Origin of the sequence: Streptomyces sp. A0642 (genome assembly GCF_004795105.1) — a bacterium.
In the GTDB taxonomy this organism is placed as follows: Bacteria; Actinomycetota; Actinomycetes; order Streptomycetales; family Streptomycetaceae; genus Streptomyces.
Genome location: NZ_SSBL01000033.1, coordinates 1 through 56,474, shown reverse-complemented (window position 1 = coordinate 56,474; position 56,474 = coordinate 1). Strand labels below are relative to the sequence as shown.

Sequence of the window (56,474 nt, the reverse complement as noted above, 5' to 3'; positions counted from 1 at the left end):
CGAGGTTCCGCCCCTGACGCTCAGCGCGCTCAGCGCGGGCGCGGTGGCCGTGGGCGGAGTGGAGGCCGCCCGGGACCTGGTGCGCGGACGGCTGTTCGCAGCCGAGCAGGCGGCGGACTGAAGCTCACGCGCCTGTTGACAGCGGGCGGAACTGACGCCACATTACGCAGGAAAGTTTCTTTCGGAAGCCTCCGGCTGTGCCGCCTGCGTCGGCCGTGTCGTCCTGTCGCCACAGCGGCGGCCGTGGCCTCTGAACTCCGTCCCGAAGGAGCCACGTTGATCCACCGCCGCCTGCGCACCCCCCTGCTGGGAGTGCTGTCCACCGCACTCGGCGTCCTGGGAGCACTGACCGCCGCCCCCGCCGCCTCGGCCGCGGACTTTCCCGCCAATCCGACGGACAAGCCGGGCTACACTTTGGATTTCCAGGAGGAGTTCAGCGGCAGTTCCCTGAGCGCGGACAAGTGGCTGCCGTACTACCTCCCCCACTGGACGTCCGACCGCGAGAAGGCCCGAGCCCGGTACACCGTCGCGAACGGGGTGCTCACGGAGCGCGTCGACAAGGACACCCCGGCCTGGAACCCCGCCTACGACGGCACGGTGAAGATCTCCAGCATCCAGACGTACGACAAGGACTGGTGGCACCGGTTCAACTACGCGATGCCCAACGACCACCACGAGCCCGACTTCAACGGTTACTCCACCCAGTACGGCTACGTCGAGACCCGGGCCAAGCTCTCCGACGTCGGCGGCGGGGGCCACCAAGCCTTGTGGCTGGTGGGCACGGAGGACACGAGCAGTACGTCGGCCAACGCCGAGATCGACATGATCGAGACGTTCTTCAGCAAGCCGGACACCTGGCGGATCGCCGCGTACGGCTGGGGCGACCCGGACTTCCTCGGCTCGTGGGCCTTGCACGAGGACCCGGTGCCCACCGGCGAGCCCACCGAGGAGTACCACGTCTACGGGATGAACTGGACGCCCACCCGCCTCGACTTCTACTACGACAACCAGCTGTACAAGACCATCAACGATGCCCCCAACATGCCGATGGGCATGATCATGGGCATCTACACGGACGCCGGATCGGGCCAGCACAACGACGTCTGGCCCAAGTCCTGGAGCGTGGACTACCTGCGCGTGTGGAAGAAGGACGGCGGATACGGCGACAACGGGTACGAGCGGCTGAAGAACCGTCAGACCTCGCAGTACCTGCACATCGAGAACAAGACAGGGAAGGCCGAGTACGGCGCCCCGCCCGCCACCGCCTGGAGCTCCCAGTGGGCCCCGGAGACCACCCAGGCCGGCTACACCCGCTTCCGCAACCGCTGGACCGGCGACTACCTGACCTCCGGGTCCGACGGTTACGTCCACTACGGCACCGTGTCTTCCAACGCGCCCGCTGCCGACTGGACGCAGGAGTCCTATGCGGGCCACCTGCGCCTCAAGAACCGCGCGTCCGGCGGCTACGCGCACACCGAGGGCCTGACCGGGTACGTCGAGCAGGGCAATGTGCCGGCCGGCTACTGGACGAGCCAGTGGACGCCCGAGCCGGCGGCCTGAGTCACCGCTGCCACCCACGGCGCGCCCCGGCCACGGGGGCGCGCCACCCACCCAGGAGCCCCCGCCCATGCGCGCACGCCGCCTCGCCACCCGCTTCGTCCTGCCCGCACTCGCCGTGCTCTTCTTCAGCGGCTGCGATTTCGGGACATCAGCCGCGGACCCACCCGCCTCCCCCGCCGCACGGCAGGGGGGACCTCCCACCGGCCCGGAGAACCGCTCCCTGTGGACGCTCATCGGCGCCGACGGCGAGACCATCGAGACCCTGGCGGACGACGACCGCGACGTCAGCGCGATCCGCAGGACCGTCGTGCTGCACTCGGGCACGGTCGACGGCCGCAGCAGCGCGTCGGTCGCCGAGAGCGTGAAGAAGGAACTCACCTTCTACGGAACCGAGTTCAGAAAGTCCCTCGACGCCCAGAACTACGGCACGAAAGTGACCGCGTTCTTCCGGGACAACGCGCTCGCCACGCGACAGCGGAAGGTCGCCTGGTACCGGTCGACCGTCTACCGGGACCGCAGGACCGCCAAGGCCGAGATGGACACCGTCTTCGAGTTCACCGCGGGCGACCCCGCGTACCTCAAGAAGGGCGGCCTGGCGGTGGGCATCCCGTACACCGAGCACCGCACAGTGAACCTGGCCAAGAGGGACGGCACCTGGGTCATCACCGGCATCCGGCGGACGCCGCTGGAGCGCCCGGCGCCGAAGCCGGCCGCCCGGTAGGACGACGCCGCCGGTCCCGTACCGGGGCGCACCGCGTCCGGTGCCGGGGTCAGCTCTCCTCGGTGAGCTGCTCGTCCAGTTCGTCGAAGAGCAGTTCGCCGTGGTCGATGTGGCCCGTGCGGTAGGCGGAGCGGGCGACCAGGTGCGCGGCGACCGGGCCGGTCATCATCTGGAAGAAGCCGATCAGACCCAGCGTCGCGAGGTCCATGCCGCTGCGCAGCCGCAGCGCGACCCCGGCCAGCACCAGGAGCATGCCGAGGGACTGCGGCTTGGTCGCGGCGTGGCTGCGGGACAGGACGTCCGGGAGCCGCAGCATGCCGATCACGCCGAGCAGGCAGACGGCCGCGCCGATCAGCAGCACGACGGCGCCCGCCGTGTCCAGGATCTGGAGCCAGAGGCTCATCGCGCCTCCTTGTCGTCCCGCGGTCCGCCCGACGGCCGGTCGCGCACCGCGATGAAGCGCGCGATACCGACCGAGCCGGTGAATCCGAGGAAGGCCAGCACCAGCATGACCGGGAAGTAGAACGGGTCCCGCGCGAAGGCGGACTTGGCGCCGAGCCCGGCGATGATGAGCGCCGCGCAGACGTCCAGGGCGATCGCCCGGTCCAGCATGGAGGGGCCGCGCCGGATGCGGACCAGCAGGCATGCTCCGGCTACGACGATCAGCACGACGGCCGTGGTCAGCAGGACCCGGTCGACGGTCTCCGGCGCGCTCATGTGCTCTCCTTCTGGGGTCCCGGCCGCCCGCCGTCGGGCGCGGAGGGGGGCGGTTCGGCGACACGGTCGATCTCGTCGCGGGTGCCGAAGGCCCGGACGGTCAGCTCCTCCATGCGCCAGACGGACTGCCGGGCCGCGTCCAGCGCGGCGGGCCGGTCCGCGTCCAGGACGTGCAGGAAGAGGGTGGCGGTGGCGCGGCGCACCTCGACGATCGATCCGCCCGGCACGTTCGACACCGCGACGGCGGTCGCGGCGAGCATCAGGTCGGAGCGGCAGCGCAGAGGTACGGCGATGACGGCGGCCCGGTGCGGGTGTTCCTCGAAGATCTGCCGGGTGACCCGGACGCCGGAGGTGTACATGTCGTAGAGCAGATAGCCGGCCAGCCGCAGGATGCCCCAGGGGTGCAGCCGTAGCCCCAGATCGACCTTCGGCAGGGGAAAGGCCAGACAGACGGCGACCGCGAGCACGGCGCCGGTCAGCACGTTGGCCCAGTTCAGGCTGGACCAGAGCAGTACCCAGATGAGGGTGAGCCAGGCGAGCAGCGGGAGGTCGAGCACGCGCGCTCGGCGGCCGCCGAACTCGCAGCTGAACGGGGGTAGTTCCTTGTTGCGGCAGGAGAACGTGATCAGGGGTTTCACCGGCCGAGCACCGCCTCGGTGTAGGGGACGCGCGCGAGGAGTTCGGCGGCCGCGCGGTCGGTGTACGAGGTCAGCGGTCCGGCGAAGACGGTGAAGGCGAGGCCGAGCGTGACCGTCGCCGCGGTGGCCCAGGTCATGGGGTAGGGAAGTGTGGTCGTCGTCGTGACGGCATGGCCGTGGAGGGTGGCCGCGACCGCCCGGCCGGCCGGCTCGTGGCGGGGGCGTACCCCTTCGTCGCCGGTGCCGTGCATCCGGTCGGGGCCCGGGTCGCTGTCGTCGTCGCTGTCGTCGTCCGACTCCAGGACCGTGCCGTGCGCGGCCTGGCCGGGGGGTGCTGCCCGCCAGAACGCCAGGTTCCAGACCTTGGCCATCACGTAGAGCGTGAGCAGGCTGGTCACCGCGGATCCGGTGACCAGCACCCAGGCCCAGACGCTGCCGTCGGCGACACCGGCCCGCATCAGTCCGAGCTTGCCGATGAAGCCGGAGAGCGGCGGAATGCCCGCCAGGTTCATCGCAGGTACGAAGAAGAGGACGGCCAGCAGCGGAGCGGCGCGGGCGATGCCGCCGAGCCGGGTGAGTTCGGTGGTGCCGCCCCGCCGTTCGATCAGTCCGGCCACCAGGAACAGCGTGGTCTGGACGGTGATGTGGTGGACGACGTAGACGATGGCGCCGCTGTACGCCTGCCGGGTCGCGAGGCCGATCCCGAAGACCATGTAGCCGATGTGGCTGATGAGGGTGAAGGAGAGCAGTCTCTTGAGGTCGGTCTGGGCGACAGCTCCCAGGATGCCGACGGTCATCGAGGCGAGCGCCACGGCCAGCAGCAGGTCGCCGAGCCGGTTGCCGGGGAAGAGCAGGGTCTCGGTGCGCAGCATGCAGTAGACGCCGACCTTGGTGAGCAGTCCGGCGAACACGGCGGTGACGGGCGCCGGTGCGGTCGGGTAGGAGTCGGGGAGCCAGGCGGCGAGGGGGAAGACGGCGGCCTTGATGGCGAAGACGGTGAGCAGCGTCGCCTGGATCAGGGTCTGGACGCCCAGCGGGAGCGCGGCCAGACGGCCGGCGAGCTGGGCGAAGTTGGCGGTGCCGGTGGCCGCGTACGTCATGGCGATGGCGGTGAGGAAGAGCATCGAGGAGAACAGGGAGATGATCACGTACGTGGAGCCCGCCCGGATGCGGGGTCCGGTGCCGCCGAGGGTGAGCAGGACGAAGCTGGCGACCAGCATGATCTCGAAGCCGACGTACAGGTTGACGAGGTCGCCGGCGAGGAAGGTGCAGGAGACCCCGGCCACCAGGATCAGGTAGGCGGGGTGGAAGACGGCGACCGGTGTCTCCTCGTCCCGGTCGGCCATGCCCTGGCCCAGGGAGTAGACGAGGACGCAGAGGGTGACGGCCGAGGAGACGGTGAGCATCAGGCCCGAGAGCCGGTCGGCGACCAGGGTGATGCCGAGCGGCGGGGCGAAGTCGCCGAGGTGCACGGTGAGCGGGCCGTCCCTGTCGGCGGCGATCATCAGGGCGATCGAGAGCCCCAGTACGGCGGTGAGCACGGCGACGCTGATGAAGCGCTGGAACCGTTTGAGCCGGGTGCCGAAGGCGAGGCTCAGGCCGGTGGCGCTGAGCGGCAGCAGCACCGGCAGGGGGACGAGTGCGTTCACCCGGTGTCTCCTCGGTTCGCGTCGTCGGTGGCTTCGGGGTCGTTGGGGGCTTCGCCCGCGTCGGAGGTGTCGGGAGCCTGGCCGGCCCGTGCGTCCGCGTAGTCCTCCGGGTCCGCGCCCAGGACGTCGTGCCACAGGTCGCCGCTCGCGTCCCGGCCGCGGGCCTGGAGGGCGCGGTCGGCGCGGAGCCGGCCCCGGAGACGGCGGCGGTCCTCGCGGTAGCGGTGGCGTTCCTCGGGCGTGCGGCCGGACTCCGCCCGGTACTGTTCGCGCAGTTCGTCGCGCTCCCCCAGCACCTCGGCGCGCAGCGCGATGCGCCGGTCCTCGTCGTCGTCGTGCACCTCGTCGGTGCCGGTCAGCTGGTGGCTGCGGTAGGCCATGGCGAGGAGGAACGCGGTGGTGGCCAGGGTGATGACGATCGCGGTGAGGGCGATGGCCTGGGGCAGCGGGTCGGTGACCCGGCCCAGGTCGACGCCGTACAGCAAGGGCTCGCGGCCGGCCGATCCGGTGGCGGACAGGACGAGCAGGTTGATGCCGTTGCCCGCGATCACCGCGCCGAGCAGGATGCGGGTCAGGGGCCGGGTGAGCATGAGGATGCCGCCGACCGCGCACAGGACCGCGGCGGTGGCGAGGAGCGAGACGCTGACGGTCACGGGGTGGCGCCTCCCGTCTCGGGAGCGGGTCCCGCCGTGCTCCCGGCAGCCGCCGCCTGGACGGCCGCGGCCCGCTCGATCTGCCGGTCGACCTTGGCACCGAGGGCCCGGACGATGTCCAGCACGACGCCCAGGACCAGCAGATAGACCCCGCAGTCGAAGATCACCGGCGTGCCGATGTGGTAGTCGCCGATCAGCGGCAGGTGCCCGTGGTGGGTCCAGGCGTGCAGGACCGTTCCGTCGGTGAGGCCGAGCAGCGCCACTCCGGTGGACATGAACAGGCCGAGTCCGGTGAACAGTCCGGGTTGCAGGGGCGCGGCCTCGGCGAGTTCGAAGCGGCCGCCCGCCAGGTAGCGGGTGATCAGGGCGACCCCGGCGACCAGTCCGGCGACGAATCCGCCGCCGGGCATGTTCTCCGCGCAGAACAGGAGATACAGCGAGAGCACCAGGATCGGGTGGAACAGCAGCCGGGCCACCACCTCGAAGACGACGGAGCGGTGTTCGGGCGCCAGGGTGGCACCGGCCGCCAGCCAGCCTCGCTCGGGCCCCCCTTCGTCGCCCGGCGGCACCCCCGTCAGCGGCGGCGTGGTCACCGACCAGGCGGTGCGCCCCCGCTTCTCCAGGGGGGCCGCCGTTCCCTCGGCCCGGCGGTGGAGGTAGATGAGGCTCGTCACGCCGATCGCGGCCGCGGCGAGGACGGCGGACTCCCCCATGGTGTCCCAGGCCCGGAGGTCGACCAGGATGGTGGCCACCACGTCCTTGAGGCCGTGGTGCGCGGTCTCCTCGACCATGGCGGCGCCCGCCGGCTCCGCGGTGCGCGCGGCCGCCGCGACCCACACCACGACGCTCACGGTCGCCGCCGCGGCCAGGGCCACCGGGATGCGGACGGCCCGCCGCCAGGTGCTCCCCGACTCCTGGAAGTGCACCGGCATCCGCCGCAGCACCAGCACGAACACGACCATCGACACGGTCTCCACGCAGAACTGCGTGAGCGCCAGGTCGGGACCGCCCTGGATGACGAAGAGCAGCGCGGTTCCGTAGCCGGTGAGTCCGGCCAGCACCACCGCCTTCATGCGCCGGCTGACGGTCAGGCAGGACAGCGCGGCCGCGGAGGTCAGGACCGCGAGGGCGCCCTGCAGCGGTACGTCCCAGAGGCGCGGCGCCGCGGCCCCGCGCCAGGGCCGGTCGACGCCGAGCACGGTGAGCTGGCCGGCGAGCACCACGAGCAGGGTGGTGGCGAGGTAGACCGACAGGGAGCCGCGCTGGACGAATCCGGTGATCTGGAGGGAAAGCCGTTCCAGGCCCAGCAGCGACTGGTTGAAGACGCTGTCCGCGGTGGGCCAGGCGATCTTCCGGGAGAGCGGGGTGACCCCGCCGCGCAGGGCGAAGAGCACTGCACCGCCGGCCGTGGCGACGCACGAGAGGAGCAGGGCGGTGCCCCAGCCGTGCCAGAGCGCGAGGTGGAACGGGTGGGCGGGGGCGGGGAAGACGTCCGCGTACGCGCTCAGCAGCCGGTCCGTCCAGCCGACGCCGGGGCCCAGGACGAGCCCGCAGCCGGCCAGCAGGCCGGGCGCGGTGAGGAAGACCCAGCCGACCCGGTGGACGGGGGTGTCGGCGACGCCGGGCTTGCGCCAGAAGGCGCCCCAGACGAACCGGACGGTGTACGCGACGGTCAGCGTCGATCCCGCCACCGCGACGCCCAGCGCCCAGCGGTCGGCGGTGTCGCCGTGCAGCAGTGCCTCGAAGGCGGCCTCCTTCGCGGCGAAGCCGAGCAGCGGGGGCAGGGCGGCCATGGAGGCGGCGGCGGTCACGGCGACGGCGCAGACGTGCGGCAGCGACCGCCCGACGCCGGAGAGCCGGCGCAGGTCCCGGGTGCCGGCCGCGTGGTCGACGATGCCGGTGACGAGGAACAGCGGCGCCTTGAACAGGGCGTGGGCCAGGATCATGACCGCGGCGGCCAGTGCGGCGTCCCGGTTGCCCACGCCGGCGAGCAGGGTGAGGAAGCCGAGCTGGCTGACGGTTCCGTAGGCGAGGACGAGTTTCAGGTCGTTGAGCCGCAGGGCCCGCCAGCCGCCGAGGAGCATCGTCGCGCCGCCCAGGACCATCACGACGGGGCGCCACACGGGTACGTCGGCGAAGCCCGGGGCGAGCCGGGCGACCAGGTAGACGCCGGCCTTGACCATGGCCGCGGCGTGCAGGTACGCGCTGACGGGGGTGGGCGCCGCCATGGCGTTGGGGAGCCAGAGGCTGAACGGCCAGATCGCCGACTTCGACAGGGCCCCGCACAGGACGAGCACCACGGCCACGGAGACGGCGAGGCTCGCGTGCGGCGGGTCGGCGACGATCGCGGAGAGGCGGTAGGTGCCCGACGCCTGACCGATGATCAGGAAGCCGACCAGCATGGCGAGTCCGCCGAGGGTGGTGACGGTGAGCGCCTGGAGGGCGGAGCGGCGGCTGTGGCGCTGCTCGCTGTCGTATCCGATCAGCAGGTAGGAGAAGACGGTGGTCAGCTCCCAGAACACGTAGAGCGTGATCAGGTCGTCGCTGAGGACGAGGGCGAGCATGGCTCCGGCGAAGGCGAGCAGGTTCCCCGCGAATCCCGCCAGTTGCGGAGTGTCGTCGCTGAAGTACGAGGCGCAGTAGAGCAGGACGAGCGTGCCGACGCCCGCCGCGAGCAGCACCATGAGTTCCGCGAGGGCGTCCAGGCGCAGGGCGACGGAGACGTCGTACGCGGGGATCCACTTCCAGGACCAGGTGACCGAGGCGCCGGAGGCGGCCGTGTCCCACTGGGCGAACGCCCAGCAGGTGGTGGCGGCCGGGGGCAGCGCGAGAACCACGAAGGCGCGCGCGCCGAGCCGCCGCACCAGCGGACGTGCGCACGCGGCGAGGACGAAGTGGCAGATGACGAGCGCGGTCATGCGGCCGGTACGGATGGAGTCGCGACAGAACAGACAAGGAGCACTAAGTACAGATATATCGCCGCCCCCGCTTCACCCGTCCGGCGCGCCGTACGGAGGGTGATGCGCCGCCATCCGCCTGTCCCGTCACCCCCGACCCGCGGCTTCCGCTCCGTGCGGCCGAGGCCGTAACGTCACTTTCCGGACAACTTCGCGCGTTGATGATGGTTCTGTGAGTGATCAGTGATGCACATGTGAGCCCGCTTCCTTTTCATTTTTGCAGTGTGACTAATATCTATCTGTCGAAGTTTTCAACGGATTTGGCCAGTCGCGAGGCTGGCTCCCTCCTCAAGGAGCATGCCCTGCGCACGCGCGCGTCAAGGCGGAGCGGCTCGACCACCATGTCGCTGCGGACGGCCCTGCTCGTACTGGCCATCGTCCCCGGCGTAGCACTGGCCGCCCTCTGGGCCGTCACCAGTGGTCAGACTCTGCTCGACTTCCAGAGGCAAGCGGCCCAGGGGCAGTTGGCCCAGAAGGCCGGCCAGCCGTCCAACATCGTGTACTACAACCTGCAGGAGGAGCGGCGGCTGAGCGCCGAAGCTCTGGCCCGCCACGGAGGCGCCACCGACGCGCTGCGCAAGCAGCGCAAGCTCACCGACGAAGCGATCACCACCTTCCAGTCCCTCTCCGACGTCGCCACCGACGACGCCCCGGGCGAGGTCCGGGACGCGGTCGTGCAGGCGCGCTCGGCGATCACCCAACTCCCGGCTCAGCGCACGCTGGTGGACGAGGGCGACAACGATCAGCAGAAGGCCGTGTACCGCTACTACACGGACCTGATCGCCGTCGACCTGAAGCTCTTCACCGCGCTCAGCCATGTGGACAACGGCCAGATCACCACGCTCTCGCAGCCGCTGGTCGACCTGTTCTGGGCCAAGGAGATGATCTCGCGCACGGACGCCCTGCTCGCCCGCGGCTGGCCCCGGGGGAAGTTGAGCACGGAGGACCTCCAGCAGGTCCGACAGGCCGTTTCCGGCCAGTCCTTCCAGTACTCCGCCAAGGTCGTCCCCTACCTTCCGGCGGACGAGAAGGCCATGTGGGAGGAGATCTCCAGCAGTTCGGCGTGGAAGACCAAGACCCAGGTGGAGAACCAGGTCCTGCGGCCCGCCGAGGCCGACAAGGCCGGCTTCGTCACCCTCGGCGCCGAGGAGAAGACCTGGCGCGGCGCGATGGACGAGGTCACTCCGCAGCTGATGAAGCTGATGGAGGACCGCACCGACCTCGTCGTCGCGCACGGCAAGGACAGTGTCGTCTCGCTGCTGATCAGGGTCGTCCTCACCACCGTGGTCGGTCTGCTCGCCGTCATCGCGGTCATCTGGATCACCTGGCGCCTCACCCGCAATCTGCGCCGCCGGATCGGCCGGCTCCAGGAGCGGGCCGAGGAGCTGGAGAAGGCGCTGCCCGACGTCGTCGAGCGGCTCGGCAAGGGCGAACGCATCGACGTCGAGGCCGAGGCCCGTGCCATCGGGCAGGGCCGCGAGGAAGGCGGCAAGGCCGACGAGCTGACCCAGCTCGGCAACGCCCTCGACCTGGCCCGCACCAGCGCCCTCCAGGCGGCCGTCAAACAGGCCGACCAGCACCGCGGCTTCGAGCGGCTGCTGCAGCGCATCGCGCGCCGCACCCAGCAGTTGATCGGCCAGCAGCTGAAGAAGCTGGACGAGCTGGAGCGCAAGCACGAGGACCCCGAGGTGCTGGACGGTCTCTTCGACCTCGACCACCTCACCGCGCGCCTGCGCCGCTACGAGGAGAACCTGGTGATCCTCGCGGGCGGCTCCCCGCACCGGCGCTGGCGCAAGCCCGTACCGCTGCTGGACGTCATGCGCTCGGCCCAGGGCGAGGTGCAGGACTACCGGCGCGTGGTGCTGGACCTGGACGGCGCGCCGTGGCTCGCGGAGCGGGCCGTCGGCCCGGTCTCCCACGTGCTCGCGGAGCTGATCGAGAACGCCCTCACCTTCTCCAGGCCCCCCAGTCCCGTGGAGGTCAGGGCGGCCCGGGTCAGCCGGGGCCTGGCCATCGAGGTCGAGGACCGCGGGCTCGGCATGGACGAGGACCAGCTCGCCGAGGCCAACGAGCTGATGAACAGGCCGCCCCGGATGGACGTGCTGGCGCACTCCGACGACATCCGGCTCGGTCTGTACGTGATCGCGCGCCTCGCCGGCCAGCACGGCCTGCGGGTGGAGTTCCGGCAGTCGGCCTTCGGCGGCACCCGGGTCGTCGTGCTCGTCCCCGACGCGCTCACCGTCCCGGGTCCGCACTCCGGTCCGGTGGCCGTGCCGTCCCCCGAGGACTCGGGCGCCGCACCGGTCCCGGAGCCCGCGCCGACGCCCGACGCCGACGCGCTGCCCAGCCGCGGCCGCGGCCAGGCGCTCGCCGGGGTCACGGCGCTGCACGCCTCGGGCGCCCCGTTCGAGACCCCCGGTACGCCCTACACCGTGGCGGACGAACCCTTCCCCGACCGGGAGGAGCAGCCGCGGCCGGATTCCCTCGACCACCCGTTCGGCGATCCGGTGACTCCGTACACGCCGTACGCCGACAGCGCACCGGGCAGCACGTACGGCTCGGCCGCGCCCCCGTCCCCGTACGGCAGCACGGACCAGAACGCGTACGGCAGCCCAGGCGACACCGCGTACGGCGACGCCCGTCAGGACACGTACGCCGACGCCGAGCAGCCGTACATGAAGGCCGAGGGCCAGTACCCGGTACCGAACCAGCCCTACCAGACGTCCGAGGAGCCGTACATCACTCCGCACCCGTACCCGGGGCCGTACGCGGCGGGCGTCCCGGGCCGGACCGGCCTTCCGGTGCCCGGACCCCGGCAACCGGAGTCCGCCACCGGACACCTCGGCCGGCTGCCGGTGGCCGAACCCGACCATCCGGCGCCCCCGGCGGCGGGCACGACCGGCCGGGAGAGCGGGCCGGGACGGCCCGCGCTGCCGGCGGCGCCCGCCGCCGAACCACCGTTGCCGCGCCGGGTACGCCAGGCGAGCCTCGCGGACGAACTGCGGATCGACCCGGCCTCCGGGCCTGCCGCAGCCCAGCCGCCGAGCCGGTCGGCGACCCCGCCGTCCCGGCCGGCTCCGCGCCGCGCGGGCGCCGCCATCGGAGCCTTCCAGCGCCGGTCCCGCGCCGCCCGCGCGACCGACGAGCCGCCGACGCAGCCGGCCCCTTCCGCAAACCTCCCCACGAGAGAAGAACGGTCATGACACGGACAACCGCCACTCACCAGGACCTCGACTGGCTGCTCGACGGTCTCGTGGACTCGGTGGCCGAGACCCTGAACGCCGTCCTGCTGTCCGACGACGGCCTGGTGGTGAGCCACTCGCGCACGGTCGAACGGTCCGACGCCGAGCGGCTTGCCGCCATCTGCACCGGGCAGCAGAGCCTGGCCCGCGGCGTCGGCCAGCTCTTCAACGGCGGCGGCGTGCACCAGGTGATCGTCGAGCTGGCGGACCTGTGGCTCTTCATCATCTCCGCGGCCCAGGGCACGCACCTGGCCGTCGTCGCCTCCCAGGAGGTCGACGCCGAGATCATGTCGCTCGCCATGCACAACCTCGTCCAGCAGGTCGGCCAGAAGCTCAGCACTCCGGTGCGGGGCGAATTCAACGCCTTCGGCGGCGGGGACGGGCCGCACGCGTGACCCCGCACTGGGAGGACGAGGAGCCGTACGAGGACGGAGAGGACGGGGCGGGCACGATGGTGCGCCCGTACACCATCACCCGTGGCCGGACCGCTCCCGAGCGGGACGACTTCACCCTCATCACCGTGCTGACGACCGCGCACGACCCGCGGGAGGGGCACGGCGCGGCGGACCGCCCGGGCAGGCTCCAGCCGGAGCACCGGATGATCCTGGACCGCTGCCGGCGCCCCGCCGCTGTCGCCGAGGTCTCCGCGGACCTCAACCTCCCGGTCTCGGTGACCAAGATCCTGCTGGCGGACCTGGTCTCCCAGGGCCTGCTGCTCGCCCGCGCGCCCCTGTCGGTGGCCCGGGCGGCCGGTGGCGCCGACATGGGAATGCTGGCCGCCCTCCGCGACGGACTCGGGAGACTCTGAGCCAAGATGACCATCAGTCAGGCGGCCCCCGCCGCCGTGAAGATCCTCGTCGCCGGCGGCTTCGGCGTCGGCAAGACCACGCTCGTGGGCGCCGTCAGCGAGGTCGCGCCCCTGCGCACCGAGGAGTTCCTGACCAAGGCCAGCATCGGCGTCGACGACCTGGCCGGTGTCGGACAGAAGGACACCACCACCGTGGCCCTGGACTTCGGCCGGATCACGGTGAGCGAGGAGCTCGTCGTCTACCTGTTCGGCACCCCGGGCCAGGAGCGCTTCTGGTTCATGTGGAACGACCTGGTCAACGGGGCCCTGGGCGGCGTCGTGATCGCCGACACCCGGCGGCTGGAGACCAGCTTCGCCTCGATCGACTTCTTCGAGAGCCGGGACATCCCGTTCGTCGTGGCGATCAACTGTTTCCACGGCCACAACAGCCGCACCCCGGAAGAGATCAGGGCCGCTCTCGACCTCGACCCGCACGTCCCCCTGCTGGTCGGCGACGTACGCGAGCGGCCGTTCGGCCGTGACGTGCTGCTGGCCCTCGTGGACCACCTGATGAGCCTGCCCGTAGCGGCCGGCTGAGCGTCTCCCCCGACACCTCGCACGATTTCCGCACAGGAGAGAAACCGATATGGCAACACCTCTGCGCGTCCTGATCCACGGCGGCGGCATCGGCGGGCTGACGCTCGCCACCGCACTGGGCCGGCGCGGCCACACCGTCGAGGTCGCCGAACTCCGCGACGAGCTGGAGGCCCTGGGCGTCGGCATCATCCAGCCGTCCAACGCCCTGCACGTCATGCGGGAGATCGGCGTCCTCGACGACTGCCTCAAGGCGGGCTTCGAGTGGGAGGTCCTGACCATCGCGGACCCGGCCGGCAACGTCCTGGCCGAGATTCCGCAGCCCCGCATGGGCGACGCCCCGTCCAACAACGGCATCCCGCGCCCCGCGCTCGCCCAGGTGCTGGGCGCCGCGGCCACGGCGGCCGGGGCGACGATCCGCTTCGGCGTGACCATCACGGAACTCACCGACGGCGGCGAGGGCGTGGACGTCACCCTGTCCGACGGTTCGGCCGCGCGCTGGGACCTGGTCGTCGGCTTCGACGGCATCGGTTCGCCGCTGCGCACCCGGCTGTACGGCGACCGCTACGTCCCCGAGTACACCGGGTTCGCCAACTGGCGGGTCACCGTGCCCCGTCAGGAGCACGTCCGGGGCGTCGTGATGGGCACCGCGGGGCAGGCCGCCAAGGCGCTGCTGACCCCGATCACGGAGGAGCTGATGTACCTGGGCGCGGTGTTCGCCGAGCCCGAGGACTTCCGGCCCGACCCGGAGAAGGCGCACGAGCAGCTGAAGGAGCGCCTGCCGATGTTCTCCGGCCCGGTCGCCGAGGCGCTGGCCGCGGTCACCGGTCCGGAAGCGGTGGTGTACTCGCGGATCTCCCAGGTGACCGTCGAGGAGCCGTGGCACGTCGGCCGGGTGGTCCTGGCCGGTGACGCCGCGCACGCGAGCACTCCGCACATCGCGCAGGGCGCGGCGATGGCCGTGGAGGACGCGCTGGTGCTGGCCGAGTCGCTGGACGCCGAGGCGGACGTCGCGGCCGCGCTCGACGCCTGGGAAGCGCGCCGCCGCCCCCGCGCCATGTGGGTGCAGGCCATGTCGCGTGCCGTGCTGAAGCAGGAGACCGGCGGGGAGACGACGCCCGAGGAGGACGAGCTGCTGAAGGTCGGCATCCCCGGTGCGGCGCACGTGCTGGTTCAGCCGTACTGAGGCGCTGACCGCTCCGAACGCCCCGTGCGGCCCCGGTTCCCGGGCCGCACGGGGCGTTCGCGCCGTCAGGGCAGGACCGCCACGCCGTCGATCTCGACCAGTGCCTGCTCGTCCCAGAGCCGCACCGCCCCGATGACCGCGATCGCGGGGTAGTCGCGGCCCGCCAGCCGACGCCAGATCCGGCCCAGTTCGGGTGCGTTGGCCCGGTAGTCGGCGACATCGGTGGCGTAGACCGTGACCCGGGCCAGGTCGGCAGGGGAGCCGCCCGCCGCGCGCAGGGCGGTGAGAAGGTTGCCGAGGGCGGCGGCGAACTGTTCGGGCAGGGTGCTCCCGGTGATGTCGCCCCGTTGGTCGAGGGCGGTCTGCCCCGCGAGGAAGACCAGATGACTCCCGGTGGCGGTGACCGCGTGCGAGAAGCCCCGGGGCGGGGAGAGTTCGGCGGGGTTGACCCGGTGGAGGGGACTCATGCGGACGGCTCCCGGTTCGCGTACAGATCCTTGGCGATGATGGTGCGCTGGACCTCGCTGGCGCCCTCGTAGATACGGGGGGCGCGGACCTCGCGGTAGAGGTGTTCGAGCAGATGGCCGCGGCGCAGGGCGCGGGCGCCGTGCAGCTGGACGGCGGTGTCCACGACGAACTGGGCCGTCTCGGTGGCGTACAGCTTCGCCATCGCGGCCCGCCGGGGGACGCCCGGCTCCCCCGCGTCGTACGCCGCGGCCGCCGCGTACACCAGCAGCCGGGCGGCCTCCGTGCGGGTGGCCATCTCCGCGACCTGGTGGGAGACGGCCTGCAGGTCGCCCAGCGGTCCGCCGAACGCGCGGCGGGTGGCGGTGTGCTCCACGGTGGCCTCGAGCGCCGCGCCGGCCATGCCGAGGGCGAAGGCGCCGACGCTGGGGCGGAAGAGGTTGAGGGTGTTCATGGCCACCCGGAAGCCGCGGTCCGGTTCGCCGAGCACGTCGTCGTGGGTGACCGGGACGCCGTCGAAGGCGAGGGCGCCGATCGGGTGCGGGGAGAGCATGTCCAGCGGGGTGCCGGTCAGTCCCGGCCGGTCGGCCGGCACCAGGAACGCGGTGACACCGCGCGCCCCGGCGCCCCGCGTCGTCCGGGCGAAGACGGTGTAGAAGTCCGCTTCCGGGGCGTTGGAGATCCAGCACTTCTCACCGGTCAGCCGCCAGCCGTCCGGCGCGGGCCGGGCGTCGAGCGCGAGGGCGGCGGCGTCGGAGCCGGCCCCCGGCTCGCTGAGCGCGAAGGCGGCGACCGCGCGGCCCGCGCGGACCTCCGGGAGCCAGCGCGCCCGGTGGGCGGCGGTGCCCGCCTGCACGACCGGGTACGTGCCGAGGCCCTGGAGCGCCAGGGCGGTCTCGGCCTCCGTGCAGCCCCGGGCAAGCGATTCCCGCAGCAGGCAGAGGTCGAGAGCGCCGGAACCGAGCAGCCGGTCGAGCAGTCCCAGCTCCCCGAGCGCGGCGATCAGGGGGCGGTTGACGTGCCCCGGCTCACCCTTCTCCGCGAGCGGGCGGAGCCGCTCGCCGGCCAGGGTGCGCAGCTCCTCGCACCAGGCGGTCTGTGCCGGATCGAGCGAGAATGCCGTCATACCGGCGCCTCTCTGGTCGAAGTCCCGGGGCCGTCCCTCAGAGCCGGGATTTTATCGCGGACTGTTGACTGCCGTCACCCAAACGATACGCTCCAAGGGCGACAAGGGGGCGATCCTTCATGGACCCGAACACCTCAGCGCACATCGACAGCTTCGCCAGGGAACATCTGCCACCCGCCGACCAGTGGCCGGAACTGGTCTTCGACCTGCCCGAGCTGCACTATCCGGGCCGGCTCAACTGCGCCGCCGAGCTCCTGGACCGCACGGCGGAGCGCTTCGGCTCCGAACGGCCGGCCTTCCGTACGCCCGACGGCGGGGTGCTGAGTTACGGGGAGCTGCGGGACCTGGTGGACCGGATCGCCCATGTCCTCACCTCGGACCTGGGGCTCGTGCCCGGCAACCGGGTGCTGCTGCGCGGTCCCACCACGCCCCGCCTCGCCGCCTGCTGGCTGGCGGTGCTGAAGGCCGGGGGGATCGCCGTCACCGTACTGGCCCAGCAGCGGGCGGCCGAACTCGCCACGATCTGCTCGATCGCCCGGATCAGCCACGCGCTGTGCGATGTGCGGTCCGTCGACGACCTGGTGAAGGCGGAGGTGCCGGGGCTGCGGATCACGGCGTACGGGGGTGAGGCACCCGACGACCTGCTGCGGCTGGCCGAGGCCCGGTCCGGCCCGTACCGGGCGGTCGAGACCGCGGCGGACGACGTGGCGCTGATCGCGTTCACCTCGGGGACCACCGGCCGCCCCAAGGGCTGCATGCATCTGCACCGCGATGTGCTGGCCATCGCGGACACCTTCTCGCGGCACGTCCTGCGGCCGCTGCCCGACGACGTCTTCGCGGGCAGTCCGCCGCTCGGCTTCACCTTCGGACTCGGCGGTCTGGTCGTCTTCCCGCTGCGGGCCGGTGCGTCGGCGCTGCTGCTGGAACAGGCGGGCCCCAAGCAGTTACTGCCCGCCCTGGCAGCGCACCGGGTATCGGTGCTGTTCACCGCCCCGACGGCCTACCGGGTGATGCTCGACCAGCTCGACGGGCACGATCTCTCCGCGCTGCGCCGCTGCGTGTCGGCGGGTGAGAACCTGCCCGTCGCGACCTGGCACTCCTGGCAGGAGCGCACCGGTCTGCGGATCATCAACGGCATCGGCGCCACCGAGCTGCTGCACATCTTCGTCTCCGCCGCCGACGACGCGATCCGCCCCGGCACCACCGGCGTCCCCGTGCCCGGCTGGCAGGCCCGGGTGGTGGACCACGACGGCGCACCCGTGCCGGACGGCGAGCCGGGACTGCTCGCGGTGCGCGGGCCGGTCGGCTGCCGCTACCTCGCGGACGAGCGGCAGCGGGACTACGTACGGCACGGCTGGAACCTGACCGGCGACACCTACGTCCGCGACGCCGACGGCTACTTCCGCTACGTGGCCCGCGCCGACGACATGATCATCTCCTCCGGCTACAACATCGCGGGACCCGAGGTCGAGGAGGCCCTGCTGCGCCACCCCGAGGTGGCGGAGGCGGCGGTGGTGGGCCGTGCGGACGAGCTGCGCGGCCGGATCGTGGCGGCGTACGTGGTGCGCCGCGAGGGCTCCGCCCTGACGGCCGACGCGCTGCGCACGTTCATGCGCTCCGAACTGGCCCCGCACAAGTGCCCCCGCCTCATCACCTTCCTGCCCGCACTCCCCCGCACGGCGACCGGCAAACTGCAGCGGTTCCGCCTCCGGGAGGACGAAGGCGGTGCGGAATCCGGCGCCACGCACCGAGAATGATCAGATGATCGAACCGCACACCCCCCGCTCGTTGATCGTCACCCTCTACGGGGCGTACGGCCGCACCCCGGGCGACGCCCCGATGCCGGTGGCGGAACTCGTCCGGCTGCTGGGCGCCGTCGGCGTCGAGGCCCCCGCCGTGCGGTCCTCGGTCTCCCGGCTGAAGCGGCGCGGACTGCTCGTAGCGGCCCGGACCCCGGGCGGCGCGGCCGGGTACGCCCTCTCGGCCGACGCCCGCCAGCTGCTGGACGACGGGGACCGGCGGATCTACCGGCATCCGGACCCGCGCATCGGGGACGGCTGGGTGCTCGCCGTGTTCTCCGTACCGGAAGCCGAACGCCACAAGCGGCATCTGCTGCGTTCACGGCTCTCCGGGCTCGGCTTCGGCACGGCCGCACCCGGGGTGTGGATCGCGCCGGCCGCGCTGCACGAGGAGACGCGGCACACCCTCGAACGCCTCGGACTCGCCTCCTACGTCGAGCTGTTCCGGGGCGGTCATCTGGGTTTCTCGGCCACCGCGGCAGCGGTGGCCCGCTGGTGGGACCTGGACGCCCTGGCCCGGCTGCACGAGGGCTTCCTGGAACGGCACGAACCGGTCCTGCGGTCCTGGGAGGCACGCCCGGACGGCCCGCCGGCCCCGGAGACGGCGTACCGGGACTACCTGCTGGCGCTGGACTCCTGGCGGCAGGTGCCGTACGCGGATCCGGGGCTGCCGAGGGAGTTGCTTCCCTCCTCGTGGCCGGGGGGCAGGTCGGCCGAGGTGTTCGGGCTGCTGCACGAGCGGCTGCGGGACGCCGGGGCGGAGTTCGTGCACGGATAACCGCGTGCCCCGCGGCGGTCGCGCGCGGCAGAATGCGGGCGCATGACCTGGACCTTCACGGATGACGTCGACGTCTTCCTCGACGCGGCAGGACCCTGGCTCACCACCCGTCCGGCGGAGAGCACCGTCGTGTGGACCGTCACCGCGGCCCTGCGCCGCCACGGCCCGCACGCCTACGGCGATCACGATCCGGTGCTGGGATGGTGGCGTGGCGCCGACGGCGAGGTGGCCGGGACGCTGGTTCACACGCCGCCCCATCCCGCCTCGTTGAACGGGCTCCCCCCGGAGGCGGTGGCTCCGCTGATGGCCGCCCGTCGGCTCACCCTGGTCAACGCGGACCGGGCCACCGCCGTGGCGGTGGCGGCCCACTGGCCGCGGCACCGGGTCGTCGAGGAGCTCCGGCTCTACCGGCTGGGCGAGTTGGCCCCTCCGTCGCCCGCTCCCGGCGGCCGGGCGAGGCCCGCGACCCCTGCGGACCGGGACCTTCTGCTGCGCTGGTACGCCGCGTTCGCCGTCGACATCGGCGGCCCGGCCGGCCAAGTCGGCCGTCATGCACGGGCGGTCGACGAGCGGACTACGGAGGGCCGGCTGACGCTCTGGGAGCACGACGGCGTCCCCGTGTCGATGGCGGGCATCTCGCCGCGCACAGCGGGAACCGCGCGCGTCGCTCCCGTCTACACCCCGCCCGGTCACCGCGGCCGCGGGTACGCGGCAGCGGTGACCGCCGAGGTCAGCCGGGCGGCCCGGGACGCGGGGGCGGACGAAGTCCTGCTGTTCACCGATCTCGCCAACCCCACGAGCAACGGGGTGTACACGCGCATCGGCTACCGCCCCCTGTCCGACCGGCTGGTGGTCGGCGCGGAGGACACCAGCGGGTGAGCGGCGCGCCCGTGTCCCGCCGTTCAGCCCAGGGTGAGCCGCGGCTTCGGGGCGTCCGTGCGGCCCGTCGGCGGGGTCCGGCTGCCCGCACGGTACGGGAGCGGCCAGGGCGCGCCCGGCCCCGCGTAGCCCTGGTCGGCCGCCGCGTGGAGCGTCCAGTGCGGGTCGTACAGGTGCGGGCGGGCCAGGGCGCAGAGGTCGGCGCGGCCCGCGAGCAGCAGGGAGTTGACGTCGTCCCAGGAGGAGATGGCGCCGACGGCGATGACGGGCACGCACAGGGTGTTGCGGATCCGGTCGGCGTACGGCGTCTGGTAGGAGCGCCCGTACTCGGGCCGCTCGAAGGGGACGACCTGGCCGGTGGAGACGTCGATGGCGTCGGCGCCGTGCGCGACGAAGGCTCGGGCGATCTCGACGGCGTCCTCGCCCGTCGTGCCGCCGTCGGCCCAGTCCGTCGCGGAGATCCGGACGGTCATCGGCCGGTCGTCGGGCCATCGTTCACGGACGGCGTCGAAGACCTCCAGCGGGAAGCGGAGCCGGTTGGCCAGGCTGCCGCCGTACGCGTCGGTGCGGTGGTTGGTGAGCGGGGAGAGGAAACCGGAGAGCAGGTAGCCGTGCGCGCAGTGCAGTTCGAGGAGGTCGAATCCGCAGGCGTCGGCCCGCGCGGCGGCGGACGCGAACTGCTCGCGCACGGTGTCCAGGCCCGCGCGGTCCAGGGCGTGCGGGATCTGGTTGACACCCGGGGCGTACGGAAGGGGGGAGGCGGCGGTGAGCGGCCAGTTGCCGTCGTCGAGCGGCTGGTCGATGCCCTCCCACATGAGCTTGGTGGACCCCTTGCGGCCCGAATGTCCGAGCTGGACGCCGATCGCGGTACCGGGTGATCCCGTGTGCACGAAGCCGGTGATCCTGCTCCAGGCGGCGGCCTGCTCGTCGGTGTAGAGGCCGGTGCAGCCGGGGGTGATGCGGCCTTCGGGGCTCACGCACACCATCTCGGTCATGACCAGTGCGGCGCCGCCGAGCGCCCGCGCGCCCAGGTGGACGAGGTGGAAGTCGCCCGGCACGCCGTCGGTGGCCGAGTACATGTCCATGGGCGAGACTACGACGCGGTTGCGCAGTTCCAGGCCCCGCAGCCGCAGCGGGGTGAACATCGGCGGCGTCCCCGGTGCGCAGCCGAACTCGTCCTCGACGGCCGCGGTGAACGAGGCGTCGCGCAGCCGCAGGTTGTCGTGGGTGACGCGGCGGCTGCGGGTGAGGAGGTTGAAGGCGAACTGACGGGGCGGCTGGTCGACGTACGTACCCAGTTCCTCGAACCAGCGCAGGCTGGCCGCGGCGGCGCGCTGGGTCGATTCGACGACGGGCCGGCGCTCGCTCTCGTACGCGGCGAGGGCGGCGGGCAGTCCTGGTTGCTCCTCGATGCAGGCGGCGAGGGCGAGGGCGTCCTCGACGGCGAGTTTGGTGCCGGATCCGATGGAGAAGTGCGCGGTGTGCGCGGCGTCGCCGATGAGGACGGTGTTCCCGTGCGACCAGTGCTCGTTGACGACGGTCCGGAAGGTGAGCCAGGAGGAGTTGTTGGAGCGCAGCGGCCGGTGGCCGAGGGCGTCGGCGAAGATCTTGGCGCAGTGCCGGGTCGACTCGGCGGCGTCGCAGGTGTCGAATCCGGCGGCGCGCCAGACCTCTTCGCGCATCTCCACGATGACGGTCGAGGCGTCGGCGGAGAAGGGGTAGGCGTGCAGTTGCATCACGCCGTAGGCGGTCTCCGCGGTCTCGAAGCGGAAGGCGTCCAGGGCGAAGTCGGCGGCGAGCCAGATGTACCGGCAGCGGTGCGTGGTGACGTGCGGCCCGAAGCTCTCCGCGTGGGCGTCGCGGGTCCGGCTGTGCACGCCGTCGGCCGCGATCACCAGGTCGTGGGTGCCGGCCAGTTCGGCGGCGGGCGGCGCCTCGGTGCGGAAGCGGAGGCGCACCCCCAGGCCGGTGCAGCGCTCGTGCAGGATCTCCAGGAGCCGGCGGCGGCCGAGGGCTGCGAAGCCGTGGCCGCCGGAGGTCTGGGTGTGGCCCCGGTGGACGATGTCGATGTCGTCCCAGCGGACGAACTCGCGCTGGAGCGCGGCGTGGACGACGGGGTCGGCGTGCTCGATGCCGCCGAGGGTCTCGTCGGAGAGGACGACGCCGAAGCCGAACGTGTCCTCGGGTGCGTTCCGTTCCCACAGCGTGATCTCGCGCTCCGGGCCCAGCCGCTTGAGCAGGGCTGCGGCGTAGAGCCCGCCGGGTCCGCCGCCGATGACGGCGATCCGGCGGAGCGGGGAGGGCGCGCTGTCGGGGGCCGTCATCGCGTCACCGGCCCTGCCATTTCGGCGGCCTCTTCTCGGTGAAGGCGGCGTGGAATTCCGCGTAGTCCTCGCCGTGCATCAGCAGGGCCTGGGTGGCGGCGTCCATCTCCACGGACGCGGCCAGGGGCATGTCGAGTTCGGCGGTGAGCAGCGCCTTGGTCTGGGCGAGGGCGAGCGCGGGCCCGTCCGCGAGGCGTCGGGCGAGCGCGGCGGCCCGCTCGTCGGCCAGGCCCTCTTCGGCCAGTTCGCTGATCAGGCCGATCCGCTCGGCCTCGGGGGCGCGGACGGGGTCGCCCAGCATGAGGAGCCGGGTGGCGTGGCCGAGGCCGACGACCCGGGGCAGCAGGTAGGCCGCGCCCATGTCGCCGCCGGAGAGCCCCACGCGGGTGAAGAGGAAGGCGAACCTGGCGGAGGGGTCGGCGACCCGGAAGTCGGCGGCCAGCGCGAGGACGGCGCCCGCTCCGGCGGCGACGCCGTGCAGGGCCGCGACGACGGGGAACGGGCACTCGCGCAGCGCCCGTACGACCTGTCCGGTCATGCGGTTGAAGTCCAGCAGCCGGGCGGTGTCCATCGCGAGCGTGGCGCCGATGATCTCGTCCACATCGCCGCCCGAACAGAAGCCGCGCCCCTCACCGGCCAGCACCAGGGCCCGCACGGAGCGCTCCCGCGACAGTTCGGCCAGGAGGTCGCGCAGGTCCGCGTAGGCGCCGAAGGTCAGCGCGTTGAGCTTGTCGGGCCGGGCGAGGGTGACGGTGGCGACACCGTCCTGCACGGTGACCCGCAGATGGCGCCAGTGCTCCGTACGGGACGCGGAGCTGGGAAACGGACTCATCGAGGGTGGTCCCCTTCGGCCGTCGGGCTGCTGCCTGACCCCGAATTTATCACTCGTACGTGACTCCCGTCACGAGTACGCGATAAAGGGAGCGTGAGACCGGAAGTGACGAACGTCCCCTTCGTACCGGTCGGCAGACCCTTGCCCGTGTCGGGGGGATTCGTATGGTTGAAGCGAAGAAGTTTTGAGCTGCGAAGTTCTGAGCCCACGACTTTCCGCGCTCTCCGAACGGAAGCCCGCCCGTGCCGTCCGATGCCCCCGCACCCGCCGTCTGGCGCATCGCGCTGCCGCATTCCGCGGCCGCTGTGCCGATCGCCCGGGCGCTGATCCGTACGGTGCTGGCGGACCTCGAGGCCGACAGCGACACCGCCGAACTGCTGACCGCCGAGCTGGTCGCCAACGCCGTGGAGCACACCCCCGGCGACGAGCCCGTCGAGCTGGTGGTGGAGCTTCTGCCGACCGGCTGCCAGGTGGAGGTGCACGACGGCGACCCGGCCCCGCCGGGCGACCTGTCCCGCCCCGAGCCGGACTCCATGCCCGATCCGTGGCAGGAGCACGGCCGGGGCCTGCTGCTGATCCGCACCCTCAGTTCGTCCTGCGGTCACCGCACGACGGAGCGCGGCAAGGCGGTGTGGTTCACCCTGCCGGCGACCGGTCAGCCGCCGGCCCGGCCCGCCAGCCGTGAGCGGCTGCGGCCGTAACCGGCGTACACCGCCGCACCCACCGCCAGGAACACCGCGAACTGCACCCAGGTCGACCAGCCGGTCCCGTACATCAGATAGACGCAGAAGCCGACGCCGAGGAGCGGGCTGAGCGGATAGAGGGGCACTCGGAACGAGCCCCTGACCTCGGGATTGCGGCGGCGCAGCACGAGGACCGCGACATTGACCGCGACCATCGTGGCCAGCGTGCCGATGGTGGTCAGGTTCACCACCACGTCGAGGGACGAGAAGGCCGCCGGGACGGCGAAGACGACGGCGACGATCCAGGTGTTGGCGACCGGTGTCGCGGTACGCGGCGAGACCCGTTCGAAGACCCGCGGCACCAGGCCGTCGCGCGACATCGACAGCAGGATGCGGGTCTGGCCGTACATCACCGCGAGGACGACCGAGGCGATGGCGACGATCGCGCCGAACGCGATGATCCCGCCGCCGACGGTCGAGTCGGTGACCTGGTCGACGATGAGGGAGAGCGCGGCCGGCTTGTCGGAGACGGCGTCCGGTCCGAGGGCGCCGATCGCGGCGAGGGCGACCGCGCAGTAGAGCAGCGTGACCAGGCCGATGCAGATCATGATCGCGATCGGGATGTTCCGCCGCGGGTTCTTGACCTCTTCCCCCGCGGTGGTGATGGCGTCGAAGCCGATGTACGAGAAGAACGCCAGCGACGCGCCCGCGGTGACGCCGCCCGGGCCGTGCGCCAGGAACGGCGTGAGGTTGCCGCGCTCGAACGCGGTGAAGGCGATGACGCAGAACATGATCAGGATGGCGATCTTGAGAACGGCCATCGCGGCCGTGGCCCCCGCGCTCTCCCGGATGCCGCGCACCAGCAGCGTCGCGGCCATCATCACCACGAGGACGGCGGGCAGGTTGATCACACCGCCGTCGCCGGGGCCGGCGGAGAGCGCGGCCGGCAGCTGGTGCCCGAAGAGACTGTCGAGCAGTTCGTTGACGTACTGGCTCCAGCCCACCGCCACGGCGGAGACAGAAACGCCGTACTCCAGCAGCAGGCACCAGCCGACGAGGAAGGCGGCGCGCTCGCCGAGGGTGGCGTAGGCGAAGGAGTACGAGCTGCCGGACACCGGGATCGCACTGCCCAGCTCGGCGAACGAGAAGGCGGTGAAGACGCAGGTGACCGCCGCGAGGACGAAGGACAGCACGACGGCGGGGCCGGCCTCGGCGACGCTGTCGGACAGGCCGACGAAGATGCCGGTGCCGACGACGGCGCCGACCCCGAAGCACACCAGCTGGAAGAGTCCCATGGTGCGCTTGAGTCCGTGGCCCTCCAGGTCGGCGCCGGACTCGGCGATCAGCTGGTGCGGGTCCTTGACGCGGTGCGGTGGGCCGGGCAGGCGCAGGGGGCTCACGATGGTGCTCTCATCTCTGGCGGTGCAGGTGGGGGGAGGTGCGGGAACGGCGGTGGGGGCCGTGTCACCGCACACGAAAATGGGGTTCGAGCGTGCGAGCTCGAACCCCACCAACGGGAACCATCATAGGCATCCGGACACATGTTCACTCAAGCGGCCGCATGGCCATGCGTGGCCGAGCGCGCCGGCCGCACGGTCGTGCCGTCCCGGCCTCGTCAGGGCGCGGCCAGCGTCGCCACCAGCACGGCCTTGATCGTGTGCATCCGGTTCTCCGCCTCGTCGAAGACGACGGAGTGCGGGGACTCGAAGACCTCGTCGCTGACCTCCAGCTCGGTCAGGCCGTGCCGGGCGTGGATCTCCCGACCGACCTTGGTACCGAGGTCGTGGAAGGCGGGGAGGCAGTGCAGGAACTTCACCCCGTCGTTGCCGGTGGCCCGCAGGACGTCCATGGTGACGGCGTACGGCGCGAGGGCGGCGATGCGCTCGTCCCAGACCTCCTTGGGCTCGCCCATCGAGACCCAGACGTCCGTGGCGACGAAGTCGGCGCCGCGCACGCCCTCGGCGATGTCCTCGGTGAGAGTGACCGTCGCCCCGCTGACGGCGGCGAGCTCACGGGCCCGGTCGACGACCGGTCCGGCGGGCCAGTAGGACTTCGGCGCGACGATCCGTACGTCCATGCCCAGCAGGGCTCCGGTGACGAGGTAGGAGTTGCCCATGTTGAACCGGGCGTCGCCGAGGTAGGCGAAGGCGATGCGCTCCAGCGGCTTCTCGCTGTGCTCGGTCATCGTGAGGACGTCGGCGAGCATCTGGGTGGGGTGCCAGTCGTCCGTGAGCCCGTTGAAGACGGGCACACCACCGTGGGCGGCCAGTTCCTCGACGGCCTCCTGACTGTCGCCCCGGTACTCAATCCCGTCGAACATCCGGCCGAGGACCCGGGCGGTGTCCTTCACGGACTCCTTGTGCCCCATCTGGGAGCCGGAGGGGTCGAGGTAGGTGGTGGAGGCGCCCTGGTCGGCTGCGGCCACCTCGAAAGCGCAGCGGGTGCGGGTCGACGTCTTCTCGAAGATGAGCGCGATGTTCTTGCCGCGGAGCCGCTGGACCTCGGTCCCCGCCTTCTTCGCCGCCTTGAGCTCGGCGGCCAGGGCGATCAGGCCGCGGAACTCCTCGGCCGTGAAGTCCAGCTCCTTGAGGAAGTGGCGGCCTGCGAGGTCTATGGCCATGGTGACTGCTCCTGGGTCGGGCGGGGACGCAAACGATAACCCTGGAACTCTATACGATGCAATGCATTGCTATACAGAGCTCCGGGGCTACTTCCCCCGCCGCCTCCCCTCCTCCTACACCGGGTCCCGGACCACCGGGCAGCTCATGCAGCGGGGGCCGCCACGGCCCCGGCCCAGTTCGCTGCCCCGGATCTCGATGACCTCGATGCCCTCCTTGCGCAGATGGGTGTTGGTGGTGACGTTGCGCTCGTAGGCGACGACGACGCCCGGCTCGACGGCCAGGACGTTGCAGCCGTCGTCCCACTGCTCACGCGCCGCCGCGTGCACGTCCTGGGTGGCGGTCAGCACCCGGATGGAATCCAGTCCCAGCGCCTCGGCGATGGCCCGGTGCATGTGCTCGGGCGGGTGGTCGGTGACCTTGAGATCGCGCGGTCCCTCGCCGGGTTCGATGGTGTACGAGCGGAGCATTCCCAGGCCCGCGTACTTGGTGAAGGTGTCCCCGTCGACCATCGTCATCACCGTGTCGAGGTGCATGAACGCACGGCTCTTGGGCATGTCCAGGGCCACGATCGTCCGGGCGGAGCCGGCGTCGAAGAGGCCGCGCGCCAGCATCTCCACCGCCTGCGGGGTGGTGCGTTCGCTCATCCCGATGAGCACGGCCCCCCGGCCGATGACGAGGACGTCGCCGCCCTCGATGGTGGAGGGGTAGTCGTCCTGCCCCTCCGACCAGTGGTGGAAAACACCGGCTTCCGGCCCCGTGAAGAGCGGGTGGTGGCGGTAGATCGCCTCGAAGTGGACGGTCTCGCGCTGCCGGGCCGGCCACCGCATGGCGTTGATGGAGACACCGTCGTAGATCCACGCCGAGGTGTCGCGGGTGAAAAGGTGGTTGGGCAGCGGTCCGAGCAGGAAGTCGTCCAGGTCCATGACGTGGAAACGCACGGACGTCGGCTCGTGGAACCGCTCCAGGAACTCCCGTTTGGTCATCCCGCCGACCAGCGCCTCGCAGAGGTCGGCCGTGGACAGTTCCTCGAAGGCGGCCCGCAGGTGCTCGGTGGCCAGCGGCCCGTACTCCTTCTCCTCGAAGACCCGGTCCAGGACGAGCCGTCGGGCCACGGGGATCTCCAGCGACTCCCGGAGCAGGTCGCCGAAGAGGTGCACCTCCACCCCGCGGTCGCGCAGCACGTCCGCGAATCCGTCGTGCTCCTGGCGGGCCCGGCGCACCCAGAGCACGTCGTCGAAGAGCAACGCGTCCTTGTTGCCCGGGGTGAGCCGTTTCAGTTCCAGATCGGGGCGGTGCAGGATGACGCGGCGCAGCCGCCCGGCCTCGGAGTCGACATGGAATCCCATGCCTTCATCCTCACCGCACGGGACCCCGTTCACCCGGCGAATCGCCAGCCGGTTCGCCGAAGGGCCGGGACCGGTGAGGCCCGGCCCTTCGGCGGCACGCTTCACAACCGCGGGTCCACCGGCTCCGACTCCAGCGCGAGGACCGCGAACACCGCTTCGTGGACCCGCCACAGCGGCTCCCCCTCCGCCAGCCGGTCCAGCGCTTCGAGGCCCAGGGCGTACTCGCGCAGGGCGAGCGACCGCTTGTGGCCGAGGAAGCGTCCCCTCAGCCGGTCCAGGTTCTCCGGGCGGGTGTACTCGGGGCCGTAGATGATCCGCAGGTACTCCCTGCCGCGCACCTTGATCCCGGGCTGCACGAGGCGGTCCTTGCCGTCCCTGACGAGCGCGCCGAGCGGTTTGACGACCATGCCCTCGCCGCCGCGGCCGGTCATCTCCAGCCACCAGTCGACGCCGGAGCGGACCGATGCCTCGTCGGCGGTGTCGACGACGAGCCGCCGGGTGACCTGGAGCAGACCGGTGGGGTCGTGCTCCACCAGCCGGTCCAGCCAGGCCAGTTGCTCGTCATGGGGTACGGAGGCGAGCGAGCGGCCCTGCACGGCGAGGATCTGGAAGGGCGCCAGGCGCACCCCGTCCAGCCCTTCCGTGCTCCAGCAGTAGCGACGGTAGGCATCGGTGAACGCGGCCGCGTCCTCGGCCCGCCCCCGCTGCCGGTCCGCGAGCGCGCCGACGTCGATGCCACGTGCCGCGGCCGCCGCCAGCGCCCCGGTGGCCGCGGGGAAGACGGCGCCCGACGCGGCTCCGACCGCCGCGTACTGCGAGCGGAGCAGGCCCGCGGCCTTCAGGGACCAGGGCATCAGCTCGGCGTCGAGCAGCACCCAGTCGGTGTCCCACTCCTCCCACAGCCCGGCGGCGGTGACGGCCGCACGCAGGCGGCCCAGCACGGCCTCGGTGAGCGCGGGGTCGTCCAGGAACGGCCGTCCGGTGCGGGTGTGCAGCGCACCGGTCGGGCCGTCCTCGCCGAAGTCCCCGGTCCCAAAACGATCGCGTGCCGCGTCCGCGTCACGGCAGACCAGGGCCACGGCGCGGGAGCCCATGTGCTTCTCCTCGCACACGACCTGGGCCACGCCGTCCGCCCGGTACTGCGCGAACGCCTCGGCCGGGTGCTCCAGATAGCCCTCCTCGTGCGAGGTGGCCGTCGGCGCCATGGTCGGCGGAAGGTAGGCGAGCAGCCGGGGGTCGACGGCGAACCGGCTCATGACCTCCAGCGCGGCCGCCGCGTTCTCCTCGCGCACCGCGATCCGGCCCATGTGCCGGGTCTCCACGACGCGGCGGCCCTGCACATCGGCGAGGTCCAGCGGCCGCCCCTCCCTGCCCCCCGGCGCCTCGGTGGCCAGCGGCTTCACCGGCTCGTACCAGACCCGCTCGGCCGGTACGTCGACGAGCTCGCGCTCCGGCCAGCGCAGCGCGGTCATCTTCCCGCCGAACACGGCTCCGGTGTCCAGGCAGATGGTGTTGTTGATCCAGGAGGTGGTGGGGACGGGCGTGTGGCCGTAGACCACGGTGGCGCGGCCGCGGTAGTCCTCCGCCCACGGGTAGCGCACCGGCAGGCCGAACTCGTCGGTCTCGCCGGTCGTTTCGCCGTAGAGGGCGTGCGAGCGGACCCGCCCCGAGGTGCGTCCGTGGTACTTCTCGGGCAGACCGGCGTGGCAGACGACCAGCTTGCCCTCGTCCAGCACGTAGTGGCTGACGAGCCCGTCGATGAACTGCCGGACGCGCTCCCGGAATTCCGGGTCCTTGGCATCCTCCCGCTCAAGCTGCTCGATCGTCTCGGCGAGCCCGTGTGTCTGCTGGACCTTGCGGCCCTTGAGGTACCGGCCGAGCTTGTTCTCATGGTTGCCGGGAACGCAGAGCGCGTTGCCGTCCGAGACCATGGACATGACGCGGCGCAGCACACCCGGGCTGTCCGGCCCGCGGTCGACGAGGTCGCCGACGAACACCGCCGTACGCCCCTCGGGGTGCGAGCCCTCCACGTAGCCGAGCTTGCCGAGCAGGGTCTCCAGCTCGGAGCTGCAGCCGTGGATGTCGCCGATGATGTCGAAGGGGCCGGTGAGGTGGCGGAGGTCGTTGTAGCGGCGCTCCAGGACGACTTCGGCGCGCTCGGCCTCCTCCTCGGTGCGCAGGACGTGCACCTTGCGGAAGCCCTCGCGCTCGAGCCCGCGCAGCGAACGGCGCAGCTCCCGGCGGTGACGCTGGACGACATGCCGGGCCATGCCCGCGCGGTCCGGGCGGTTCGCGTTGCGCGCGAGGCAGACCTCTTCGGGCAGGTCGAGGACGACGGCGATGGGCAGCACGTCGTGCTCCCGGGCCAGCCGTACCAGCTGGCGGCGGCTCTCGGGCTGGACGCTGGTGGCGTCGACGACGGTCAGCCGTCCGGCGGCCAGGCGCTTTCCCGCGATGTAGTGCAGGACGTCGAAGGCGTCCCGGCTCGCGCTCTGGTCGTTCTCGTCGTCGGCGACCAGGCCGCGGCAGAAGTCCGAGGAGATGATCTCGGTCGGCTTGAAGTGCTTGCGCGCGAACGTGGACTTGCCCGAGCCGCTCGCCCCGATGAGGACGACGAGGGAGAGGTCCGTCACCGGAAGGACGCGCCTGCCGCGGTCGCCGGTGCCGGTGCGGGCGGCGTCGGCGGTACCGATGCGGGCGGCGTCGGCGGTACCGGTGCGGGCGCTGTCACCGGTGCTGGTGCTGGTGCTGGTCATGCGGCTTTCGCCTCCCTCTCGGTCATGCCGGTCTCGCCGGTCCGGTCGGTCTTCGTGCTCCGGCCGGTCTCGCCGGGCTTCTCCGTGCCGTCGGCCGCGGTCATGGTGAACACGGCCAGCTGGGTGGGCGGGCCGACCTCCGGGTCGTCGGGGCCCACCGGGACGAACTCCACCTCGTACCCGTGCCTGCCGGCCACTGCGCACCCCCAGTCCCGGAATTCCGCCCGGGTCCACTCGAAGCGGTGGTCTCCGTGCCGGACGTGTCCGGCCGGGAGGGCCTCCCAGCGAACGTTGTACTCGACGTTCGGCGTGGTCACGAGCACGGTCCGGGGGCGGGCCACGCCGAACACCGCGTACTCCAGGGCCGGCAGCCGTGGCAGGTCGAGGTGCTCGACGACCTCGCTCAGCACGGCCGCGTCGTACCCCTTGAGCTGCTTGTCCGTGTAGGTGAGCGAGCCCTGCCGGAGCGTCACCCGTGCGGCCTGGCGCTCCCCCATCCGGTCCAGCTTCAGCCGGCGCGAGGCGATCGTCAGCGCGCGCATCGAGACGTCGACGCCGACGATCTCGGTGAAGCGCACGTCCTTCAGCAGCGCCTGCACCAACTGACCCTGGCCACAGCCGAGGTCGAGCACGCGGCTCGCACCGGCACCGGTCAGCGCCGCCAGGATGGCGGCCCTGCGCTGCTCGGCGAGCGGCACCGGCCGCTCCTCGGTGTCGGCCGTCTCGTCGACGGCGTTGTCGATGCTCTCGACGTCGAGGTCGTCGGACTCGGCGAGCCTCACCAGCTCCAGCCTCTGCATCGCCTGCCGGGTCAGCCCCCAGCGCCGCGACAGATACCGGCTGGTGATCAGCTTCTGCTCGGGGTGGTCGGCCAGCCAGCCCTCCCCGGCCCGCAGCAGCTTGTCCACCTCGTCCGGCGCCACCCAGTAGTGCTTGGCGTCATCGAGCACCGGCAGCAGCACGTACAGCTGACGCAAGGCGTCGGCGAGCCTCAACTCGCCCTCCAGCACGAGCCGTACGTACCGCGAGTCCCCCCACTCGGGGAACTGCTCGTCCAGCGGTACGGCCACCGCGTCCACCCGCGACCAGCCGAGCGGGCCGAAGAGCTTGCGCACCAGCTCGGCACCACCACGGGCCGGCAGGGCGGGCACCTCGATCCGCAGCGGCATCGGCGCCGCCGCTCGCTCGGGCATCGACTTGCAGGCGCCGCTCAGCGCGGACTTGAAGACGGTGCTCATCGCGACGGAAAGCAGCGAGGACGCCGCGTACGGGCGGTCGTTGACGTACTGCGCGAGCGCCGCGTCGGGGGCACCGCCGCGGCCCTTGCCCTTGCCTCGCCGCACCAGCGCCACGGGATCCACCTCCAGCAGCAGCGCTGCCGTGCACTGTTCCGCGGACGCCTCGGGATAGAAGACATGCGCGGTGCCATGGGAAGTGGAGAACGTCTGCGCCTTCTCGGGGTGCTTGTGCAGCAGGAAACCGAGATCGGTGGCGGGACGTTCCGGGGTGCCGGTGGTACTGATCGTCAGGAACACACGTCCGAGTATGGTCGGGCTCACTCCCTCCCACCAGGCATTTTCAGTGCCCTGGCCGCTGGGTTGTCATCCCCCTCCGCCGAGCAGTACGGCCAGTTCCGTGATGGTGGCCGGACCGACGCGGCAGCAGCCGCCCACCAGCCGCGCACCGGCGTCCTGCCAGGCCCGGACCCGGCCGGGGTCGAACGTCGCTCCCCCCGTCCACCTCCTCCCCTGCGCGTCCCAGCGTTCACCGCTGTTCGGGTAGACCACGACGGGCTTCCCGGCCGTCTCCGCCGCCGCCCGGACCGCCCCCTCCGCATCGGCCGGTTCGCAGCAGTTCACCCCTGTCGCCACCACCCCGTCCGCTCCCTCGGCGAGGGCGAACGCCTCTTCCAGCCGTTGCCCGGCTCTGGTCCGGTCCCCGGCCACGGTGTACGAGAGCCAGACCGGCAGCCCGCACTCCCCCGCCACCCGCAGGAGCGCCTGCGCCTCGTCCACATCCGGCACGGTCTCGAGCGCCAGCACGTCGGCTCCGGCGGCGGCCAGGGCCTCGATCCGGGGGCGGTGGAAGCGCTCCAGCTCCCGGACCGTGAGCCCGTAGCGGCCCCGGTACTCGGACCCGTCGGCCCTCACCGCCCCGTACGGGCCGACCGAGGCCGCGACACAGACGTCCCGGTCCACCGCCCCGGCCGCCCGACGGGCCAGCTCCACGCTGCGGGCGAAGAGCGCGGCCGCCTCCGCCCGCCCGATCCCGCGCTGCCGGAATCCTTCGAAACCGGCCTGATAGCTGGCGGTGATGAGCACCTGCGCGCCCGCCCGCACATACGCCGTGTGGGCGGCCTCGATCTGCTCCGGCCCGTCGGCGAGCAGCCGGGCGGACCACAGCGCGTCGGACAGATCGCAGCCCTGCGCCTCCAACTGATTGGAAAGCCCGCCGTCGAGCAGGACCGTCCCCTCCGAGAGCGCGGCGGCAAGCAACCGGGACGGCCTCCCGGCGGACCGGTCGGTATCGGGGGAACGGTGAGCGGGCTGCTGCACAGGAGGCTCCTCTCTCTCAGGTGGCGGGGCGCGGCTGCGGACGGCGTCCGGGGCTACCGGTTGCCGGAACTGGCGGGTCGGCACTACCGGCCGCCGGCTACCGGTGGGCCGGGACTACCGGTTGCGGGCTGCGGGCCGGCCTGTTCTCAGGTGAGCTGAGACTGGACCTGCGACGAGATCAGCTCCAGGTGTTCCAGGTCGTCGAGGTCCAGCACCTGGAGGTAGATGCGCGAGGCCCCGATCTCGCCGAACCGGCCGATCTTGTCGACCACCTCGGCGGGCGAGCCGGCCAGTCCGTTGGCCTTCAGCTCCGCCACGTCCCGCCCGATGACGGCGGCACGGCGCGCCACCTCCGCGTCGTCCTTGCCGACGCAGACGACCAGAGCGTTGGAGTACACCAGGTCGTCGGGCCTCCGGCCCGCCTCCGCGGCCGCCGTCCTGACCCGGCCGAACTGCTTCTCGCTGTCCTCCAGCGAGGCGAACGGGATGTTGAACTCGTCCGCGTACTGCGCGGCCAGCCGCGGTGTCCGCTTCGCCCCGTGCCCGCCGATCAGCACCGGGACCTTGGCCTGCGCGGGCTTGGGCAGCGCGGGCGAGTCGGTGAGCTGGTAGTAGGTGCCGTCGAAACTGAACGTCTTGCCGACCTCGGTGGCCCACAGACCGGTGACGATCGCCAGCTGCTCCTCCAGCCGGCCGAACTTCTCCTTGGGGAACGGGATGCCGTACGCCTTGTGTTCCTGCTCGAACCAGCCGGCGCCGAGGCCCAGCTCGACGCGACCGCCGGACATCTGGTCGACCTGCGCCACCTGGATGGCGAGCACACCGGGAAGCCGGAACGTCCCCGCCGTCATCAGGGTGCCGAGACGGATCCGCTTGGTCTCGCGCGCCAGCCCGGCCAGCGTGATCCATGCGTCCGTGGGGCCGGGCAGTCCGTCGCCCTGTCCCATGCGCAGATAGTGGTCGGAGCGGTAGAAGGCGTCGAAACCGAGGTCCTCGGCCGCCTTCGCGACGGTGAGCAGGGTGTCATAGCTCGCCCCTTGCTGGGGCTCGGTGAAGATTCGAAGATCCATGCATCCATCCTGCACCTCCGGGCCTCGCGGATTCCGCTCCGGTGGTCCTCCCCACGTCGCCGCGCCCCGGGCGACCCGGATGCCGGACGCTCAGCCGGTGTCGGCGACCGGGCCCACCGGTCCGTGCAGGACCCCGTGCGGGCCGTCCCGCTCCCGGCCGCGCTCCAGATCCTCCCGGCGCTCCCGGTCCCGCTCGTCGAGGAGCCGGAGCATGCCGTGCACCCGGTCCGTCGACTCGTCGGCTGCGTCGATCGCCTCCATGCACTGCCAGTACAAGCCCTGCTCATCCGTGTCGCACGCCACCCCGACCAGGGCTATGCCCACCTCCCCGAGCAGCGCGCCGAGGCCGATCAGGGCCGCTCGCGGATCGGTCACCTCGGAGAGCTGCGCGGCCCGGGCCACACCGGCCCTGGCCGCCGGGTGGTCCAGCGCTCCGTTGGTCCGTCCGCCGATCTCGCTGAGTCCGCTCGCCTCGCCCCGTAACTCCTTGGGGCCGCTCGCCGCCAGCCGGCTCCCGATCGCCTGAGCCAGTGCCTGGGCCTGCCAGGCCTCGGCGATGATGTCCGGCGTGCCCCGGCTGTGCGCCAACGCCGTCCGGATGACTGCTACAAGCCGCACCGCTTCCATCCCATGCCCCCGTTCGACACGAAAACCCGCTCACCTCTTCCATTACCCACAGTGAGGGCGGAGGTACCGAAAGACCAGAGGATTTCGGAAATCTGTGGACACGCAGTCGAATGTGAACAAGTTGATCACTCCGAAGAGTGACGGAGCGGGGGATCCACCGGCCCCGGTACCGGAAAGCGCCCTTCGTTCCGCTCGATTTTCGCCGCCAGCGCCGCCAGCACGTCGATGCCCAGCACCTCGCAGAACTGAAGCAGGTAGGCGAGAACGTCCGCGACCTCGTCCGTGACCCTGGGCGCCGTCGCGGGGTCCTCCATCACGCGCGCCGACTGTTCCGGCGTCAGCCACTGGAAGACCTCCATGAGTTCGGCGGCCTCGACACTCAGCGCCGACGCGAGGTTCTTCGGGGTGTGGAACCGCCCCCAGTCGCGTGCGGCCGCGAATGCGGCGAGCCGTTGCTGGAGCGCGCGTACATCGAGTTCAGTCACGGCACCAGGTCTACCACCGCCACACCGGCGAGCGAACGGCGTGCCGGGGCCGCACCCGGTCACGGCACGCGTACCGCATGCGTAAGCGCCCCGATCAGGGCGTGCGGACCGCTCAGCAGCCCGGTCACGGCGTGCGGACCGAGCGCGCGGTCACCCGGTCACGGCGCACGGACCGAGCACGCAGCCACCCGGTCACCGCGCACGAACCGAGCACGCAGCCACCCCGGTCACGGCGTACCGGCCGGGTGGCAGCCGGGTCAGGGGCCGGACACACCGAACGCCCGGCAGCCCCGGTCGGCCCGTCCTCGGAGTGCCGGCTACGCGCCCGGAAGCCCCGCCGCCGTCACGCCCTCGACCTCCATGCCGACGGGAGACAGCAGGAAGACGTTCCGGTCGACCCGGTGCATCCCGCTGCCCAGCCCGAAGACGACCCCGCTGGTGAAGTCCAGGATCCGCTTGGCCACATCGCTCTCGGCGCTGGTCAGGTCGAGGAGCACCGGAATCTGCGCGACCAGGTAGTCGGCGACCTCGCGCGCGTCCGCGAAGACCTGCACCCGCAGCACCACCATGCGGCGCTGCTCGGCGTGCTCCTGCTCGTCCGGAACCGTGCGGTGGTCCACACGCGAAGGCCACTCGTTGCGACTGCGCAGAGGCACGACCTGGGCCAGTCCCTCCCACTGCTCGTCCGTGACGTCGTACCTGTCGTACCTGCTCACCGGACCACCCCGTCTGTGCTTCGGTTGGCGTTGCGCCGGCTGCGCTCACTGTTCATCGGGCAATTCTCTCGCCCCTCACCCGTTCGGCCTACCAGCGACACGGTTCAGGAACCGATCGGAACGTCCGGCTGTCCGGCCGGAAGCCGGTCCGGGACCGCGGGCACGGTGATGTCGATCGGGGTGAAACGTACCGGAAGGTGCGCCAGCGCCCGGTGGAACGGCCCCGGACGCCAGAGCAGTTCGCTGACCGGGACGGCCAGTTTCGCATCGCACAGCTGACTGGTCAGCTGCTCGATCGCCGTCATCGCGATGAGGAGCGCCGGCTGCTTGGCGGGGCATCGGTGGGGACCGGCCGACCAGGCCAGGTGGGCGCTGCCTCCGGAACGCACCCCGGCCTCCGAAGTGAGCTGCCCGGACTGCGTGTTGGCTGCTCCGAACGAGACGAGGACCAGCTGCCCGGCGCGGAGCCGGACCCCGTGGAACTCGGTGTCGTGGCGCGGGTAGTGCGCCGCCAGGTTGGCGATCGGCGGGTCCTGCCACAGGACCTCGTTGATGGCTTCGTGGGCGGTCATCGCGCCCCGGTGGAGAGAGCCCGCGTACCGCTCGTCGGTGAGCATGTGGAGGATCGCGTTGCCGATCAGATTGCTCGCCGGATCGTGGCCCGCGCTCATCAGCAGCGTGATCTGACGCACAGTCTCGTCGTTGTCGAGCTGGGCCGGGTGGGCGAGGAAGTACGACGTGAGGTCGCGGCGCGGCCGGCTGCGCCGGTCGGCGACGAGCCGGGTGACGACGTCGACGAGGTCGGCGTACGCGGCGGGGGCGCCCTGGGCCGGGTTCATCATGCCGCCGATGCCGTCGACGATCCGTTCGCCGTCCGCCGGATCGACGCCGAACCAGGTGACGAAGACGTGCAGCGGGAGCCGCCGGGCGTACTGGGCGACGAGGTCGCCGCTGCCGGTCGCGGCGAACGCCCCGATGAGCTGCTGGGCGACCCTGGCCACCTCGGCCCGCAGGATGTGGGGCTCGATCAAGGCGAGGGTGTCGTTGATCGCGTCCCGGTAGCGGGCGTGCTCCGCGCCGTCGCTGAACAGCGCCGTGGGCCGGTGCCCGAGCACCGGCAGGACCGGGGAGTCCGCCGGAATCGTCGCCTGCCAGGCGCGGGGGTCCTTGCTGAAGGTGTGGGTGTCGCGCAGCACGTCGACGGCGGCCTGGTAGTCGGTGACGAGCATCGCCTCGACCCCGGGGGCGATCCGGACCGGGGCGAGAGGGCCGTGTTCCCGCAGTCTGCGGTAGTGGCCGTGCGGGTCGGCCGCGAAGTCGGGGCCGTACAGCGCCATGGGCTGCGGCGGCTGCGGAAGCGAATGCGTGGTCATGACGGATCCTCGGGCTGCGGGTTCTTCGGCTGCGGTCCTGGGCCTGCGGGGGCCCCGGGCTTCACGTCCTCGGATCCTCGGCTTGCGGCTCCCCGGCCTGCGGCAGCCGGGTCAGCACGTGTTCGGCCAGGGCGATCAGGGCGTCGATGCTGCCGCGTCGTTCGCGCGCGTCGCACTGGACCAGCGGGGTCCCGGCTGCGAGGTCGAGGTGCGTGCGCAGGACCTCGTCGCTGTGGGCGGGGGCGTCGGGGAAGCGGTTGACCGCCACGGCGTACGGCAGTCCCTGCTCCTCGACCATGTCCATGACGGCGAAGGAATCGGCGAGCCGGCGGGTGTCCACCAGGATGAGCGCGCCCAGCGCTCCGCGCGCGATGTCCTCCCACAGGGGCAGGAACCGGTCCTGGCCCGGCGTGCCGAACATGTACAGCACGAGGTCGTCCGGGACGGTGAGGCGTCCGAAGTCGATGGCGACCGTGGTCGTCGTCTTGTCGGGAAGTCCCGCGGTGTCGTCGAGCAGGGTGCTGGACTGGGTCATCGCCTCTTCGGTGTGGAGCGTGGGGATCTCCGAGAGGGTGCGGATCAGGGTCGTCTTGCCCACGCCGAAGGGACCCGTGACGACGAGTTTCATCAGGGTCCGGGCGGCGTCCGGCAGATAGCCGACGTCCGTCCGGTCAGTGGAGGGAGCGGAGTCCAACGAGCAGCCTCTCGACGAGCGACCGGTCGATCTCCCCGGCACTGGGTATCGGTGGTCGCGTGAGCAGAAGTCCGGCGGCCGCGAGGTCCGTGGCCAGGAATACGGTGGCACTGACCGGCAGGTCCAGATGGGCCGCGCACTCGACGACGGTGAGGGCGCCCGGCTCCAGCAGATCGCACAGCCTTCGCTGCTCGGATCCAATGTCCTGCGGCAGGGCTTCCCCGGTGCGTACGAGCACGGCGAGCCGGTCGAGCGCGGGGCCGGCGGGCCGGGACCGGCCACCGGTGACGAGGTAGGCGGGGATGAGGCGGCGCCCTGGGCCGGCGGTCATGGCCGGGCGGCGGGGTCCTGTTGGCGGGCGGGGGCGTGCATCGCCCGCGTCAGCGCGGTGACCTGCACCTGCATCTGGTAGGCGATGTCGCCGAGTTTCGCGCCCGGTTCGGCGAACAGGGCGAGCGTGGTGTTCTTTCCCGCCGGTACGACGATGGCGAAGCCCAGGTCCGACTCGACGACCGTCTGGGCCAGTTGCGGGGCCTCGACGTTGGTGAAGGCGGTGGTGAAGGCACGGGCCGCGGCGTGCAGGGTGGCCGTCATCGCGGCGACGCGTTCGCCGGAGGCGCGGTCGAGGCCGGGCGAAGCGCCCTCGACGAGGCCGTCGCCGGTGGCGACCACCGCGTGCTGGACTCCGGGCAGTTCAAGCAGCGGGGTCAGCACCCATGCGAGGTCACCGGTGGTGGGGCGGGGGGCGCTCACTTCTCTTCGTCTCCTTGGTCGTCCTGGTCGCCCAGGTGGTCTTCGGCGTCGGCATCCGGTGCGGGGGCCCGCCCGGCGACGCTCCTGCCGATCAGGGTGCCCTGCTGGAGTGCCGCCCAGGAAGACTCGGCCTGCTCAGGTGTACGGGGCATCTGTTCCGCGGCCGGGGCCGCGGGGGCCGTTGCGGCAGCCGCGGGCCGCGGTGCGCGCCGGCGTCTGCTGGGCAGCCCGGAAGGGGCCGCGGCGGGCAACGGCTCCGGCGGGCCGGGCGCCGCGGGGACGGCCGGCCGCTCCGGGGCGGGGGCGGCCGACACGGGTGCGGGGGCCAGGGCGGAGAGGGTGTGGTCGTCCTCCAGCACCGTCAGCAGGTGGGCGGGGACGCGCAGGATCGTCCGCATGCCGCCGAACGGCGAGGACTCGATGTGGCAGTGGAAGCCGTACTGCACCACCAGTCGGCCGACGACCGCGAATCCGGTCTGCGGCGGGTCGCCCAGCTCGGTCAGCAGGACCTCCGAGGGGCCGGCCAGCAGCGCGCGGGCCCGGTCGAGCGCGTCGTCGTCCATGCCGATGCCGGCGTCGTCGACCACCAGGAACGCGCCGCGGCCGCCGCTCTGCTGGACCGTCACCTGTACGTCCGTGTCGGGGTGCGAGTAGGCGGTGGCGTTGGCGAGCAGTTCGGCGAGCGCGATCGCGAGCGGTTCGGCGGCGCGGGCGGCGAGCGCGAGCCGTTCGTCGCGCAGGTGGTTGGCCACCTTGATCCGCTCGTAGCCCGCGACCCGGGACTGCGCGCCGAGGACGATCTCGACGAGGGGTGAGCTCTGCCGCGCCAGGCCGGGCCACGCGTCGCAGAGCACGGCGGTGGACTGGGTGCGGCGCAGTGCGAGTTCGTTGCGGAAGTCCAGTTGCAGGATGCGCGGGTCGTCGTACTCGTGCTGGAGTTCGTGCAGGAGTTGCTGGGACTGGTTGAGCAGGGACTGGATCTTGGCGGAGGTGCCGCGCATCGCCGCGCGGGCCGCGGCGTCGACCCGCTGCCGTTCCTCCATGACCGCGGTCCTGGCCGCCTGCACGGCCTCGGTGAGCAGCCTGGCGGCTGCGCCGTCGACCTCGGCGGCCTCCCGCAGCCCGGGTACCTGGGCGCTGGGGTGGGAAAGGGCGAGTGCGGCGGCCGGGATCCGCTTGCGCGCGAGCTGCCGGATCTCGTCGACGAGGGCTGCGGTGCGGGCCTCTGCCGCCTTCGCCTGGCGTTCGGCCAGCTCGGCGTGGGCCACGGCCAGCTGTTCCGAGCGGGCGGCCCGGTAGGAGCGTGCCGTTGCTGCCACGGCGGCTATGACGGCGATCACCGCCACGATCCATGCCATGCCGTTACCGCGTTTCTGTCGTCGGGTCGGTCCTGTGCCCGGGGCGGTGGGAGCCGGTCACCGTGCCGTGGGCGGGGCGGCGAAGGCACGGGCGGCCGGTCCCGCCCCCGAAGTGGTGGAGGCCCGTGCGGTCAGTCCGCCCGGCCTGCGGTCCCACGGGCCCGCTCCACTTCTTGCGCGACCGCTGCGACGTCGGTCATGACCTGGAGCACGCCGGGGAGTTCCGATCCGTCGAGCTGCCGGTACTCGCTGCCGATCGTGACCACGAGCCGCTCGGGGAGGCCGAGTTCGGGGTGGCGGGCCTCCCCGATCACCCGGCGGGCCGCCTCCACGGCGGGCACGCCTGCGGCGTGGAAGGCGTGGGCGCGCTCCCGTACGTACTCCAGGTAGACGATGTGGTCGCGTACGCCGGCCCGGTCCAGGACCGGTCCGTGGCCCGGCACGATGGTCTCCGCGCCGGTGGCCAGCACCTGTTCGCAGGCCGCGATCACATTGCTCAGCGGGCCGGCCCAGTGGATCGGGTGGTCGCCGGGCTGCTGCGGGGTCGAGGAGAAGATGATGTCGCCGCTGAACACCGCGCTCTGCGCGGGCAGGTGGACCATGAGGTCCCCCGTGGTGTGCGCGGACGGCAGGGACGTGATGCGGACGGGGTACTCCCCCAGGGTCAGTTCGAGCTCCCCGGTGAAGTAGGTCGTCGGCCGGACCGGATCGGTCCGCGACCAGTCGAAGGCTCCGAAGTGGCGCCCGAGGTACGCGCCGAGCGCGGTGGCCGGATCGCTCCCGTTGACCAGCGCGTGCTGCTGCTGCGGAGTGGGCTCGTAGTGGATGTGCTCCCGGGCCTCGCGGGTCGCGATGATCTCGGCGTCCGGGAGCACGCCCGCGCCCCAGAAGTGGTCCCCGTTGGCGTGCGTGACGATCACACGGTCGATGGAGACCCCGTCGGGCAGGAGCTTCGTGCTCTCGGCCAGAAACTGCCCGGCCAGCACGGTGTCGTACGGGGTGTCGATCCAGAGGGCGCCGCGGGGCGAGACGAGCAGGCCGCAGTTGGCCAGGCCCCAGCCCCGTTTCGGCGGGAGCCATGCGTACAGGCCCCGGCCCAGGTCAACGACGTCCCCACCCTCGATCGGCATGACGCGATTATGCCGACCGCGATCCGGCCGCGCGTTCGAACCCGGCCATCGCAGGGCCCCGTTGGCGTGAAATCGATCCTACGGACGGACAGGGCAGGCCGGTCAGTGACAGAACGAGAGCGCCCGGGCCGGCCACCGCACGGAACGATCGGGAAAATCGAGGGCATACACCCTGAGTCGGAGAGTCTCCGTCACCGGTGCGGGGCGCGCCGTCGTCAAACCGGCAGAGGCCGATTACCCACCGAGCATGGCCGGAAACCGACGCCGAAATCCGGGCGGTTCCGTCGGAAGCGGTCCCGCCCGGGGACTCGGCGACCCCCGGGCCGGCAGGGGATCGCCGGTACGTTCCGCCGCTTGCCGGCGGCGTGCACCGGCGGTCCGGTGCAGGCCGCCGGACCTGAAGGCGGCCGCCTGTGACCGGTTGGGGGCGGGGCGCGAGGGGAGGAGGAAGGCAGGAGAGACCGGACGGGGGCGTGGCCCCGGCCCGCGCCGCTGCCGGCCGGTCCCTCAGATGCGGACCTGGCCGCGTTCGAAGTACGCGACCAGCTCGGGGTCCAGGGCCGGCACGTCGTACGGCGCGCCGCCCTCGCGCAGGGAGCGGGTCGCGAGGACACCGGCGGCGACGCTCATCCGGGCGGCGACCGGGGAGGTGTCGGTGACGCCGCCGTCGCGCACGAACCGGCAGAACTCCTCCATGATCCGGGTGTCCCCGCCACCGTGAGAACCGCCGGCCTCCGGGACCCGGTAGGTGATGTCGGCGTCGGCGCGGTAGCCGCTGGGTCCGGTGTTCCAGACCCTGACCTCGTCACCGGGGCCGTCCCCGAAGTTCTCCAGCCGGCCCTCGGTGCCGATGACGGTGTAGTTGCGCCAGTAGTCGGGAGTGAAGTGGCACTGCTGGTAGGCGGCCACGACCCCGTTGTCGAGCTGCATGTTCATCACCGAGACGTCCTCGACGTCGACGATGTGGTGCAGGTCCTTGCGGGCCGTCGGCGGCCAGTCGAACGCGCGCAGCCAGCCGTCCGGGCGCGGGGTGTCCGGCTCGCGGCGCGGCAGACCGCCGTAGACGAGCAGGTCGCCCAGCGCGTTGACGCGCCGGGTGTAGCCGCCCGCCAACCAGTGCAGCACGTCGATGTCGTGCGCGGCCTTCTGGAGGAGCAGCCCGGTGGTCCGGGTCCGGTCGGCGTGCCAGTCCTTGAAGTAGTAGTCACCGCCGTAACCCACGAAGTGACGCACCCAGACGGTCCTGGGCTCCCCGATGTCCCCGCGCGCGATGATGTCGCGCATCAGCCGCACGACACCCATGTGCCGCATGTTGTGGCCGACGTAGAGCCGGGTCCCGGTCTCGTACGCGGCACGCAGGACGTTGTCGCAGCTCTCGACGGTGATCCCCAGCGGCTTCTCCACGAAGACCGCCTTGCCGGCGCGGAGCGCGTCGATCGCGATGACCTCGTGGGTGTCGTCCGGGGTGGCGATGATGATCGCGTCGAGGTCGTCCCGGCCCAGGAGCAGCTTGTGGTCCTCGACCGCGACATCGGTGCCGAACCGCTCGGCTTCGCGCCGGCGTACCTCGGGATCGAGGTCGCAGACGGCGGTGACCGCCGATCCCCGCCCGGGGTGGTGGGCGGACATCGCGAGGGAACGTCGCAGGCCGAGTCCGATGACACCGAGTCGCAGGTCTGACACGGAAGTCCCTTTCCTTGTGTGGACGGATTCCTTGGATGGACGGATCGTGCGGACGGCGACTACGTGCCGGCGAGCGAGGCCTCGAACTCGGCGCGCATCTTGTCGCCCCCGCCGGAACGCCACTTGCTCAGCTGGTCCTTGAAGGCGGAGAGCGGCTTCCTGCCCGCGATGATGTCCAGCTGGACGTCGCTCATCGCGGTGGTGAGCGAGGGGCTCTTGCTGGTCGCCGTGTCGGAGAAGTGCCCGCTCGTCGGGTTGGACTGGCTGATCTTGAGGAGTTCCTGCTGCCAGCCGTGGATCCGGCCGGCCAGCCCGGCCCTGCCCGGCAGGTAGACGTATTCGGGTCCGGCGGCGAGGAAGGCCAGCGGCATGGCCGTGGTGACCGCCTCGGAGTTCCCCTTGGGCGTGAGTTCCACGTCGCCCTTCGCCGTGCGGTGGAAGTGCTTGCCCTCGACGCCGTTGTCGAGGAAGAGCCGCTCCTCCGTACCGAAGGGGGCGGCCAGGTAGTCCATGACGCCCAGCAGCATCTTCACCCGTGCGGGGTCCGCCTTCTTGTTGATGGCGGTGTATCCGACGGAGCCGTAGCCCATGGTGTAGCGCGGCTTCGCGCCCTCCCGCGCGGCGAACGGCACGATGACGCCGAACGGGAAGTCGTACGTCTTCGCGTCCACCAGGAAGCTGGGGAACGACTGCACATAGGCGCCGAGGCTGCCCTGCGCCATCTTCTCCATGGTGGTGCTGAGGTTGGGGTCCGGCCAGAACAGGCCGGCCTTCGCCACCTTGACGCCGAAGGCCAGGGCTTCCTGGTACTCCTGCGTCTCGTACATGTGTGTCAGCTTGCCGCCCTCCAGCCGCCAGCCGCTGGGCGCGCCGAACCACTGGCCGAACATGCCGACGTGGTTCACGTACGCCGGCTCCAGGACGTATTTGTTGCGCTTGGGGTCGGCGAGCTCCTTGCCCTTGGCGAGGAAGTCCTCGGCGCTGGTGAACTCGGCGCCGCCGACCGGCTTCCAGAAGTCCTCGTTCACGACGTAGACCTGGCCCATGGAGCCGTAGGCCACCGCGACGCCGCGGATCTTGCCGTTGATCACGGCGGTCTTCCACGCGGTGGTGGGCAGGTTCGCCAGGTTGGGGTACGCCTTCACCGCGTCCCCCGACAGGTAGGGCGTGAGGTCGTGGAACTTGGCGTCCAGCAGCTCGGGCACGCGCTGGATGCCCTGGTTCGGCGGGAACCAGACCAAGTCGGGTATGTCGCCGCCGGCCATCATGGCGTTGAACTTCGTGAGGTACGCGTCCACACCCTGGTCGACGACGATCGTCATGTCGAACCGCGCCCCGAGGCGCTTGTTCAGCTCCTGCCAGTAGGCGTTCCTGGCCTGCGGCGGGGCGGGAGTCGTGAAGGTCTCGGTGAGGGCGGTGATGCGGCTGCCGTCACCGGGCGCCTTGGCCACCGACTTGGTGAGCTGCTTGGGATAGCGCAGGTAGGCGGCGTCCAGGCCCGCCGCGTTGCCCGCCAGGTCGGCGGGGGCGGTCGGAGCGGCCACGTACGCGGGCAGCTTCAGCCTGGCAGATGCCTTGGCGCCGCCCTTGCTGACCGTCGCGCCGCTGCCACAGGCGCTCAGTGTGGACAGGCCCGCCACGGTCAGGCCGGCGATTCCCGCCGCACCCATGAAGCCGCGCCGGGACAAGTTGGTGGACATGGTGCTCCTAGGAAGTGTGTGGCCTGAGGGGCGGGGTGGTGGTGGATCAGCCCTTGACCGCCCCGGTGAGGACGCCCTTGACGAAGAACTTCTGCAGGAAGGGGTAGACACAGAAGATGGGCACGATGGCGATGATCAGCACCGCCATCTGGAGCGACGTCGCGGGCGGCACCGCGTGGACGCCCATGGCCGACGCGTTGATGCTCTGCCCGTTCAGTACGTAGCTGCGCAGGATCACCTGGATGGGGAACTTGCTGGAGTCGTTCAGGTACAGCACCGCGTTGAAGAAGCTGTTCCAGTAGCCGACCGCGTAGAACAGGCCGACCACCGCGAGGACCGCCTTGGACAGCGGGAGGACGATCCGGAAGAGGACGGTGACCTCACCGGCCCCGTCGATCCGGGCCGCGTCGTACAGCTCCTCGGGGATGCTCTGGAAGAAGGAGCGGACGACCACGATGTTGAAGGCGTTGAGCAGGACCGGAAGGATCAGCGCGGCATAGGTGTCCAGCATCTTGAACTGCTGGACCGCCAGGTAGGTCGGGATGATGCCGGGCGCGAAGAGGAAGGTGCCCAGCACCAGCAGGAGGATCGGCTTGCCGAGGACCGTGCCGGGACGCGAGGTGCCGTAGGCGATCATCACCGTGCACGCCAGGCTGAGCGCCGTGCCGGTCAGTGTGATGCCGATGGAGACCAGGGCGGCCTGAGTGACGACGCCGCCGGAGAGGATGACCCGGTAGGCCTCCAGCGTCGGGTGGTGCGGCAGAAGTACGTATCCGCCGTTGGCGTTCAGCTCCTCGCGGCCGGCCAGGCTGGTGCCGATGGCGAGGACGAACGGGTAGAGCACGATCACGGTGAGGACGGCCAGGGCCACCGCTTTCGCACCCTGTCCGTACCAGTGGGGGCGCTCCGTCCACGGCGGCCTGCCGTGGCTGCGGCCGGGGCGCACGGCGCCCAGCGGGCGGGGCCGTGCCGTGGGCGGCCGGCTCGCGGCGGACTGCTGACTCATCGGTACACTCCCTGCTCGCCGAAGCGGTGGGCCAGCTTGTTGGCGGCGAGGATGAGCGCGAATCCGATGACGCCCTTCATCAGTCCGGCGGCGGTGCTCATGCCCCAGTCGCCGTCGACGACGCCGTGGAAGTAGACGTAGGTGTCCATGACCTCGGAGGCGTCCGGTCCCACGGCGTCACGCTGCAGGATGATCTGCTCGAAGCCGACCGAGAGGATGTCGCCGAGCCGCAGGATCAGGAGCATCAGGATCACCGGCCGGATGCCCGGCAGGGTGACGTGCCAGATCCTGCGGACCCAGCCGGCGCCGTCCATCGCCGCGGACTCGTACTGCCCCATGTCGATCGAGGCGATGGCGGCCAGGAAGATGATGGTGCCCCAGCCGCAGTCCTTCCAGATGGCCTGGGCGGTGATCAGCAGCTTGAACGTGCCGGGGTCCGTCATCACGTTGCCGATGCCGACCCCGTGCTCCATGAGCAGCGTGGTGACCGAACCCGCGCCGCCGAGCACCTGCTTGAACATGGCGACGACGACGACCCAGGACAGGAAGTGCGGGAGGTACACGACGGTCTGGATGAACCGCTTGATCTTCTCGCTGATGAGCGAGTTGAGCAGCAGGGCGAGGGCGATCGGCGCGGGGAAGTAGAGGAGCAGCTGGATCGCGGTGATCTGCAGCGTGTTGGAGACCGCACTCCAGAACTCGGGTTCGGCGAGCAGCGCGGTGAAGTTCGCGAGGCCGACGAACGGGCTCTGCTTGAAGCCCAGGAACGGCTGGTAGTCCTGGAACGCGATGATGTTGCCCGCGAGCGGCAGGTAGAAGAAGAGCGCGAAGTAGAGAACACCCGGCAGACAGAGGAGCAGCAGCGTCCTGTCCCGTTTCAGCCGGTACCGGAGCGGCTGCCGTATGCGGCGCTTCCCGCCCTTCTTCCCGTCGGGGCGGTCCGCGTCCTCAAGATCGCGGGGCTGCGGCTCGGGGGGCCGCGCGGCTGTGACCGGCGCATCTGCCATCGTCACAGGCACCTCCAGGGCTGGTGGAGCGAGAGAACGTCCCGCATACGTGGAGGCGGTGCGCACCGGGGGGTGCGTCCGCGACTCCTGCACGGCGACAGCCCACATAGTTCACGACCACCCACCGCGATGGCAAGAGATGCTCATTTCTCTGACGTAACAAACATCTATTGACATAGAAAAGCCCTGGTACGCGCGAACACCCACGACTCGCGGGTGCCAAATAGGCACACACTCGACACAAAACCATCGCCGAACGACGGAAAAACAGCTGCGAGGCCACCAGAAGGGCGTCATGCGTGCTCGGTTGTGAACCTTCGCGAGCATCCACGCGCACCTTCACGCACTTGAAGGCCGCTCCACCGGGCGCGAAGAGGGGCCGCCACACCGGGTGTGGCGGCCCCTCTTCGCGCATGCGCCCGATCACCGGGCCGGTCTGCCGGATCAGACGGTGATGACGGTGACACCCGCCTCGGCGAAACGGGCGGCGGCCTCGGGTGCGATGCCTTTGTCGGTGACGAGGAAGTCGACCGCACCCAGGTCGCAGACCCGGGCGAAGGCACGCTTGCCGATCTTCGACGAGTCTGCCGCCACCACCACCCGCTGGGCCTGCTCCGCGAGCAGCCGGTTGATGCTGGCCTCACCCTCGTGATGGACGTAGGCGCCGCGTTCGGTGTCGATCGCGTTGACCCCCAGGACGGCGACATCCAGCGTGATCTCACCCAGCACACCGCTGGCCAGCGGTCCGGTCAGCTCGTACGACTGGGGCCTCGCCACACCGCCGGTCACCACCATCTTGATCTGCGGCCGGATCACGAGCTCGTTGGCGATGTTGAGGGCATTGGTGACCACCGTCAGGGCCGGCTGACCGGAGGCCCCTCCCGCGCCTTCGCCCACGAGGTCGGAGCGCACGGCGAGCGAGCGCGCCACCTCCGTGATGGTGGTCCCGCCCGTCAGCCCCACCACCTCGCCCACCGCGACCAGTTCGGCGACGGCCCGGCCGATGGCCTGCTTCTCCGGGGCGTTGCGGCCGGTCTTGTAGCGAAGCGCCAGCTCGTAGCTGACGCCGTGCGCGACGGCGCCGCCCCGGGTGCGGGTGAGGAGGTGCTGCTCGGCCAGTTGGTCCAGGTCCCGGCGAATGGTCGCGGCCGAGACGTCCAGCGCGCCGGCGGCGTCCTCGACGTCCACCCGGCCGTGCTTACCGACGAGTTCCAGCAGTGCGCTCCACCGGGCGTCCCTGGACAAGGCAATCTCCTTACGGGCCCGGCCTGCGAGCACCCATCCCCTTGGGCGCGGTCACCGGACACGCGCAAGCGTGGCACACGGCTCCGCCGAGTCAAACCGGCCACCCCATGGATGCTTGATAATGCTTGTTCGGCACGAGTATCGTGCGAAAACGAGCATCCCATCTTCCGTTCGGAGTGCAAAAGTGTCCTTTGTCGAGATCGAGACAGCCAGTCAGCCGGACTGCTGGCGCCGCGCCGCGGACCTCGCTCCGAGCCACGCCGGCGTCCTGCCCGCCGCCGGCGAGCGCATCGCCGTGGTCGGCTGCGGCACCTCGTTCTACATGGCCCAGGCGTACGCCTCGCTCCGCGAGGACTCCGGACAGGGCGAGACCGACGCCTTCGCCGCTTCGGAGTTCCCCGCCCGCCGCCGCTACGACCGCGTCGTCGCCCTCACCCGCTCCGGCACCACGACCGAGGTGCTCGACCTGCTCGACCGGTTGCGCGGGACCACCCCCACGGTCGCGATCACGGCCGACCCGCACACTCCGGTGATGACGTCCGCCGACGCCGTGGTGGTCCTCGACTTCGCGGACGAGCGGTCCGTCGTGCAGACCCGGTTCGCCACCACCCTGCTCACGCTGCTCCGCGCCCACCTCGGCCTGCACTCCGACGCCGTGGTCCGTGACGCGGAGGCCGCCCTCGCCGAGCCGCTGCCCGAAGGTCTGCTGGACTGCACCCAGTTCACCTTCCTCGGCCGCGGCTGGACGGCCGGCCTGGCCAACGAGGCCGCGCTGAAGATGAAGGAGGCCTCGCTGTCCTGGACGGAGGCGTACGCCTCGATGGAGTACCGCCACGGCCCCATCAGCATCGCCACCACCGGCACCGCGACCTGGACGTTCGGCGCCGCCCCCGAGGGGCTGCGCGAGCAGGTCCTCGCCACCGGCGCCCGCTGGGTGGAGAGCGGCCTGGACCCGCTGGCCGAACTGGTCCGCGTCCAGCGCCTGGCCATCGCCCGCGCCGCCGCCCGGGGCCTGGACCCGGACAGCCCGCGCCACCTGACCCGTTCGGTGGTCCTTGCGGAGGCCTGAGCCGGATACTGAGCGGGACATGGAGATCGCGGAACGCATGGTGCACACCGGTCCGGGTGCCGGCGCGGACGCCTGGACGGGTTTCCTCGCCGCCCCCGTGCACGGCAGCGGCATCGGCGTGCTCGTCCTCGCCGGCTCCAGCGGCCGCATCGAGGAGGCCCGGTGCCGGCTGCTGGCCCGGGAGGGCATGACCGCCCTGTCGGTCAGATGGTTCGGCGGCCCCGGGCAGCCACCGGGCATCTGCGAAGTCCCGCTGGAGACCTTCGTGTCCGCGGCCGAGTGGCTGCGTACGGCCGGCGCGCGGCGCATCGGCGTCCTCGGCGCCTCCAAGGGCGCCGAGGCCGCCCTGCACCTGGCAGGTCGCCACGACGGCGTCGACGCTGTCGTGGCCCTCTCGCCCACCTCGGTGACCTGGGCGAACGTGGGACCGGGCCGCGACGGCGCCGCGCTTCCCCACCGATCGTCATGGACCTGGCGGGGCAGGCCATTGCCGTTCGTGCCCTATGACGACACCTGGACGGCCGCCGAGCCGGAGGGCGAACCCGTCTCGGTCCTCGGCTGGTACGAGCAGAGCCTGCCGGCCTTCGCCGAGCGCGTCCCGGCCGCGGCCGTCCCGGTCGGCGGGGCCGGCACCGACCTCGTGCTGGTCGCGGGAGGCGACGACCTGATGTGGCCCTCCCTGCGGTTCGCCGCGGAACTGGCCGCCCGCCGCAGGGCGGCCGGCCTCCCCGTACGTCTGATCACCCGCCCCGACGCCGGGCACCGCCCCCGGCTGCCGGGCGAGGGAGCCGCCGCACCGTCCGGGCGCTTCCGGTACGGAGGTTCGCCCGCCGCCGACGCCGCGCTCGGGGCGGACGCCTGGCCGCACCTGCTCGATGCGCTGCGCGGCGCGGGCGCAGGTCCCGTCGTCGAACCGTCGTCCGCCCCGCAGTCTCAGGACTCCTCGAAGTAGGCGTCCAGGACCGCGTCGAAGCCCTCCGTCCACCCCTTGAGGTCGCTCCGGGCGGGCGCCTCGACCTCGGCGTTGAACCAGCGCCGGGTCGACATGTGGACCGTGACCGTGAACCGGCGGCCGAACCGGGCCGGCTTCAGTTCCACGGCCCCGACCTCGTCCCAGTGGAAGTCGGCCTCCTGGTCGTCCAGCGTGAACCGGATTCCCTTCCGGTCGGCGGAGATCGAACCGCGCCGGTCGCTCACCTCGAACGACGGACCGTCCGCCGCCCCGTCGTCGGACGCGGGGCCGTCCGCGTCCACCTGCTCGTTCTCTTCCTCCTCGTCGTCCGCCGCCGCACCGGCAACGGGCTCGGCGTCGGGCGCCGCGTCCTCGGGGGCGGCTCCCTCGGATGCGGGCCCCTCGGTCTGCTCCGGGTCCTCCTCCGCCTTCTCGGCGGTTCGGGGGGCCGTGAGACCAGGGATGTACGCCGGGTCTGTCCCTGCGGCGTACGCGGGCTGAGTGTTGGGATCTATGCGCTGCTCCACGGCGGGCAGTATGGCCGACGAACCTGTACGGGGCCAGTGAGACCGCCGTACACCGGGCGGTGACACGGTGCGGCAGGGGCGACAGGGGGCGGCCGGGCCCGGCAGTGCGCGGGGCGGGCCCACCCGCTCGGCCCGCCCCTCCCCCCGTGCCCCCGCCGCCCGTTGGTCAGCCGGTGGAGCAAGCCTTGCCGCCCAGGGCGAACGCGGCCGGAGCGGCGTTACCACCCGTCAGGGTGCCGGTGAATCCGAAGCCCACCGAAGCGCCCGGCGCCACCTTGCCGTTCCAGGAGACGTTGGCGGCTGTCACCTTCGCGCCGGCCTGCGTGGAGGTGGCGTTCCACATCTGACCGACCTTCTGGCCGTCCGCGAACGTCCAGCCCAGCTGCCAGCCGTCCAGGGCCGCGGTCCCGGTGTTGGTGAGCGTCACATCGGCCTGGAAGCCGCCGGACCACTGGTTGGTGACCTTGTACGTCACCGAACAGGCCCCGCTCCCGGGCGGGTTCCCCGGGTCCGTGCCGGGGTCCGTGCCCGGGTCCGTACCGCCGCCGTCGCCGTCCGACGAGTCGCCGTACATGATCCCGCGCCCGTTGGTCGAGAGGTACACCCGGCCGTAGATCCTCGGGTCACCGGTGATCGAGGCGCCGATCCATCCCCACTGGTGCGCGTCGTCGTTGATCCGGGTCCAGGTCGTGCCCGCGTCCGTGGAACGGAAGACACCGCGTACGCCGCCGATCTTCGCCGTGACGAAGAGCGTCTGGTACGAGGCCCCCGCGGCAGCCTTGCCGAAACCGACCGAGTCCGCCTGCTGGATCCCGGAGAGTCTGGTGAACGTCGCGCCCGAGTCGGTGGAGTGCCAGAGCCCGTAGGCGCCCGTCGCACTGCCGCCGGCGAGCCAGACATCACCCTCGGCGCCCGGTACCGCCTTGAAGCGGACGTTGCCCTCGGTGGGCAGACCGCTCGAAGCCTTCGCGGTGAAGGTGGCGCCGCCGTCCGTCGAGACGTAGAAGGTGCCGGCCTTGTACCCGTAGAACTTCTTCGGGTTCTTCCGGTCGGACTCGACGGTCGCCCCGGCCGGTATCCCGGTGGACGCCGACCATGTACTCCCGTACCCGGTGGTGCGGTGCACGCCCGCGCCCTCCGGGCTCCACACGAATCCGCTGCCGTCGGCCGCCGCCGCGACCGTGCCGCCGCCGGTGACCCCGGAGGGCTCGGAGCCCTGGAACCAGTTCGCCCCGTTGTCCGTGGAGAAACCGATGTGCGGGGCGGCGTCGGCGCTGCCGACCCGTACGACCGTGCCGGGGCTGGTCTCCGCGAAGTCGAGGCTGGTGGTGGAGGTGAGGTTGGGCGAGGTGAACATCATGCCCGGCACGGCGTCGAGAGAGGTGTGCCGGAATCCTCCGACATCGCCGAGCGCGCTGAGCAGCGGGGCGCCGGACGGCGGGCTCGCCAGGTCGTTGACGGCCGTCTCCTCGAGGCCCTTCACCATCGGCGTGATCTTGAACTGGCTGCCGGAGTCCCAGTTCTTGAGGTTCTCGGTGCCGTAGACCGTGGCGCCGGTGCCATACATCATCCGGTTCGAGTCGAACGGGTCGATCTCCAGCGCCTCGGTCATCCAGCCCAGTTTGGGCGAGGTCTCCGGCGGCGCCGGGTTGGCACCCCAGGTCAGCCAGGGCACGGACGAGACGTCCTGGGTGAAGCGGTTGGTGCGGCTCGGGTAGCTGCTGTAGTCCCAGGCCCTGGTCCAGGTCGCCCCGCTGTCCGTGGAGCGGAAGATCTGGGTGTCCGGCCACCAGGAGCTGTACGCCGTCGCCATCAGGGTGCCGGGCTGCTGCCGGTCCACGGACAGTCCGCTGAATCCGTAGTAGGTGTCGGCCTCGGCGACCGGGCTGACGTCCTTCCACGCACCGGTGGCGGTGGTGTACCGCCAGATCCGCCCCTTGCCGCCGTCGTACGGGCCGCCGGTGTCGCTCAGTGTCAGATAGAGATAGCCGTTCGCCGAGTCGAGCACCCCCTTGTGGGCCAGATAGCCGGTCGGCTGGCCGGCGATCCGCGACCAGGTGGCACCGCCGTCGGTGGAGCGGTAGACGGTGTTGTCCTTGTCGGCGACGCCCACGTAGATGTCGCGGGTCGCGCTGCCCGCGCTGCCGGTGCGCTCGTCGAAGGTCACCCAGACGATGCCCTGGTTGTCGTTGCCGTATCCGCTGGTGTCGGTGGGGTCCTGGGCGTAGTTGCCCGGGTTGGGGAAGGCCGTCACCTGCGACCAGGTCACTCCGGAGTCGGTGGAGCGCCACAGGCCCTTGCCGCTGGGCGCGCCCAGGTACAGCACGGAGTTCTTGTTCGGGTCGACCGCGAGGCGCTCACCCATGCCGCGGCCCGGCATGTTCCCGCCGAGCTTGAAGGGGAGGGGGGCGGCCTTCCAGCTGGCGCCCCGGTCCGAGGAGCGCAGGACCGCGCCGTTGCCCGGGTCCCAGCTGTTGGTGTACGTGCCCACGGCGGCGTACACGTTGTCCGGGTCGGCCGAGTCCGAGGCGAGGCTCACCACGCCCGACCAGCCCCAGTGGTCCCAGTCCACCCAGTCGAGCAGCGGCGTCCACTGCTTGCCGGTCTGATCCCAGCGGTAGGCGCCGCCGATGTCCGTGCGGGCGTAGGCGAGGTTCTTCTCCGACCGGTTGAAGACGATGCCGGGGACGAAACCACCGCCGTCGATGCGGACGTTCTTCCACTTGTACGTGTCCGCAGCCAGGGACACATCGGATGCCTGGGCGGCCGGCGCAGCCTCGTTGGCTCGCGCCGATGCGGGGGCGCCGGTGGCGAAGAGACCGGCGGTGAGCGTGAGTGCTGCCAGGAGGGCGGCAAGGGGTCTAGCGGTTGAGCGCACGGAAACGTCCTCTCCGAACGAGACCGCCGACAGCGGCGGCACAGGGCGGTACGGATGTGGGAGCGCTCCCATTCGCGTCCCGATGGTAGCGGCGCGGACCCTCGGGGAGAAGGCGATGAGCAGGGTTCATCGGATGACTTCACGACCCGGAGGACAGACCATTGCGGCGTCGTCAGGCAATTCACCCGTAACACCGTCACGGAGACTTCGGCCGGTGAGCGACCACGCCAACCGCCCTCGGTGCCGGTGGTGTTGTCGACAGGGGACCCTCGGCGAGGGCGCCCCGGCCGCCCTCGCCCGGTCCGCGCCGGGTGTCCGGCCACCGGGCCCCGGGGACCGCGGGGGGCCGGGCAGTCCTCACCCCGAGTGGTCCCGCGGGACAGCCCGTAGGGTTCTCCTTCGTATGCACGCGTGCAGCAGGGGGCGTGAATGGGTGAGATCGCACTGCTCGACGCGGTGCGCCGCGGGGACGCCGCCGCTGTGCGCAGGCTCCTGGAGGCGGGCGCCGACCCGGAGTCGGCAGACGCGCGGGGCGTCCCGGCCCTCTGCCTGGCCATCGCCGCGTTCGACGAACCGGTCGCCTCCGCCTTGACCGAGGGAGGAGCCGATCCGCAACGGCGCCTCCCCGACGGGACCACTCCCTTGCTCCGGGCCGTCGACTGCGGCACGGTCTCGGTCGTTCTCGCGGTGCTGCCCGCTCTCGGGGAGCACCTCACCGAGACCGCCCGGGCGGAACTGCTGGAACGCGCACGGCACTGGCACGAGGCCGGCGTGGTGACCGAGTTGCGACGCAGGACGGACGCCCCGGGCCCGCACAGGCGGATCCGGGTTCGGGACGGCGACTGGTGGACCGACTACGACGAGATCACGCTCGGCGGGCTGACCGTGCGCGACGGGCACGCCGCGGTCCTCAGCAACCTGGAGCAGTGGTTCGGCCGGCGTCCGCCCATCGGTGAACTGCTCGCACGTGCCCTCACGCATCCCGATCCGGAGCACGCCGACTGGACCGAGACCGTGAACGTGCTCGCCGAACGGAACGACGAGGAGACCTGGGCCGCCGCCGCGCGGCTGCGGTCCCACCACGAGGCCCTTCACCGGCTGTTCGCCGCGGACGTCCTGCGCGGTCTCGTCCTGCGGGAGACGGTGGCCGGCACGCAGCCGGCCGTTTTCGCACCGCGGGCACCGGAGATCTTCCTCCCCTGGGCCGTCGAGGAGGCGGACCCGGCCGTCCTCCGCCTCGTCCTGCGCGCGCTTTCCGAGTCGGACTCCCCGGACCCCCGGGTCGAGGAGGTGGGACTGTCCTTCGTCACCCACCCCGCCGCGGAGGTGCGGCTCGAGGCGGCGTCACTCCTCCAGCGAACCGGCGGCTCGTACGGCCGCATGGCGCTGCGGGCGCTGTTCGCCCTCACGCGCGATGCCGACGCCGGCGTGCGGGGACACGCGTCCGCACTCCTCGGCGGCCATCGGGGCCCGGCCCGGGACATCGGAGACGTACGGGCCGAACGCCTCGGCGACGAGGACCAGATGGAGTGCACCCCGGCCGCCCACGGGCCGGCCGAACGCGACCGCCCCGCGGTGCCTCGCGGGGAGAACGAGCACGAGGGACCGGTCGGCTGACGGTCCCTGGGCCGACCCCTGCATCGTGAGGTTGGGCCCTCGGCGCTACCGGTGGCGGACGAGGGGCGCAGCGGGATCCGACGGACCTCGGACCGGCTCGGGCGCGGGGCCCTGATCGCTCAGCTCGTCCCACCCGGTCCGTCAGCGCCGCCGCGCCCCGCGCGCCACGGTCGAGGCCGTGCGCGGGCCGGACAGGCGCATCCCGCAGGCCGAACCCCGGCCGCGCGGCGGCGGACTCACGCGTACCAGCCGGCTCCCCCGGGCGGGTCGCAGAGCTCGAGGACCACTTCGCCCGCCTCGGAGGTCATGCCGCCGACGGGCCGCACCCGGTCGCCGACGCTCACCAGGTGCGGTGCCGCGCCCACGATGCGGCACCGGTACACGAACCCTTCGGGGAAGCGCACCAGGGACTCGTTGCGCATCACCCGCGAGTAGCGGTTCACGACGCTGGACCGCACGACGACCCCGTGGCCGTCGCTCCGCTCGGACTCCAGATCGCTCGACGCGCAGGCGGGGCACAGGAGTTTGCGGAAGGATGCGGTGCCGCACCACCGGCACACCTGGTAGACCAGACCCTCCGTGCTGCGCTGCTCCCCTGCGTCGCGAGCTGTGGGCTCCACGTCGATTCCGGTGATGAACACGCCTCGGCCTCCCGCGCTCGACTGGGTGCGCCGCACCTGCGGCGACGCCACTCCGGCACCGTATGGCACTTAGTTCCATGAAGTAAAGGTACTGAGTGCCGGTGAAAGCCGGGCCCACGAGTGAACTACCTCTCAGTGGTGCCCGGTTCCCCGCCGAGGGCCGATTCGATGCGCTGCACGACGCGCCACATCGGAGCCCCCTTCGGCGCGATCATCACGATCACCTCGTCCTCGGCCGCGGGTGCGGGCGGCCGCTCGGCCGCCGGCCCCCATACGGACCGGACCAGTTCGAGCGCCCGGTCGACCTCGGCGCCCGCGTCGCCCCGGCCGCCCGAACGCAGCCAGGACCGCAGCCCGTTGTTGTGCGCCGCGACCACCGAAGCCGCGATCACCTCGGCGCGCAGAGCCGCGTCGGGGGCGCCGGCCCACCGGCGTTCCAGATACCCGGCCATGGTCCGCTCGTAGCGGCGCACGACGGAGAGTTCGTAGGTGCGCAGACCGGGAACCTCCCGGGTGAGCCGGTAGCGCTGCACGGAGAACTCCGGCTTCTCCGCGTACATCCGCAGCACGATCCGGGCCGCCTCGCACACCGCTTCCACCGGATCGCCGTCGCCGGCGGTTTCCAGGAACGCGGTCATGTCCGCGAGGCACCGCTCGTGGTCGGGGAAGACCGCGTCCTCCTTCGAGGGGAAGTAGCGGAAGAACGACCGCCGCCCCACCCCCGCGCTCGCGACGATGTCGTCCACCGTGGTCCGCTCGAACCCGCGCTCCATGAAGAGCGCGAAGGCCGCCTCGGCGAGCACGTCACGCATCGGGGGCTTCTTGGCCGGCCCGCGGTCATCGGTCATGCCGGAGAACGTAGCACCGGAAACGGATATCCGGCACTGGGTACCTTTACGCAGGGTACTGGGTACCATATGGTGACGACAGAGACTGGACGAAGTACAGGGAGAGCCGGCGTGAGCTTGAGGATCGTTGTCTGTGTGAAGTACGTGCCCGACGCGACCGGTGACCGGCATTTCGCCGATGACCTGACGTTGGATCGTGAGGATGTCGACGGTCTGCTGTCGGAGCT

General features: G+C 71.7%; 50 protein-coding genes and 1 pseudogene (1 of these 51 running past the window's edge). 16 read left to right on the top strand and 35 right to left on the bottom strand.

Annotated features, from left to right (window positions below; all coding sequences use genetic code 11):
• The 3 genes from E6R60_RS32790 to E6R60_RS32780 form a co-directional block, all read left to right on the top strand.
• Window positions 1-121: the final stretch of an ROK family transcriptional regulator gene (locus E6R60_RS32790; RefSeq protein ID WP_136330351.1), read on the top strand. The gene continues 1,022 nt to the left of window position 1, outside the view; 121 of the gene's 1,143 nt are visible here — the last part of the coding sequence; its start codon lies off the left edge, out of view; it ends in the stop codon at window positions 119-121.
• Between the two features lie 155 nt (window positions 122-276).
• Entirely contained in the window at window positions 277-1,560 is a 1,284-nt protein-coding gene (locus E6R60_RS32785; RefSeq protein WP_206309573.1) for a glycoside hydrolase family 16 protein, read from the top strand.
• A 67-nt stretch (window positions 1,561-1,627) separates the two neighbouring features.
• Window positions 1,628-2,281, top strand: a complete 654-nt coding sequence (locus tag E6R60_RS32780; protein WP_136330350.1) for a hypothetical protein — start codon at window positions 1,628-1,630, stop codon at window positions 2,279-2,281.
• A 49-nt stretch (window positions 2,282-2,330) separates the two neighbouring features.
• Here E6R60_RS32780 and mnhG read toward each other — a convergent pair whose 3' ends face one another.
• The 6 genes from mnhG to E6R60_RS32750 are packed head-to-tail and all read right to left on the bottom strand — an operon-like array spanning window position 2,331 to window position 8,856.
• Window positions 2,331-2,684, bottom strand: a complete 354-nt coding sequence (gene mnhG / locus E6R60_RS32775; RefSeq protein ID WP_136330349.1) for a monovalent cation/H(+) antiporter subunit G — start codon at window positions 2,682-2,684, stop codon at window positions 2,331-2,333.
• Window positions 2,681-2,998 carry a monovalent cation/H+ antiporter complex subunit F gene (locus E6R60_RS32770; protein WP_136330348.1) on the bottom strand — a complete coding sequence of 106 codons (318 nt, stop codon included), beginning with the start codon at window positions 2,996-2,998 and terminating at the stop codon, window positions 2,681-2,683. Before E6R60_RS32770 ends, mnhG begins: the two co-directional genes overlap by 4 nt.
• The gene (locus tag E6R60_RS32765; protein WP_136330347.1) at window positions 2,995-3,636 is read right to left on the bottom strand and encodes a Na+/H+ antiporter subunit E; all 642 of its coding nucleotides are present in this window, start codon (window positions 3,634-3,636) and stop codon (window positions 2,995-2,997) included. Before E6R60_RS32765 ends, E6R60_RS32770 begins: the two co-directional genes overlap by 4 nt.
• A complete protein-coding gene (locus tag E6R60_RS32760; protein ID WP_136330346.1) occupies window positions 3,633-5,285 on the bottom strand; it encodes a Na+/H+ antiporter subunit D in 1,653 nt (550 codons plus the stop codon). Before E6R60_RS32760 ends, E6R60_RS32765 begins: the two co-directional genes overlap by 4 nt.
• A complete protein-coding gene (locus E6R60_RS32755; protein WP_136330345.1) occupies window positions 5,282-5,938 on the bottom strand; it encodes a Na(+)/H(+) antiporter subunit C in 657 nt (218 codons plus the stop codon). Before E6R60_RS32755 ends, E6R60_RS32760 begins: the two co-directional genes overlap by 4 nt.
• Entirely contained in the window at window positions 5,935-8,856 is a 2,922-nt protein-coding gene (locus E6R60_RS32750) for a Na+/H+ antiporter subunit A (protein WP_136330344.1), read from the bottom strand. Before E6R60_RS32750 ends, E6R60_RS32755 begins: the two co-directional genes overlap by 4 nt.
• Before the next feature lie 380 nt (window positions 8,857-9,236).
• Here E6R60_RS32750 and E6R60_RS32745 point away from each other — a divergent pair, with 380 nt between their 5' ends.
• From E6R60_RS32745 to E6R60_RS32725, 5 genes are read left to right on the top strand one after another with little or no spacing between them, the layout of a single operon-like run.
• Window positions 9,237-12,098 (top strand): nitrate- and nitrite sensing domain-containing protein, encoded by a 2,862-nt coding sequence (locus tag E6R60_RS32745; RefSeq protein ID WP_136330343.1) that lies wholly within the window; start codon window positions 9,237-9,239, stop codon window positions 12,096-12,098.
• Complete coding sequence (locus E6R60_RS32740) at window positions 12,095-12,532, top strand: roadblock/LC7 domain-containing protein (protein WP_136330342.1); 438 nt, start codon at window positions 12,095-12,097, stop codon at window positions 12,530-12,532. The genes E6R60_RS32745 and E6R60_RS32740 overlap by 4 nt, the downstream gene beginning before the upstream one ends.
• 56 nt (window positions 12,533-12,588) lie before the next feature.
• Window positions 12,589-12,945, top strand: a complete 357-nt coding sequence (locus E6R60_RS32735) for a DUF742 domain-containing protein (protein ID WP_136330362.1) — start codon at window positions 12,589-12,591, stop codon at window positions 12,943-12,945.
• A gap of 6 nt (window positions 12,946-12,951) precedes the next feature.
• Window positions 12,952-13,521 (top strand): ATP/GTP-binding protein, encoded by a 570-nt coding sequence (locus E6R60_RS32730; RefSeq protein ID WP_136330341.1) that lies wholly within the window; start codon window positions 12,952-12,954, stop codon window positions 13,519-13,521.
• Between the two features lie 49 nt (window positions 13,522-13,570).
• The gene (locus E6R60_RS32725) at window positions 13,571-14,704 is read left to right on the top strand and encodes an FAD-dependent monooxygenase (RefSeq protein ID WP_136330340.1); all 1,134 of its coding nucleotides are present in this window, start codon (window positions 13,571-13,573) and stop codon (window positions 14,702-14,704) included.
• 65 nt (window positions 14,705-14,769) lie between these two features.
• Here E6R60_RS32725 and E6R60_RS32720 read toward each other — a convergent pair whose 3' ends face one another.
• On the bottom strand, window positions 14,770-15,171 hold the full coding sequence (locus tag E6R60_RS32720) for a RidA family protein (protein ID WP_136330339.1): 402 nt from the start codon (window positions 15,169-15,171) through the stop codon (window positions 14,770-14,772).
• Entirely contained in the window at window positions 15,168-16,295 is a 1,128-nt protein-coding gene (locus tag E6R60_RS32715; protein ID WP_136330338.1) for an acyl-CoA dehydrogenase family protein, read from the bottom strand. The genes E6R60_RS32720 and E6R60_RS32715 overlap by 4 nt, the downstream gene beginning before the upstream one ends.
• 119 nt (window positions 16,296-16,414) lie before the next feature.
• Here E6R60_RS32715 and E6R60_RS32710 point away from each other — a divergent pair, with 119 nt between their 5' ends.
• From E6R60_RS32710 to E6R60_RS32700, 3 genes are read left to right on the top strand one after another with little or no spacing between them, the layout of a single operon-like run.
• A complete protein-coding gene (locus E6R60_RS32710; protein ID WP_136330337.1) occupies window positions 16,415-18,052 on the top strand; it encodes an AMP-binding protein in 1,638 nt (545 codons plus the stop codon).
• Window positions 18,053-18,056: 4 nt separating this feature from the next.
• Window positions 18,057-18,872: a PaaX family transcriptional regulator C-terminal domain-containing protein gene (locus tag E6R60_RS32705; RefSeq protein WP_136330336.1), complete on the top strand. Its 816-nt coding sequence runs from the start codon at window positions 18,057-18,059 to the stop codon at window positions 18,870-18,872.
• A gap of 42 nt (window positions 18,873-18,914) precedes the next feature.
• Entirely contained in the window at window positions 18,915-19,751 is an 837-nt protein-coding gene (locus E6R60_RS32700) for a GNAT family N-acetyltransferase (RefSeq protein ID WP_136330335.1), read from the top strand.
• Window positions 19,752-19,774: 23 nt separating this feature from the next.
• On the opposite strand, the gene E6R60_RS32695 is transcribed toward E6R60_RS32700, so the two are convergent.
• Both E6R60_RS32695 and E6R60_RS32690 read right to left on the bottom strand, forming a co-directional pair.
• The gene (locus tag E6R60_RS32695; RefSeq protein ID WP_136330334.1) at window positions 19,775-22,075 is read right to left on the bottom strand and encodes a bifunctional salicylyl-CoA 5-hydroxylase/oxidoreductase; all 2,301 of its coding nucleotides are present in this window, start codon (window positions 22,073-22,075) and stop codon (window positions 19,775-19,777) included.
• A gap of 4 nt (window positions 22,076-22,079) precedes the next feature.
• Window positions 22,080-22,907 (bottom strand): enoyl-CoA hydratase family protein, encoded by an 828-nt coding sequence (locus E6R60_RS32690; RefSeq protein ID WP_136330333.1) that lies wholly within the window; start codon window positions 22,905-22,907, stop codon window positions 22,080-22,082.
• A 242-nt stretch (window positions 22,908-23,149) separates the two neighbouring features.
• Here E6R60_RS32690 and E6R60_RS32685 point away from each other — a divergent pair, with 242 nt between their 5' ends.
• On the top strand, window positions 23,150-23,608 hold the full coding sequence (locus E6R60_RS32685) for an ATP-binding protein (RefSeq protein WP_136330332.1): 459 nt from the start codon (window positions 23,150-23,152) through the stop codon (window positions 23,606-23,608).
• Here E6R60_RS32685 and E6R60_RS32680 read toward each other — a convergent pair.
• The 21 genes from E6R60_RS32680 to E6R60_RS32580 form a co-directional block, all read right to left on the bottom strand.
• Window positions 23,563-24,990 (bottom strand): amino acid permease, encoded by a 1,428-nt coding sequence (locus E6R60_RS32680; RefSeq protein WP_136330331.1) that lies wholly within the window; start codon window positions 24,988-24,990, stop codon window positions 23,563-23,565. The genes E6R60_RS32685 and E6R60_RS32680 overlap by 46 nt on opposite strands.
• A gap of 215 nt (window positions 24,991-25,205) precedes the next feature.
• Window positions 25,206-26,210 carry an ornithine carbamoyltransferase gene (gene argF, locus E6R60_RS32675; RefSeq protein WP_136330330.1) on the bottom strand — a complete coding sequence of 335 codons (1,005 nt, stop codon included), beginning with the start codon at window positions 26,208-26,210 and terminating at the stop codon, window positions 25,206-25,208.
• 114 nt (window positions 26,211-26,324) lie between these two features.
• Window positions 26,325-27,557, bottom strand: coding sequence for an arginine deiminase (locus tag E6R60_RS32670; RefSeq protein WP_136330329.1), 1,233 nt, complete (start codon window positions 27,555-27,557; stop codon window positions 26,325-26,327).
• A gap of 101 nt (window positions 27,558-27,658) precedes the next feature.
• Window positions 27,659-30,313, bottom strand: a complete 2,655-nt coding sequence (locus E6R60_RS32665) for a polynucleotide kinase-phosphatase (protein ID WP_240802772.1) — start codon at window positions 30,311-30,313, stop codon at window positions 27,659-27,661.
• Window positions 30,310-31,848, bottom strand: coding sequence for a 3' terminal RNA ribose 2'-O-methyltransferase Hen1 (locus E6R60_RS32660; protein WP_136330328.1), 1,539 nt, complete (start codon window positions 31,846-31,848; stop codon window positions 30,310-30,312). Before E6R60_RS32660 ends, E6R60_RS32665 begins: the two co-directional genes overlap by 4 nt.
• 66 nt (window positions 31,849-31,914) lie before the next feature.
• Window positions 31,915-32,808, bottom strand: a complete 894-nt coding sequence (gene mmuM, locus E6R60_RS32655; protein ID WP_276614091.1) for a homocysteine S-methyltransferase — start codon at window positions 32,806-32,808, stop codon at window positions 31,915-31,917.
• A gap of 206 nt (window positions 32,809-33,014) precedes the next feature.
• A complete protein-coding gene (locus E6R60_RS32650) occupies window positions 33,015-33,938 on the bottom strand; it encodes an LLM class F420-dependent oxidoreductase (RefSeq protein WP_136330326.1) in 924 nt (307 codons plus the stop codon).
• A 90-nt stretch (window positions 33,939-34,028) separates the two neighbouring features.
• On the bottom strand, window positions 34,029-34,565 hold the full coding sequence (locus tag E6R60_RS32645; protein ID WP_136330325.1) for a DUF6099 family protein: 537 nt from the start codon (window positions 34,563-34,565) through the stop codon (window positions 34,029-34,031).
• Window positions 34,566-34,690: 125 nt separating this feature from the next.
• Window positions 34,691-35,050, bottom strand: a complete 360-nt coding sequence (locus E6R60_RS32640; RefSeq protein WP_136330324.1) for a nucleotide pyrophosphohydrolase — start codon at window positions 35,048-35,050, stop codon at window positions 34,691-34,693.
• 317 nt (window positions 35,051-35,367) lie between these two features.
• On the bottom strand, window positions 35,368-35,766 hold the full coding sequence (gene sepF, locus E6R60_RS32635; RefSeq protein ID WP_136330323.1) for a cell division protein SepF: 399 nt from the start codon (window positions 35,764-35,766) through the stop codon (window positions 35,368-35,370).
• A 104-nt stretch (window positions 35,767-35,870) separates the two neighbouring features.
• Complete coding sequence (locus E6R60_RS32630; RefSeq protein WP_136330322.1) at window positions 35,871-37,139, bottom strand: cytochrome P450; 1,269 nt, start codon at window positions 37,137-37,139, stop codon at window positions 35,871-35,873.
• Between the two features lie 61 nt (window positions 37,140-37,200).
• Window positions 37,201-37,833 carry an ATP/GTP-binding protein gene (locus E6R60_RS32625; RefSeq protein WP_136330321.1) on the bottom strand — a complete coding sequence of 211 codons (633 nt, stop codon included), beginning with the start codon at window positions 37,831-37,833 and terminating at the stop codon, window positions 37,201-37,203.
• On the bottom strand, window positions 37,811-38,164 hold the full coding sequence (locus E6R60_RS32620; RefSeq protein WP_136330320.1) for a DUF742 domain-containing protein: 354 nt from the start codon (window positions 38,162-38,164) through the stop codon (window positions 37,811-37,813). The genes E6R60_RS32625 and E6R60_RS32620 overlap by 23 nt, the downstream gene beginning before the upstream one ends.
• Window positions 38,161-38,586, bottom strand: a complete 426-nt coding sequence (locus E6R60_RS32615; RefSeq protein WP_136330319.1) for a roadblock/LC7 domain-containing protein — start codon at window positions 38,584-38,586, stop codon at window positions 38,161-38,163. Before E6R60_RS32615 ends, E6R60_RS32620 begins: the two co-directional genes overlap by 4 nt.
• Window positions 38,583-39,944 (bottom strand): ATP-binding protein, encoded by a 1,362-nt coding sequence (locus E6R60_RS32610; protein WP_240802771.1) that lies wholly within the window; start codon window positions 39,942-39,944, stop codon window positions 38,583-38,585. The genes E6R60_RS32615 and E6R60_RS32610 overlap by 4 nt, the downstream gene beginning before the upstream one ends.
• Before the next feature lie 131 nt (window positions 39,945-40,075).
• Window positions 40,076-41,074, bottom strand: coding sequence for an MBL fold metallo-hydrolase (locus tag E6R60_RS32605; RefSeq protein ID WP_136330318.1), 999 nt, complete (start codon window positions 41,072-41,074; stop codon window positions 40,076-40,078).
• Window positions 41,075-41,581: 507 nt separating this feature from the next.
• Complete coding sequence (locus E6R60_RS32600; RefSeq protein WP_136330317.1) at window positions 41,582-42,757, bottom strand: Gfo/Idh/MocA family oxidoreductase; 1,176 nt, start codon at window positions 42,755-42,757, stop codon at window positions 41,582-41,584.
• A 59-nt stretch (window positions 42,758-42,816) separates the two neighbouring features.
• Entirely contained in the window at window positions 42,817-44,457 is a 1,641-nt protein-coding gene (locus E6R60_RS32595) for an extracellular solute-binding protein (RefSeq protein WP_136330316.1), read from the bottom strand.
• 46 nt (window positions 44,458-44,503) lie between these two features.
• Window positions 44,504-45,463, bottom strand: a complete 960-nt coding sequence (locus E6R60_RS32590; protein ID WP_240802770.1) for a carbohydrate ABC transporter permease — start codon at window positions 45,461-45,463, stop codon at window positions 44,504-44,506.
• On the bottom strand, window positions 45,460-46,470 hold the full coding sequence (locus E6R60_RS32585; RefSeq protein WP_136330315.1) for an ABC transporter permease subunit: 1,011 nt from the start codon (window positions 46,468-46,470) through the stop codon (window positions 45,460-45,462). Before E6R60_RS32585 ends, E6R60_RS32590 begins: the two co-directional genes overlap by 4 nt.
• Window positions 46,471-46,914: 444 nt before the next feature.
• Window positions 46,915-47,715 carry a DeoR/GlpR family DNA-binding transcription regulator gene (locus E6R60_RS32580; protein ID WP_136330314.1) on the bottom strand — a complete coding sequence of 267 codons (801 nt, stop codon included), beginning with the start codon at window positions 47,713-47,715 and terminating at the stop codon, window positions 46,915-46,917.
• Between the two features lie 184 nt (window positions 47,716-47,899).
• On the opposite strand from E6R60_RS32580, the gene E6R60_RS32575 reads away from it, so the two are divergent.
• Together E6R60_RS32575 and E6R60_RS32570 are read left to right on the top strand one after the other, a co-directional pair.
• The gene (locus tag E6R60_RS32575; protein WP_136330313.1) at window positions 47,900-48,784 is read left to right on the top strand and encodes an SIS domain-containing protein; all 885 of its coding nucleotides are present in this window, start codon (window positions 47,900-47,902) and stop codon (window positions 48,782-48,784) included.
• 19 nt (window positions 48,785-48,803) lie between these two features.
• Window positions 48,804-49,736: an acyl-CoA thioester hydrolase/BAAT C-terminal domain-containing protein gene (locus E6R60_RS32570; RefSeq protein WP_136330312.1), complete on the top strand. Its 933-nt coding sequence runs from the start codon at window positions 48,804-48,806 to the stop codon at window positions 49,734-49,736.
• Here the strand turns inward: E6R60_RS32570 and E6R60_RS32565 are convergent.
• Window positions 49,718-50,263 carry a hypothetical protein gene (locus E6R60_RS32565; RefSeq protein WP_136330311.1) on the bottom strand — a complete coding sequence of 182 codons (546 nt, stop codon included), beginning with the start codon at window positions 50,261-50,263 and terminating at the stop codon, window positions 49,718-49,720. The genes E6R60_RS32570 and E6R60_RS32565 overlap by 19 nt on opposite strands.
• 166 nt (window positions 50,264-50,429) lie before the next feature.
• Complete coding sequence (locus E6R60_RS32560) at window positions 50,430-53,141, bottom strand: cellulose binding domain-containing protein (protein ID WP_346766100.1); 2,712 nt, start codon at window positions 53,139-53,141, stop codon at window positions 50,430-50,432.
• Window positions 53,142-53,570: 429 nt separating this feature from the next.
• Between E6R60_RS32560 and E6R60_RS32555 the strand changes: the two genes are divergently transcribed.
• Entirely contained in the window at window positions 53,571-54,758 is a 1,188-nt protein-coding gene (locus tag E6R60_RS32555; protein WP_136330310.1) for an ankyrin repeat domain-containing protein, read from the top strand.
• Window positions 54,759-54,994: 236 nt separating this feature from the next.
• Here the strand turns inward: E6R60_RS32555 and E6R60_RS32550 are convergent, their stop codons facing one another.
• Together E6R60_RS32550 and E6R60_RS32545 are read right to left on the bottom strand one after the other, a co-directional pair.
• Window positions 54,995-55,399, bottom strand: a complete 405-nt coding sequence (locus tag E6R60_RS32550; protein ID WP_136330358.1) for a zinc ribbon domain-containing protein — start codon at window positions 55,397-55,399, stop codon at window positions 54,995-54,997.
• Window positions 55,400-55,524: 125 nt separating this feature from the next.
• The gene (locus tag E6R60_RS32545; protein ID WP_136330309.1) at window positions 55,525-56,247 is read right to left on the bottom strand and encodes a TetR family transcriptional regulator; all 723 of its coding nucleotides are present in this window, start codon (window positions 56,245-56,247) and stop codon (window positions 55,525-55,527) included.
• 111 nt (window positions 56,248-56,358) lie between these two features.
• Between E6R60_RS32545 and E6R60_RS32540 the strand changes: the two are divergent.
• A pseudogene (locus E6R60_RS32540) lies at window positions 56,359-56,474 on the top strand (electron transfer flavoprotein subunit beta); the annotation flags it as partial.

What these genes read in the sequence shown, in the direction of transcription:
- E6R60_RS32780 (WP_136330350.1), top strand. Translation starts at nt 1,628, where the DNA reads ATGCGCGCACGCCGCCTCGCCACCCGCTTCGTCCTGCCCGCACTCGCC.
- mnhG (WP_136330349.1), bottom strand. Translation starts at nt 2,684, where the DNA reads ATGAGCCTCTGGCTCCAGATCCTGGACACGGCGGGCGCCGTCGTGCTG.
- E6R60_RS32770 (WP_136330348.1), bottom strand. Translation starts at nt 2,998, where the DNA reads ATGAGCGCGCCGGAGACCGTCGACCGGGTCCTGCTGACCACGGCCGTC.
- E6R60_RS32750 (WP_136330344.1), bottom strand. Translation starts at nt 8,856, where the DNA reads ATGACCGCGCTCGTCATCTGCCACTTCGTCCTCGCCGCGTGCGCACGT.
- E6R60_RS32745 (WP_136330343.1), top strand. Translation starts at nt 9,237, where the DNA reads ATGTCGCTGCGGACGGCCCTGCTCGTACTGGCCATCGTCCCCGGCGTA.
- E6R60_RS32740 (WP_136330342.1), top strand. Translation starts at nt 12,095, where the DNA reads ATGACACGGACAACCGCCACTCACCAGGACCTCGACTGGCTGCTCGAC.
- E6R60_RS32735 (WP_136330362.1), top strand. Translation starts at nt 12,589, where the DNA reads ATGGTGCGCCCGTACACCATCACCCGTGGCCGGACCGCTCCCGAGCGG.
- E6R60_RS32730 (WP_136330341.1), top strand. Translation starts at nt 12,952, where the DNA reads ATGACCATCAGTCAGGCGGCCCCCGCCGCCGTGAAGATCCTCGTCGCC.
- E6R60_RS32725 (WP_136330340.1), top strand. Translation starts at nt 13,571, where the DNA reads ATGGCAACACCTCTGCGCGTCCTGATCCACGGCGGCGGCATCGGCGGG.
- E6R60_RS32720 (WP_136330339.1), bottom strand. Translation starts at nt 15,171, where the DNA reads ATGAGTCCCCTCCACCGGGTCAACCCCGCCGAACTCTCCCCGCCCCGG.
- E6R60_RS32715 (WP_136330338.1), bottom strand. Translation starts at nt 16,295, where the DNA reads ATGACGGCATTCTCGCTCGATCCGGCACAGACCGCCTGGTGCGAGGAG.
- E6R60_RS32710 (WP_136330337.1), top strand. Translation starts at nt 16,415, where the DNA reads ATGGACCCGAACACCTCAGCGCACATCGACAGCTTCGCCAGGGAACAT.
- E6R60_RS32705 (WP_136330336.1), top strand. Translation starts at nt 18,057, where the DNA reads ATGATCGAACCGCACACCCCCCGCTCGTTGATCGTCACCCTCTACGGG.
- E6R60_RS32700 (WP_136330335.1), top strand. Translation starts at nt 18,915, where the DNA reads ATGACCTGGACCTTCACGGATGACGTCGACGTCTTCCTCGACGCGGCA.
- E6R60_RS32695 (WP_136330334.1), bottom strand. Translation starts at nt 22,075, where the DNA reads ATGACGGCCCCCGACAGCGCGCCCTCCCCGCTCCGCCGGATCGCCGTC.
- E6R60_RS32690 (WP_136330333.1), bottom strand. Translation starts at nt 22,907, where the DNA reads ATGAGTCCGTTTCCCAGCTCCGCGTCCCGTACGGAGCACTGGCGCCAT.
- argF (WP_136330330.1), bottom strand. Translation starts at nt 26,210, where the DNA reads ATGGCCATAGACCTCGCAGGCCGCCACTTCCTCAAGGAGCTGGACTTC.
- E6R60_RS32670 (WP_136330329.1), bottom strand. Translation starts at nt 27,557, where the DNA reads ATGGGATTCCATGTCGACTCCGAGGCCGGGCGGCTGCGCCGCGTCATC.
- E6R60_RS32665 (WP_240802772.1), bottom strand. Translation starts at nt 30,313, where the DNA reads ATGACCAGCACCAGCACCAGCACCGGTGACAGCGCCCGCACCGGTACC.
- E6R60_RS32650 (WP_136330326.1), bottom strand. Translation starts at nt 33,938, where the DNA reads ATGGATCTTCGAATCTTCACCGAGCCCCAGCAAGGGGCGAGCTATGAC.
- E6R60_RS32645 (WP_136330325.1), bottom strand. Translation starts at nt 34,565, where the DNA reads ATGGAAGCGGTGCGGCTTGTAGCAGTCATCCGGACGGCGTTGGCGCAC.
- E6R60_RS32630 (WP_136330322.1), bottom strand. Translation starts at nt 37,139, where the DNA reads ATGACCACGCATTCGCTTCCGCAGCCGCCGCAGCCCATGGCGCTGTAC.
- E6R60_RS32620 (WP_136330320.1), bottom strand. Translation starts at nt 38,164, where the DNA reads ATGACCGCCGGCCCAGGGCGCCGCCTCATCCCCGCCTACCTCGTCACC.
- E6R60_RS32610 (WP_240802771.1), bottom strand. Translation starts at nt 39,944, where the DNA reads ATGGCATGGATCGTGGCGGTGATCGCCGTCATAGCCGCCGTGGCAGCA.
- E6R60_RS32605 (WP_136330318.1), bottom strand. Translation starts at nt 41,074, where the DNA reads ATGCCGATCGAGGGTGGGGACGTCGTTGACCTGGGCCGGGGCCTGTAC.
- E6R60_RS32595 (WP_136330316.1), bottom strand. Translation starts at nt 44,457, where the DNA reads ATGTCCACCAACTTGTCCCGGCGCGGCTTCATGGGTGCGGCGGGAATC.
- E6R60_RS32590 (WP_240802770.1), bottom strand. Translation starts at nt 45,463, where the DNA reads ATGAGTCAGCAGTCCGCCGCGAGCCGGCCGCCCACGGCACGGCCCCGC.
- E6R60_RS32585 (WP_136330315.1), bottom strand. Translation starts at nt 46,470, where the DNA reads ATGGCAGATGCGCCGGTCACAGCCGCGCGGCCCCCCGAGCCGCAGCCC.
- E6R60_RS32570 (WP_136330312.1), top strand. Translation starts at nt 48,804, where the DNA reads ATGGAGATCGCGGAACGCATGGTGCACACCGGTCCGGGTGCCGGCGCG.
- E6R60_RS32555 (WP_136330310.1), top strand. Translation starts at nt 53,571, where the DNA reads ATGGGTGAGATCGCACTGCTCGACGCGGTGCGCCGCGGGGACGCCGCC.
- E6R60_RS32545 (WP_136330309.1), bottom strand. Translation starts at nt 56,247, where the DNA reads ATGACCGATGACCGCGGGCCGGCCAAGAAGCCCCCGATGCGTGACGTG.